Source organism: Metasolibacillus sp., from assembly GCF_025291715.1.
GTDB lineage: Bacteria > Bacillota > Bacilli > Bacillales_A > Planococcaceae > Metasolibacillus > Metasolibacillus louembei.
The window spans coordinates 1-47903 of sequence record NZ_JAMBIZ010000032.1 but is presented as its reverse complement, the minus strand read 5'-3'; the positions used below and the strand labels follow the sequence as shown (position 1 = coordinate 47903).

The window sequence follows — 47903 nt, the reverse complement described above, 5'->3', positions numbered from 1 at the left end:
TTTTTTATGCTTGGATTATATTACAGAAAATTCAGTTTAATACGATGCGTTGAATTATTTTAATGCGACGCTAGTGACCATATTCATATAATTTATTAGCAAGCCAGGCAATTGCATGTGCTGGATGACCAAGCGCAGCAGCTCCCGCACCAGTTGCGATAAGCTCGTCATTTTTATAAAGTGCCATGCTCGTTGTGCGCAAATCGACTTGATTGATTGTGAGCATGCTATCGCCCATAACGACCTTTGCAGATGAACCATTATCCGCTACTGTGTCTACTAGTTTTATTTGCCAATCTTTCACACGACTATCAATGATCTCAATTGTGGGTACGATGTATTTCGTTGCGAGCAAAACGTCTACATACGTAATATTTGGTCCTACTAAATCTTCTGCAAGTATAAAGCCGATTTCTGCTTCGACCTTTGGGGAAAGCATGGAATTTACTGACACGAGCGCACCGTCTTTAAGCTCCATATCATCAAATAAATGCCCATAATCTGGTTCATCGACATTTAGCATTTTTTGCATGGCGACACTTGTGAGTCCTACCTTTTTCCCAATGATTTTTCTACCTTCTGCAAGCTTCATTTGCACCATTTCTAGCTGAATTTGATAAGCATCCTCTACCGTTAATTCACCATCACGCTCACTTAAAGGCGCTACCCCTTGACACAATTTCTCTGCAGCTAGTAATTCCTTTGCCAATTGCCTATTTTTAACTTGCACTAAAAACCCTCCCGCTTCTCACATAAGCAAAAGGTGAGCAACACTGTCACCTTTCGCTGTTATTATTTTTTAATCGTAATGGTTTTGGCTTCTGTATAAAAATCAAAGCTATGACGCCCACCTTCTCGACCAATGCCACTTGCCTTTGCTCCCCCAAATGGTGTTCGTAAATCGCGTACATACCAGCAATTAACCCAAAGTAAACCGCTGTGGATACGCGATGTTACACGCTGTGCTCGTCTCAAATCATTCGTCCATACGACCCCGGCTAAGCCATATATCGAATCATTCGCAATTTGAACAGCCTCATCCTCTGTTTTAAATGGAATCATTACAGGCACAGGTCCAAAAATCTCTTCTTGTGCCACACGCATTTTATTATCAACATCATAAAGAATGGTTGGCTCATAGAAGTTTCCTTGTTCCATCCCTGCCACTGCTTTGCCTCCATATGCTAGCTTTGCTCCTTCAGCAAGCCCAATTTGCACATAATCATCAACCGTTTGCATATGATTTTTGGAAACTAATGCGCCCATATCTGTTGACTCCTCCAATGGATTGCCAACTTTTATTTGCCTCACAGCTGCCGTAAATTTCTCTAAAAATTGGTCATATACGCCTTGCTGTACAACAATACGAGAGCCTGCTAAACAAATCTCACCTTGGTTTCGATAAATTGCTTCAATTGAGCCAGCAACTGCTTCATCTAAATCAGCATCATCAAAAATAATATTCGCTGACTTCCCACCAAGCTCTAAGGAAACGGGAATTAACTGTTCAGCCGCATTACGCATAACGGTTTTTCCTGTATTGGATTCGCCAACAAAGGAAATTCTGCGCACGAATGGATGTGTTGCCATAACCGTTCCTACGGTATGACCTGGCCCTGTTATAATATTTAATACGCCTGGTGGCAACCCAGCCTCATTCGCAATTTGCCCTAACATTACCGCACTTAATGGCGTGTAGGAAGCAGGTTTTACAACAACGGTATTGCCTGCCGCTAAAGCAGCTGAAACTTTCCATGTCATTTGCATAAACGGTAAATTCCATGGAATGATTAGGCTTGTGACACCTGCTGGTGCATACTGAACATAGGACATATGGTTTGGCATATCATAATGCTCATGCACCATGTACTTTGCCATTTCAGCAAAAAAGCGAAAATTAGCAGCAGCACGCGGAATATCAAATCCGCGGCTTTCCTTAATCGGCTTCCCTACATCTAATGTTTCAACAAGCGCTAGTTGCTCTACCTTCTCCAGAATTAAGTCTGCCATTTTGCATAAAATCCGGGCTCTTTCTTCGACAGGCATTGCACTCCATCGTCCACTAGCAAATGTACGCTGCGCTACTTCAATGGCACGCTTTACATCCGCTTCCCCACCATTTGCGACGCTAGCTAACTTTTTATTTGTTGCTGGATTGATTGAATCAAAGGTTTCGCCAGAAAGCGCATCGACATATTCACCATCAATAAAAAGCTTTGCATTTTGGACGGTTATCTTTTCAGCTACAATTTCTTGTGTCATCCGCTTCCCTCCTAGTCCTCTATTTCAACAATGATTTCAATTTCAATTGCCGTGTTGTTTGGTAGCTGTGCCATTCCAACTGATGAACGACCATGCCTCCCTCTTTCACCAAACACTTTGTTAATTAAATCAGATGCGCCATTCATTACTTGCGGATGTTCGATAAAATCTTCTGTACTATTTACCATTCCTAGTATTTTTACAAATTGCTTTACTTTACTTAGCTCACCAATTTCCGCTTTCACAACACTAAATAAGTTAAGCATTACTTGCTGTGCTGCTAAATAGCCTTCCTCCACTGTTAAATCTCTTCCTAATTTACCGTGGTATTCATCGACACCTTGACCAGCTGTAAACAATAAATTTCCAGTTCTAACACATCTCACATAATCTCCCCATGCAGGTCTTAATGCAGGCAATTCAAGCCCTAGTTCTTTTAACTTTTGCTCTGGTGTGCTCATGACTCTAGCCCCTCTCCTATTTTTATATTTAAGAAAGTCAGTGCATTTTCACCTAAAATTGCCTTTTTTTGTTCATCAGTCAGCTCTAGCGTCTCATCCACTACTTTTCCTGGTGGGATTTCTCTTAATAAAAATGGATAGTCTGATCCCATTACTACTTTTTCAAAGCCAAAACGATCAATTAAAAGCTTCAAATTCAATGCATCATAATTAAGTGAGTCAAAATAGAAACTTTTCGCGTAATAACTAGGTGGCTTTGTTGTTTGCCGTAAATGAGGCCATACATGCCACCCTTGATCTAAACGTGGAAGGATAGAAGGAAATGATCCACCACCATGCGCAAAGCAAATCTTTAGCTTAGGGAATCGCTCCATCACACCACCAAGAATTAAACTCGCAGCAGCCAAGGCTGTCTCACTTGGCATTCCCACAGTGTACATAAAATTATGACGTGGCATTCGTTCTGTGCCTAATGTTTCCCATGGATGAATAAACAATGGTACTTCCCAGCGCTCAGCCATTTCGAAAAATTTCGTAAAGGCAGGATCATCTAAGTTTTTTCCATTAATATTTGTTCCAATTTCAATCCCTTTTAACCCTAGCTCCTGTATACAGCGTTGCATTTCTCGTATAGATACCTCCACATTCTGGAGCGGGACAGTACCTAGTCCAATAAATCGATTAGGATATTGCTTCACTGTATCGGCTATAAAGTCATTTTGAACTTTTGACATTTCCTCCGCGGCTATTGGCTCCGCCCAATAAGAAAACGTCACTGGAATAGGAGATAATACTTGTATATCCACACCTTCTGCATCCATATCCTGAATTCTTTTTTGTGGACTCCACACTTGATCTGTTACTTCACGAAAAACCTTACCCGCAACCATAATATTCGCTCCACAGGAACAGGTTTTTTCCAATACAGGCCAGCGCTCGCCATCAAATCTCTCGATAAAATTAGGTATATCCTCTGGAATAATATGTGTATGAAAATCTACTCGCATTGCCATAAACCTACTTCTTCTGGCATGATATGACCACAATTTTTACATGTGCACAATTCTAAGCTGCTGTTAAACTGCTCAATACCACCTTTTACTTGTGTTTCAATATCCGTTAATTGCACACGGTTGCGATGCATTTCATGATTGCAAGCATCACAGAACCAAACGAAATCCTCTAGCTCTCCGTGATCTCGTTTACGCTCAATCACTAAGCCATACGTATCTGCAATACGATGCGGGGAATGTGGCACCATCGCTGGCAACATGAATACTTCCCCTTCCTTAATTGTGATGACTTCACGCTTTCCTTCATGATTAATAATTTCTACAAAGCAATCACCTTTCACTTGGTAGAAAAATTCATCTGAAGGGTCAACATGAAACTCTCGGCGACGATTTGGTCCACCAATCATCATGCAAATAAATTCAGAATCCTCCCAAAGCACCTTATTATTAACAGGTGGCTGTAGTACATCTTTATTTTCCTCAATCCACTTTAATAAATTAAAAGCCTTCAATGTATTCATTGTTGTTTCTGTCATAATCATAAAACCTCCAATTTTTTATTGTTTCGATGATACTTCCTCTACGAACAATCGACTTTTATAAAAATCAAGAAAATGTAAGATGTTTCCCCCTTTTACTTGTCATACTTGAGCTCTACGACTACTATAATCAAATTGCCTTTAAGCTAAAATCCGATTATTTCACATGCTGAAATTAGCGAAATATTCTTATTATTTTTTTGAAATAATCAACAACTAAAAAAGTGCAGGCAAAGCATCTTGTCATTTGCTTTGTCTACACTTTGCTATTTTTATTCCACATTAATAAACAAGGATAGTTGGGTACAAGCTATCAATCCATAGAGATCAAGAAACCCCTCTTGATTGAAGCTTCACCTTATCAATTACGCCTTGGCGTAATTGCGTCGCACCACCTAAAGAGGTGGGCGTTTTCTACTGAATCATGATAAATCAATATAGCCTAGCTTTCTTGAAATAGACTTTGCTGTATTCATTACACTTTGAATCATTCTGTTGCGATCATTGCCTTGCATATACGAGATTGGTCCTACTAAATTCACTGCCGCAATAATTTCACCCGCATAAGAAAAAATAGGTGCTGCAACCCCGTACATTCTATCTGAGTTTTCATTATTGCTGACGGAATACCCTTTTGTCCGTACACCTTGCAATTCTTCCTTTAACTTTCGAATATCTGTAATCGTATTTGGCGCCTCACTCGACAGCCCCTCAGTAATGGTTTCTTTAAAATACCTTGAATTATAGGCAAGTAATACTTTGCCAGCGCTAGTTGCATAGGCTGGTTTCCTTGAGCCAACATATGTTTGAATAGGCACGGACTCCTCTGATGTCATTCTTAACACAAACACGACAGTTCCTTTATCAAACATAGCAATATGAACAGTTCCTCTATAGCACTGTATTAATTCCTTAACTAATGGCATCGCTTTATCGTAGACATCTTGCTGAAACATCACATGATTATTCCATTCTAGCAATCTCCAGCCAAGGCGATATTTCTTTCTATTATCTTTAATCAAAACGCCTTCATGGCAAAGCGTAGTAACTAAATGATGGGCTGTGCTAATATTCATATTGAGCTTATCAGCAATTTCTCCAACCCCAAGCACAGGCTCTTCATTTGAAAAACAGCTAATGATTTGACAAGCTTTTTTTACAGATTCAATAATCATCAGAACCCACCTACTTATCATTTTTTCATTTCAAACCGAAAGCTAGTTGTACGATTTTTAAAACTACTGCTCCTTGTCACTTACAATCTTTTTTCCGTTAGCCTTTTTCCAAAGGAAGTAGCAGATTGTAATAAAGATTAACCATGGGAACCCTAGTGTTAACGTCGCTCTAAAATCGGGTGAAAACCATGTAGAGAGTACAACGGTAGCAAGTAAAAGCGCTCCAAAAATCGTTAAATACGGGTAGCAGATCATTCTGAGGCGATAAGTATTTATTCGTAGCAGGCGCACCGAATGACAGCTTTAGTAATACAGAGTATAAAAGCTACCTGTATTCAGGCGCTCAGTTAGCTTATGATGTCTCAGATCCAACAAATCCTAAGCTTTTATCTACTTGGTGGGTTCCGGGTCAACGTGTAGGAGAAGAAGCTGACTACAACAAAAACCCTCGCGCTGGTAACAAAACAAGCTGGATGGGTTCCAGAATGCCATTATTTATCCCTAAGCCTGTTGAAGAAGGCGGAAAATATGGCTATGCAGCAATGGGCGGATTTGGTTTCTGGGTCATCGACATATCTGATCCAGCCAATATGAAAGCGGTTTCTCATATTGATATGCCGATGAGTGTTAGTGGTACAGAGGGTGACAATATTGATGTAACAAAGGTCGAAACAACGGGTATGGTTTACTTTAGCGGTTATCCATTAGGAGAAGATTGTCATGAGCCTTATAAAGATATTTATGCAATTGATGTAAAAGATCCTTATAACCCAAAAATCGTCACGACTCTTGAACGTCCAACACCACCTGAGTCAGCACCATTTACTGACTATTGTCAGCGTCGTGGTAGCTTTGGTCCAAAACGCAGTGGCTATGCAACAATCAATCCTGGAGAACCAAGTCAGCGCTTTATGCCTTATGCATTCTATAATGCGGGTGTTCAAGTATTTGATTTAGCCGATCCTGAAAACCCAACAATTGAAGCATATTTCGTACCAAAAATGTCTGGAGATATTCCAAATGAAGATGGAGAAACGACGCGTCCAAGCGACCATTCCAACCCAGTACATGGCATTTTCGTTGAATGGGATCGCAATTTAATTTGGGCATTTTCTAATCACGGCATGTACGTCCTGTCCTCCCCATTACTAGGTGAGCCAATCATCGGACTACCAAAAGAAGAGGAAGAGAAGGAGCAAGACCTTTAATTATGAGAGAAGGGCTATCAGATAATGTTTTTCCTGACAGCCCTTCTCTATTATATTGTTTGAAAATGTTTTGCTAACACTGTATTGCGTAAGCTCGCCGCAATAATTACACCTAATATCGCACCGATTGCACTCGAGATGAAAAAGGCTGGCATAAAAGCAAACGCTGCGACAGATGTACCCATTAGTATTTTGGCATATGGAACAGCAACTAATGACGCAATAATACCTGTGCCAATAACTTCACCGACACCAGCTAACCATGCTTTATGACTGTATTTATAAGCCATTGCAGCTAAAAAGGCTCCTATAACACTACCAGGAATCGCCAGCAATGAGCCTGTCCCTGTAAAAATACGTACTAAAGCTGTAACAAAAGCTATAATTACTGCTGGCACTGGCCCTAAAAAAATAGCACTTACAACATTGACCGCATGCTGAATTGGATAGGCACGGGCTATCCCTGTAGGAATTGCTACAAACATAGAACCTGCTACTGCGATAGCAACAAATAACGCCATCAGCGTTAATTTACGAACTGACATCAACAACACCTCTTTAATTTTTATTTTATTGGCGGTTTGGACGCTTCTATTGGCGCTTAGAGCAATTCTATTGGCGCTTTTCATGAATCTATTGGCGCTTCGCCCTCTCCCAATGAAAAAATGCCGCACCCACTAAAATACAGGGAGACGGCATAAAATGAGCATGTATCATTTAATGTCGCCACTTTCCTACGCTAGTGTAAGCTAGATCAGGTTCAAAGGGTCTATATCGCACAGATACATCTCAGCCTCTCTCAAAGGCTCCCCTAGTGGTGCAAGCAATTTTATTCTATTATTACGAAATTTTTATCTGGCGTCAATACTATAATCCTAAAGATCTTGCATGGCGCGTAATTAAGCGCAAGCCGCGATTTTCCAATTGCGATACAACTGAGTCACTAAATGCTGGCACAGCTAACTCATGTAGCTCTGCTTCAATTGCTGCATCGCATTGAATTGTTGCCAGTTGATGCGATAGCTTTAGCATATCCATATTATCATTAATTTTCGTGCGCTGTGCAGGCTTCAATTCATCGATTGCTGCTAATACTCCTTCAATTGAGTGATATGTTTGAATAAGCTGCAAAGCCGTTTTCGGGCCAATGCCTTTGACACCCGGATAACCATCGCTCGTATCACCCATAAATGCCTTTACCTCTGCAAATTGCTTTGGTGCGATGCCGTATTCCTCACGGAAGCGCTGCTCTGTATACGTATCATATTCAGTATAGCCTTTTTTCGTAAAAGCTAAAGTTGTCGCAGGATTGAGCAATTGCAATAGATCGCGATCACCACTGATGACCGTAATATTCGCATCGCCCTTCCATTTTTCAATCATTGAGCCGATTAAATCATCCGCCTCTAAGCCACTAATGCCGAAGTTTTTCCAGCCAATCAACTGTGATACATCCTTTGCCATATCGAATTGCGGTAACATTTCCTCAGGTGGAGCAGGTCGGTTCGCCTTATAGCCATCGAATAAATCATTGCGGAATGTATGCATCCCCATATCCCAGCATACGGCGACATGTGTCGGCTGCATTAAATTTTGCGCTGTCAGCACATGGCGTGCAAAGCCTTGTACACCGTTTGTTGGCGTGCCATCATCTAAGCGAATATATTGGTTCATTGCCGCAGAGGCGAAAAATGAGCGAAACAATAATGCCATACCATCAACAATGAGTAAATGTGGTTTTTCCATATGTATTCCTCCAGTCACTTACTAGTATAACATGGAATAAATCTAAAAAAAGCTGCTCGTCTCCTTTGCGAACAGCTTCTTCCTAAATAATTAAGGCATTAAATATTGCGCAATTTTCTCGACATCTTTATTGAAAACACGGTCCTCTGTAATACCCGCTGCAATCTCACGAATTTCCTGCCATTTTTCATGTAGCTTTGGTGCCATTTTTTCCACACCTCGATACTCAACAGCTGTCGCTGCGCAAAATGCTTCAATTGCTAGTACACGGCGCGTATTCGCAATAATATTATAGGCATGACGTGCGCCTGTTGTTCCCATGCTGACATGATCCTCTTGGTTAGCAGAAGACGGAATCGAGTCGACAGAGGCTGGATGTGCTAATGTTTTATTTTCTGATACAAGGCTAGCTGCCGCATATTGTAAAATCATTGCACCTGATTGCAAACCTTGATGTGCACTTAAAAATGCTGGTAGCCCCTCACTTAATGCTGGGTTTACTAAACGCTCAATGCGACGCTCTGATACATTTGCTAATTCCGATACGCCGATTTTTAAGAAATCCATCGCAAAGGCAATTGGCTGTCCGTGGAAGTTACCGCCTGAAATGACGATATCCTCTTCATCGAAAATTAATGGGTTGTCCGTTGCTGCATTCATTTCGATTTCTAGCTTTTCTTTCACGTAATTTAATACTTGCCAGCTTGCTCCATGAATTTGTGGAATACAGCGTAATGAATATGGATCTTGAACGCGTAGTTCACCTTGTGCTGTCATTAGCTCACTACCTTCAAACCACTCGCGCATACGTGCTGCTACATCGCTTTGCTCTTTAAAGCCACGCACCTCATGTACAGCTGGGTGGAATGCATCTTTAATTCCACGCAAGCTTTCCAATGTTAAGCCGCTAATCCATTCACTCGCATATGCTAGCTTTTCTGCTTCAATATAATTGACAACGCCTTGTGCTGTCATTGCTTGTGTACCATTAATTAAGGCAAGACCTTCCTTTGCCTGTAAAACGATTGGGGCAACATCGTATTTGCTCCACACATCCTTAGCTGCCAGCACTTGACCATCGCGCAACACTTCGCCCTCACCGATTAATGTTAAGACTAAATGAGATAATGGCGCTAGGTCACCTGATGCACCAAGCGAGCCCTGTTGCGGAATTGCTGGATGAATTTTTTCATTAACCATCATTGCAAGGCGCTCTAATACCTCATAGCGAATGCCTGAAAACCCTTTTAACAAGGCATTTAAACGTAGCACTGTCATCGCTCGTGTCACCACTTCTGGGAATAATTCACCAAAGCCACAAGCATGTGAGCGGATTAAATTAATTTGTAATGCGCCAACTTCTGCCTCTTCAATTTTTACGTCGCTAAATTTCCCAAAGCCAGTATTAATACCATACACCGTTTTATCATCGCGTACGATGCGCTCTACATGCTCCCGGCTTTTTAAAACGCGTTGCTTTGCTGCCTCATCAATCGCTATCGTTTCACCTTTATATAAAATCGCTTTCATTTGTTCAATTGTTAAATCACTACCATTTAAAAGTATCATATTGCCATCCCCTTTAATTTGTTTCTCTCCTCATATTATTAGCTAAAAAATAATATTTTTCTAGTCATTTTTTCAGCAAATTCCTTTACTGCAATAGAGCAAAAAAGTAATTTAATATTTCAATATAATTATAATCACTCTGTTTTTTTATCCTATTTTCAAAAAAACTAAAAAGGCGATTGTCTGTACCTATAACCTTTGATGGTCTACTAAAGCAGAGCGATATTTTTCTACTGACAATAAAAACAAATGAATCTTTTTTTCAAAAAAGACAGTATACTATTGATAAGTAGATATAAGAGAGGAGTTTTTTTATGGGTTTATTAAAAGCAGGTATTGGAGCAGCAACAGGTGTTTTAGCAGATCAGTGGAGAGAATATTTTTATTGTGAGTCAATCCCAGCAGATGTGTTAATTACAAAAGGTGTTAATAAACGTGGAAAACGCGGCTTTAACTTTAAAGGTAGCGACAATATTATAAGCAATGGCTCAATTATTGCGATTAATGAAGGACAAGCGATGATTATCGTGGACCAAGGACAAATCGTTGAGTTTTGTGCTGAAGCTGGTGAATTTGTTTATGATACATCGACAGAGCCAAGTATTTTCTATGGAGATTTAAAAGAAAATATTATTGAATCATTTAAGCAATTTGGTAAGCGTGTCGCGTTTGGTGGCGCAGCGCCAAAGGATCAACGCGTTTACTTCTTTAACACAAAGGAAATTCCAGGAAACAAATATGGCACACCGACACCTGTTCCATTCCGTGTCATTGATACAAATATTGGGCTAGATATCGATATTTCCATTCGCTGTAATGGGGAGTATTCCTTTAAGATTATGGACCCTATTCTTTTCTATACAAACGTCTCAGGCAACGTGCAATCGGAATTTCGTCGCGAGGAAATTGAGAGCCAATTACGCTCGGAATTATTAACGGCATTGCAGCCTGCCTTTGCAAAAATTTCAGAAATGGGCATTCGCTACAGCTCTTTACCAGGACGTACAATGGAGCTAGCACAAGCATTAAATGATGTCTTGTCTGAAAAATGGGGTAAATTACGCGGTATCCAAATTATTTCGTTTGGTGTCAATACAGTAAAAGCCTCTGAAGAAGACGAAAAAATGATGAAGGATTTACAAAAAAATGCCGTATTGCGTAATCCAAATATGGCTGCCGCTACAATGATTGGGGCACAAAGCGATGCGATGAAAATGGCGGCACAAAACGACGCAGGTGCCTTCGTTGGCTTTGCTGGAATGAATATGGCGGCACAGGCTGGCGGTGTCAATGCACAGGATTTATTTAAAATGGGGCAACAGCAGCCTACACAAAATGCAACAGCAGGCTGGACTTGCTCATGCGGTGCAACGAATACAGGTAAATTCTGCTCGGAATGTGGAAAGCCACAGCCTCAAGCGACTAGCTGGACTTGCTCATGTGGCACACAAAATGAAGGTAAGTTTTGTAAAGAATGTGGCGCAGCAAAGCCTGCAAATATTAAATGTGATAAATGTGGCTGGCAAGCCGATGGGACAGTACCAAAATTCTGTCCGGAGTGTGGCGATGTGATTGATGCGAACGACCACGTATAAAACAAGGGGGCTTACTTCGCCCCCTTGTTTTTTGTTACTGACCTATGTTCTCTTCATATCACGAATCGCTTGAATCGATAAACGCACAAGTAAAATCGCACATAAAAATAACCCAACATAAGCAATCGTATTTAAATAAATAGCATAGGCTGTATGCATAAATTGCGAAATGGCGAGCAGTGCAACTGAAATAATACCGAATGTAATACCAACAAAAAGCAAAACAAAGCGTGAAAATAATTGGGTCACGAACATCGCATTATGCTTATCCGAAAATACATCATGATGCAAAATGATTTTACCGCTCTCCATCTTTTTAAACATTCTATTCATACGGCGCGGTATTTTTCTCACCATTGGCAAAATGAGTGCTAGCTCTTCCTCTAAGCGATTTTTTGTCGCTAAGGGCTCTTTAAATGGGCGCTTCATGCTCGCTTCAATATAATGGCTTGAAAACTCTCTTGCCTCTTGGAAAATGGCAAACTTCGGATCGATTATGCTTAACGTCCCATCCAATGTAACAAGCGCACGCAATGCAGTACTAACAGACGGATAAAAGTGCAAGCCAAACTCGCGGACAATTGAGAAGATGGAATAGATTAGCTCATCTGTTTGCACATTCTCTGCATAGGAAATTTTCAGCAACACTTGCCCTATTGCCTGCTCCACCTCTTCCTCATTCACTTCCATCGCATTATCTACCAATTCCGTAATTCCCTCATAAACTACGTTGGCATCATTCAAGGCAATACCAATTAAAAATTGCTTTAAGCCATCCTGCTGCTTTTCTGCAAGGCGTCCAACTGCACCAAAATCAAGCATCGTCAGCATCCCTGTACGGCTTGTGATATAAATATTTCCTGGATGCGGGTCTGCATGGAAAATGCCTGACACTAAAGCTTGCTCTAAAAAGCTATGAAATAAATTTTTCGCTAGCAAATGACGGTCAATTTGAAAATGCTCATATAATGTCTCTGCCTGTGCAACTGATTTCCCATCTATATATTCCATCACTAAAATATTGGAATTGCTATATTGTGTATAAATTTTAGGAATATAAACTTTATACTCGCTTCCTCGCAGTACATTCGCAACTTGCTGCGTATTGCGTGCTTCAATTTGAAAATCAATTTCCTCCATTAATGAGGAGGCAAAGCCAACCGCTAAATCGCGGAAGCCTAAATTTTCAGCCCACATCGATTTGCTTGATACCCATTGTGCAAATTCTACTAAAATGCTTAAATCATCTCGCATAATTTCCTTCACATCAGGGCGCAGCAGCTTTACAGCTACTTGCTCATTTGTAGCACGCAATACCGCTTTGTGGACTTGCCCAATGGACGCAGCTGCAATAGGCTCTTGACTAAAGTATGAAAATACCTCTTCCATTGGCTGTGCTAAGTTGGCTTGTAATACAGCGTTGACTTGCTCCTCTGTTAAAGGCTTAACATTTTGCTGTAGCTTTTTAAGCTCGTCAATAAAGACAGGTGAAAATAATTCCTTACGTGTTGATAATACTTGCCCAAATTTAATAAAAATACCTCCACATTGCTCTAGTGTATCGCGTAGGGCAATCGCTAATTCACGGTCGTTATCTCGATTGCGCGCATATTTCACAGTACGTGTAATGCCGTTTGTTACGGCAATTTGGACAACTTGTCGTAGCCGCTTTTGCCTACGCCATTGCTGTATAACACGCATAATCAAGGATTTTCTTCCTTTGATGCGTACGCCATTTTCGTCAATCGCAATCGGGTCAAATAGCTCAAATAATAAATAAAATAGCATTGAAATCAACAGCATACTACCGACCCATAGCAATGTTGCGACATTGATGACATTTTGCACCATATCGCCTGTCCAATAATCCGTCCCTCGTACATATGTGTACCAAAAAACAAATGTCGTTAATGCAACACTTAAAACAACGGATAAAATTCTTCGTAATAAATTAACTTGTGAACCAATTAAACGTCCGCTCAGAAAAAAGATGACGATGGAAAATAACACAACTTGTATAACAAAATGTAAGCCACTCATCTTCTTCTCTCCTTACTCTATCGTTAATTTCACTAATACCTCTACATTGCCTTTTAATGCCTTGCTAATCATGCAAGTAGATTCTGCCTTAAATGCCAGTCGCTCTGCCATTTTTTCATTTTTCTCTGTGCGCTCAGCAAGCTTGAGCGTTAACTTATGAATAATTTGTTGATATGTAAAAACGCCATTCGTTACATCGACAATACCATCTGACTGCATGTCGAGTGTTGCCTTGATATTTGCTCTTTCTAGCATCGCTGCAAGCGAAATAATATAGCATGTTGCTGCTGCACCTAGCAGCATTTCATCTGGGTTTGTTCCAATGCCTGGGCCATCCATTTCAGGTGGAATGGATATTTGCGTCTGTAAACGCTGTGCCTGCAAATCACCTACCGCATTCCTTCCACCATCCCACTTCGTCTGCAAAACAAATGTATGTTGCATAGCTAATCCCTCCTATTATTAACAAGACGTTGCTGAAAGCATTTTAGTTACCGTTGTTAAGCGATCTCCCATAACAGAGTGCACAATGATTTCATTCGTTCCTTGTGTTAATACAATGCCGTTTAATTGACCACCTTGCATAATGACACCGCCATCAAGGCCTATCTTTTTTCCACAAGGAGAAATCCATAGCTTTCCTGTGCCATCTTCATTTAAATAAGGTGTTGGTGTATGCCCAAATATAACGGTTTCCTTTGCAACATGCGGTGTATGGTGAAATTTATCGCGAATCCATATTAAATCGCGTGGCTCTGTTTGTGCTGCATCCTCTTTTTCAGGGTCAATGCCACCATGCACAAAGAAATATTGATTCCAGCGATAAAATAGTGGCAAAGCTTTCATCCATTGTACTAGCTCAGAATAATGTTGTGTAATGTTTTGCGCTGTTTCCTCAGGTGTATTTGCCGTCCATTCGGGTTGCTGGAAGCTAGTAATCGTCGCGGTTCCACCGATATTATTTCCTAGGTAATGCGTATACTCAACATCAGCTAGCCACCTTAAAAATAACTGCTCATGATTGCCTGTTAATGCAATAGCACCTTGTTCTGTTAGTGATTTAACTTTCTGTAAAACTGCTAAGCTCTCCTGCCCTCGATCGATATAATCTCCTAAAAATATCAGCTGCTCTTCCTCTGGTCGCCATTGTGTTAACAATTTCTCTAGCTGACTATAGTGACCGTGTATATCTGCTATGACAAACACCTTTTCCATTTTTCCATCTCTCCACAACTTTATTCCTAAATTATTGCCTTTCAATACTGGTGCTATGTTATTTCAACAGTATTTTCTCTAATTATTATCGTATACAACTTCTATAAACAGTCTAAACTATGATAATCAAGAAGGAAAGGCAATGGTATTATTGAAAATAATAATTCGAACTTCATCTGGTAAGTTGCGTAAAAAAATCAATACAAAATATAGCAGCAATGCGCAATATACATTACAGCTTTTACAGCTCCTCTCAGATCATTCTAGCGATATCGTTTTTCAAAGAAAATTAACGAGTGAAGGGCCTGTAACAATTATATTTTCAAGCTCACTTATTGAAAAAATGACTTTACAAGCAGTTGTGCTTGCACCGTTAACTCACTCTATATATCAAATTCAGCAAACTGCTGAGCAACTAGCGTATAACCAAATTGCTAAGCTTGAAAATAAAATTAATGCAGGCTATACAATTTTATATTTTCATGAAACAAAGCAGTTTTTAGCACTCGACACATATAGTGCACCGGTTCGTGCTATTGCAGAAACAGAGGTTGAATCCACTGTCATCGGTCCGCAAGATGCCTTTACAGAGTCATTAACAACAAATATTTCATTGATACGAAGACGTATTCAAGAGCATTCCTTGAAAAACGAGAGCATTTGCCTCGGCTCTCAAAACCAATATCAAATTTCGATTATGTATATGGACAATATCGTCAATAAAAAGTTGTTGAAAAGGCTGAGAAAACGCCTTCAGCAAATTGAGGTACCGCCATTATTAGATATTACGGTGTTAAAACAGCTGATTGAGGATAACCCTCTTTCTCCTTTTCCTCAATATTATATAAGTGTAAGACCTGATACCATTACACACTATTTATTAGATGGCCGAATTGCTTTATTAATGGATAATAGTCCAACAGTCATTATATGTCCGACGTCTTTTTTCGAAATGTTTACTACGATTGAGGATTATTACAATCGCTGGACAACCGCTACATTGTTACGCTCCCTACGATTTTTTGGCTTTTTTTTAACGATTATGATTACACCGATGTATATATCAACACTGACCTTTCATCCTGAATTATTGCCGTATGAGCTATTGTTGAATCTACAGGAATCTCGAAGTCAGGTGCCTTTTCCGCCATTGTTTGAAGTATTATTTATTGAGTTAATTATTGAAGTATTACGCGAGGCAGGATCACGAATGCCTGCAAAGGTTGGTCAAACGATTGGTATTGTTGGTGGTATCGTAATTGGTACAGCGGCTGTTGAAGCAGGGTTAATTAGTAATATTTTAATTGTACTTGTGGCAACATCTGCACTGCTATCTTTTTTACCACCTACTTTTTTAATGAGTAATACAAGTAGATTAGTTCGTTATTTTTTTATTATTGCAGCAGGCTTATTCGGCTTGTTTGGACAAATGTTAGCATTTGCATGGCTTATCATCCATTTGTTAAGCCTTCGCTCCTTAGGAGAGCCTTATATAGCGCCCTTTATTCCACGTAAATGGACAGATTTATTCAATAGTGTGGTTCGCTTTCCAATGAATTTTTTAAAAAATCGAATGGGTATTTCTAAAAGTCAAAAAAGCTAATGCACTTGCTAAAATGAGGATGAATAAAACATGAAAATAACCCAAAAGAAAGTATTAACGAAAGTGCATGTATTATTTTTAGCACAGAGCTGTTTAATTGGAACAGGCATTTTACAGCTCCCCCAGAAATTAAGTTCCATGGGCTATAGTCAAGCGTTTATGCCACTTTTTTTCGCTTGTATTGCCACAATCACTTTATGGCCAATGGTAAAGCTTAGCTCTAAATTTCCTAATTATAATTTATTTCAAATAAATGAAATATTATTAGGAAAGGTGCTTGGAAAGTTCTTTAATATTCTACTCATTATTATATTTGTAATAATTTGCGTGGATGCTATTAATAGCTATATGCTACTCATTCAAAGTACGGCATTGCCTGAACAGACAATCCCTCTCCCTGTTATCTTTTTTTTAATATTACTTATTTATTTAGTTAAAGGTGGTATTTTTAATATTGCACGCTTTTCAATTATGACATTTTTTATTACATTACCGATGTTATTGCTGATAAAATGGGCAATTCAAAAAGGAGAGTTTAGTCATTTTTTCCCTATATTCAATTTTACATTTCCAGAATTTTATGAGGCCACAAAAAAAGGCTACGTATCTTTTTTAGGATATGAACTTATCCTATTTTATTTTCCTTTTATTATTCAGCAAAAAAGCGCCTTCAAATATGCAACGATAGGCATTTGGATATCTGGTTTTTTAATGTTAATTACTACAAGTGTAAGTGTTATGTATTTTTCCGAATGGCAGTTAAGCAATGTGGAATTTGCTGTTCTAAATATTTTTAAGGCTGGTGAGTATTCCTTTATTGAACGTGCTGATATTATCGGAATGACGCTATGGGTTTTCTTAGTTTATTCTACTGTCGCTTTATATTTGTGGGCGGCAAACGAGGGCTTCAAAACACTCATTTTACCGAAGTCACATATTCCTTTATATAGTTTAATTGCAATTATTTTTATCCTACTCATTTTACCTCTTTCTCAGCATTTGAAAGAAAAAATCTTTACGATCAATAACTATATATTTTATTTATTCCTTCTTTGGCCTATTTTTTTATTTATCATTTATTTATTTCGAAAAAAGCAGGTGCATCAATGAATAGTAAATTATTGATTATTTTTCTTCTATTATTTGTCGCTGGCTGCTCTGAAGAACGGAAAATTCCAATAGAGGAAGTCGATATGATTGGGATTATGGCATTTGATTATATTGATGAAAATGTCACAAAACTAACTGTAGCTATTCCGCAATATTCACAGGAAGCAGAAAAGGATACGAAAGTATTTTCTGTAGAAACAGATTTGGTATCACAAGGTATTGTCAAAATAGAGGCACAATCTGATCGAAAGGTCGTATTGAACCAATTACGTGTTATTTTAATTAGCGAGGAATTCGCTCGCAAAGGGCAGCCGAGAAAAATAATCGAACATATTTATCGTAATGCCGAAGTAGGAAATAAAGCATTTATTGCGGTTGTTAAAGATCAAGCAGCAAATCTTCTATATGCTGAATACCCTGATAAGCCGAATATTAATTTTTATTTAAATGATCTGCTACTTCCTAGCGTAAACACAGCGTTTAATCCTAACACTAACATTCACGACTTTATTTATGCGACAACAACCCCTACAAGAGATGCTATCGTTCCATATCTTGAATTGCATGGTGATAGCGTTGAAATTTCAGGCTTTGCCTTGTTTAAAGAGGATACGATGGTAGATGTCATTCCACCTAATGAAGCAGTTTATGTTCAAGCATTACTTTGTAGAGAAAATCTTGCACCACTTGTTGTTGACATACGTAATGAAGCAAAAGTATTACTGAATCTCGTTAAAAGTAAATGTAAAATAGACAGCAATAAAGATAATCAGCAGCCAAAGCTCACTATCCATTTGCTAATTAAAGCCACCTTAAGTGAATATAATATTGAGCATACCGCTAAAATAAACAGCTGGAAAGAAATCAATCAAATCGAACACTTAGTTAATGAACAGCTAGCAAAAAACATCGAAGCATTTATAAAAACATTAAATGAACAGCAAATTGATCCAATTGGTTTAAGCGAAAACTTCCGTAAGCATACAAGGGGAAAATGGACGCGAGCTATGACAGAGGATGTGTTAGACAAACTAGAAGTAGATGTGCAAGTGAGGACAATTATCGTTAGTATGGGGACCTTAAAATAACAAAATCAAAACAAATTAGGGTGTTGAGTTTCCTCAACACCCTAATTGTTATATGGATTAATTTAAAACTTTTATTTTGACTGTTTTGACACCCCATTGCATCGCATTTTCATACTCTGGAATGAAGACATCAATTTTATGCCCTTTAATCGCACCACCAGTATCACCTGCAATTGCTTCTCCATAGCCTTCTACCCATACCTTTGTTCCAAGTGGAATCACTCTTGGGTCAACAGCAATAACCTTTTGATTTGGATTTGCTCGCAAATCGATACCGTAGGCAGTCGTACCTGAACAGCCTTCACAATAAGCCGTATAGGCAGTTGCTGTAACAACCATTTCATCACCTTGCTGCTGTTCGTATACTTCGACAGTTTCCTCTTTCGTTTTGTTACTTGGTGGTACAACTGCTACGACCTTTTCTTCTTCAGCTATAATAGGCTCGTCCCCATCGCTATAAATCGTCAACTCATCACCAGGGAAAATTAACGTATTCGATATATCATTCCAAGCCATTAACGACTGAAGTGGTACACCATGTGTTAAGGCAATACGATATAAATTATCCCCTTCTTCTACAGTATAAATCGTTGGCCCTGTTTCTTGCGAGTCTTCCATGCTTAACGCATCCCACATATGAATGCTATAGTCGATAGGTAAATCACCGCTGAGAGGCAGCGGAATTGCCGCCATTGGATAAATTGCTGTTATATGCAACAAAAACGACATCACCAAGCTCATGATCACTAGTTTAGTTTTCAAAATAATGCTCCTCCTTTATGGATGCAATGAATTTTCAACTAGTGTTACCGCATATAAATGAAAATAAACATTTTTCTTAAAAAAATGACATATTCTCCGCTTTTCTTCCAAATTCCTAAAAGGAGTGACGTGCCTGCATTACGATTAGCTTATGTATGATTGTAAAAAATGAAGAGGCAGTACTTGCCAGATGTCTCGATTCTATTCAACAGGTTGTGGATGAAATTAATATCGTGGATACTGGGTCAACGGATGCCACAAAAAGCATTGCGGCTCAGTATACTTCAAGAATTTTCGACTTTCCATGGATTCATCATTTTGCCGCTGCACGTAATTTCTCTTTTCAACAAGCAACAAAGGATTATATTTTATGGCTTGATGCAGATGATATCTTAACAATTGACAATCAAACAAAATTACAGCAGCTAAAATCAACATTATCGACTGCGGTTGATGCTGTATCAATGGATTATCATCTCGATTTCGATGAGCAAGAAAAAGTTATTCATTCTTTGAGACGAAATCGTCTTGTGAAAAGACAACGTCAATTCCAATGGATCGGTGCTGTTCATGAATACTTAGCGGTAGATGGTGCCATTATCAATAGTGATATTGCAATTTGTCATCGACCACTAAGCCATGATGCTGCGCGCAATATCGCGATTTATGAGCGATTACTTGAAGCTGGCGAAGCATTTTCACCACGCGACCTTTATTATTATGCCAATGAATTAAAAGATCATGCGAAATATGCGGAAGCTGTTGACTACTATGAGAAATTTTTAGCAACAGAGCAAGGCTGGCTTGAGGACTGCATACATGCTTGCTTTAAATTGGCGGATTGTCATCACGCATTACAAAATGAAGCAAATGCTATTAGAGCTGTTGTGAGAAGCCTTACATTTGATTCCCCACGCCCTGAAGCATGCTGTCGTTTAGGCTTTTATTTTATGGAACAGCACAAAAATCAGCAGGCAATTTATTGGTATAAACAAGCTTTATCCATTACAGAATCTACACATGCAGCATTTCGCAATTTGACCTTTACCACATGGCTACCTCATTTACAGCTATGTGTACTCTACGATCGTTTACAACAATATGCGCTTGCTTACGAGCATCATAAGCAAGCAAAAAACTTTTCTCCTCAGCATCCTCAAATATTGCATAATGAACAGTATTTTCAACAGTTGTTTAGCAGCGATAACTAGTGCTGAATTCAAAAGGCTGTGTGGAAGTAGACTCCACACAGCTTCATACTAGAAATTATAGTTCAATGAATAAGAAATTTTCACATTAGCTACTCCAGTAGCTGTACCTGCTAATTGAATTTCAGTAATATTGTTAGCAGTTATTGATACAGAATTACCTGGTACAATTGCTGCAATTGCTGGTGTTGCGGGATTACTTGTTACAGATAGTGTTACATCGCCAGTTGATGAGCTCGCATTTTCCACTAAAATTGTTCCGTTAATCGCAAATGGTGTAGAATTTTCCCATACTGTTACTGGTGTCTCATCAGCTAATGTTAAATCTTGACAGACAGAGTCGTGTACACTTGTTTTATTACCGCAACAGCTTCCTAATTTCGCCATGCTTTCCCCTCCTTTGCTTAAAAGTCATTGCTATTGTATGTTTTATTTATGCTGATACATCGGTCAACCGAACTATGCAAGCTCAATGTTCTTTATTTTCTTCCATGTAATCGTCAATTCCACTGTACTATTAGCATGGGATTGAATTTCTATTAATAAAATATTATGCATTGTGAACGCTTTACATATTTCATCAACCGCTATAGTTGAAAAGATGCCTTCTTGTTCATAAATTTTCATCGTGAAGGGCTGCGTTGTACATACATTCACTGTCACTACATTTTCTACATCAGGCATATTATTTAGCCATATAAATCTTGGACTTCTATCAGAGCTACCCGAAATTGTCGTACATATTTTCTCACGTATCATCGTATGACATACGTAGTTATCATCAATTGGCTGGCAAATTGTTACACAGCAAAAGCAAGCTAGATCCACAATAATTTTTTGTTTCGTATGAATTAGCTTTTTCTTACAGCAACATGGAAAAAGGATTTCAAGTATGGCACACTGACCGTCTTCAGCAACAGCTATAAGTGAAAAAAATGCGAAATAAATGGGCAATGTGGCGAAAAGCCTATAACAGTTAAAGGCTGACCCTCTTCATCCAATAGTATGACTGGCTTTCCTTTTTCTATTTTGGTCATATCCATTAATTATCCCCCCTCCCTATTTTATACATACGATCGTTATCTATTTTATGAAGAGCTTTTTAACAAATATAGTTTCTTTGTCCGCCTCCTTGTTAAATCATGCGAATAAGTTAATTTAAACGACATAACGAGGGAGGAGGAATTGAGGTGGATATACAAAATTGCAAAAAATGCGCTTCTAAAAATTGCAATTGTAATCGGGCATTAGGATGTAAAGGAAATACGGGGCCTACTGGAGCTACGGGAGCCACTGGTGCAACAGGTCCTACTGGAGCTACAGGAGCCACTGGTGCAACAGGTCCTACTGGAGCTACAGGAGCCACTGGTGCAACAGGTCCTACTGGGGCTACAGGAACCACTGGTGCAACAGGTCCTGCTTTCACAGAAGGTTTTTCTGCTTTTAAAAGCTCCTTAGTGACAAATAGCTCAACGGCTATTACGAACTGGACTGTCACAGCTCCATACTATTCAACAGGCGGATTCAATCCAACAACAGGTGTATTCACTGTGCCTGTAACAGGACGCTATTCATTTGCAGCAACGTTAAACTATTCTACAGTTGCTACCATTAGTTTATCGTTAGGTAGTGGCATTAACCCTGCATTTTATATGCGACGTAACACTTCAACAAATGTTATTAGCGGGCTATTTCCTTTATTAAACGTGTCTGTCACTTTACTAACTTTACGTGCTATTTTAGGAAATGGTACTGTCACACTTGCTGGGGATTTATTATTAAACGCTGGGGATACGATTGATTTATACTACGAAGCAAATGGATTAACAATTGGATTAAATTTAGGTGGGGTAAACTCCGCAGGGATGGTGTGGTCATGTCACCGTATTTCTTAAACAAAAGGCCGTCTGAAAAGATAATATCTTTCCGGACAGCCTTCTTACAATCAATCTTCTTGTGGGAACAAAATATCGCCTTTATTTTCCTGCGACATCAGGAATGGTACAAGTGCCTTTGAAATCTCTTCTAGCGAATATGGCTTTGTTAAATATTTTGCTACCTCATATTTCTCCACTAACTCCTCCACTTCATCTAACGCTGAGGAAATAACAATTGGAATTTTGCTTGTTTGCTCTGTTTCTTTCAACTGTTGAATCAATTCCCAGCCGCTCATCTCATCGCTTAACATTAAATCAACAACGATGCCGATAAATGGTGTAGTTAATGCTTCTTCATATGCTCTTTGCACATTATTGTGATAAACAACAGTAAAGCCTTTGCTTTTTAATTCCTCTGATAATAGTAAGGCTAAGCTAGCATCATCTTCTACAATCATAACATTCGCACCTTGTGAAATTGAGAAATTTGAAGGCTCCTCCAATATGCTTAACTCATTATCTAATGGCAATGTAAAGTACACAGTTGCCCCTTTGCCTTCCACAGACTCAATCCAAATATCGCCATTATGCATTGAAATAATTTCACGGCAAATCGCTAAGCCAAGTCCTGTCCCACCAATTTTCCGCCTAGCGCTATTATCAATGCGCTTAAATTTTTGGAACAAATCGGATAAATCAGCTGTTGCAATACCGATTCCTTCATCCTTTATAGCAACCTGTAACATTTGCTCTTTATTCTCCAGTAAAATTGCCACATCCCCACCATTTGGTGAAAATTTAATCGCATTGCTCACAATATTTAAAAACACTTGAATTAATCGTTCCTCATCTGCCTTTACAATAACATTGCGTGCTTTATCAATTAAATGAATATGATGATTCTTTTCATGCTGAAAACGATTAATTACATCCATTGCAATTTCATTTACCTGCAATGGCTTCATCACATATTGCTGTCTGCCCGACTCCATTCGCTGCAAATCTAGGAAATCATTAATCAAATTCGTCAGGCGCTGCGCCTCCTTATGAATCGTTTCAACATATTTTTGCTGACGCTCAGGCTTTAACGTTTTTGTTAAAAGTAGCTCTGTAAAACCGAGTATGCTGGAAAGTGGTGTACGCAATTCGTGACTTACTGTGCTTACAAGCTCTGATTTCATTTTGTCAATTTCATATTCTTTCGTAATATCGCGATGAACAAAAATCGTACCAATTTTTTGGTTACCTTCAAATAGACATGTTGCATACACCTCTACAAACGTATCTTGCTCAAATGCTAATGCGTAACGCAATGTACGTTTATCCTCAAAGCTTTCCGCAATCGCCTTTTCAAAAAACTCAAGCAATGGTCGTGGCTCCTTGCAAAGTAGCTCAAATTTTTGTAGCCATACCTTTTTCATAAATGGCTGCTCTGTTTGTGGCATGCTCATTATTTGTTCAAATGCATGGTTAATTAATAATGTATCGCCCTCACTTGAAACAAGGTGCAAGCCTTCATTAATTGTTTCAATAATATTTTTACTTAGCTGCCTTGAGCGCTCAACCTCTTCATACATTAAAATACGATCAAAGGCAATCGATACACGTTTCAGCAAGCCATTCAGCTCATTTTGTTCATCCTCCGCAAAGTTATGCCCTTCGCGAGTTGCCATTAAAACTGCTACAAGCTTCCCTTGTGCATTCACAATGGATGCATACATATCATAAGCATAATACGGAGTTTGAGCTATGCCACGTGCCAGCTCATCTACCTCACGTTTAATAATAAATGACTTCTCCTCCTCCAGGCGTGTCAGCTTATTAGCATCTAAGCTGTGCATTCTTTCAGCGGCATAGCTAGCTGCTAAACCTTTTGTATCCTGTACATCTCCCTCAAGCCACATTAAAATACTCGCATCAAAGCGATACACATCATTTAAATAATTATGGAGGTTCTCAACAAGCTGCTGCTTATTCAGTGTAAAGGTTAAAGCATGATTTAGCAGATTATATTTTTCAAGCTGATTTAATGAGCGCTGAAGCTGTAATTGGTTTTCCTGCAATTCGTCCTGCTGCATTAATAGCTCTTCATTTTGTGTTGTTAGCTCCTCCTCCTTATCTTGAATAGACTTTGTCATATTGATAAAGGCATTTGCTAACACACCTAATTCATCATTCATTTTTTCCAAGTTTTTCACAGCGAAAGGCTTTCCTTCTGCAAAGGCATTTGTTGCTGCTGTCAATTGTTCAATTGGGCTAATTAATTTTTTCGTTACTCGATGTGTAATAAAGCCAATCAATAGAATGATACCTATACTTAACAAAAAAGAGAACAAGGCGATATTTTCTACTCTATGAATGGTCTTTCGAAATAAATTATTTAACTCCTCATTCGTTTGCACTTTATAGGATTTTGTATAGCTGACAAGCCGATTCACCACATCATTAGCTCCACTATTTGATAAATTGCGAAGCGACTCATAATCATCTGCCTGCACATAGGAAATCGCTGTTGGCAAGATGTTGGCACGATAATTTGCAGCAAACTCATTCAACTCGTCATATAAAGCACGTTCATCAGCTGACAGTTCCATGTTGCCATATTTTTTTAATTGTTCATCTAAGAAGTCTAAGTCTTCATATAACAGTTGTAATTCCTGCTCATTTTTAAACGAATAGTAGCCTCGAGCGCGAAAAAAAATGTCATGAAAAATATCTGATAGTCCATCGATAATAATAACCTTCTCCATCATTGCTTCCTGCTGCTCCTCCAAAGCTTGGTTGCGAGCATTTGTTAAAAAATAAAATACTAAAATAAATAGTAAAAAAATACTTGTTAAAAGCAAGAAAGTGTGAAGAAATTGCTTGCGAATGCTCTTTTTCAATATAGTAGATTCATTTGGCATTTAAAGCCTCCTCTACTAACTCCGCCAACTTCATTGGACTAAATGGCTTCGACATAAAATAATCGACCCCTTTTTCAAACACCCGTTGCTTATCTGCCTCTTGTGATTTTGCTGTTAGCATAATGATTATTAGCTGCTCCCTTACATTTGATGGCAAATTATCAATGACTTCAATACCTGTTAAGTTTGGCATCATATAGTCGAGTAGCATTACATCATAGCTTGCTTCCTCTAGCTTTTGCAAAGCGCTTGGTCCATCCTCTGCCTCATCAATTTCATAGCCCATATCCTCTAGCGTATCTCGAATTAGCATGCGTAAAATTTCTTCATCATCTACGACTAAAATTTTTGCCATAATTATACCCCCTAAAAAATACGCTCTGCTAAGCGCAGGATGCGTGATGACACATCAGCAATTTGGAACGGCTTACGAATATAATCATCCGCACCGTTTTGAAATGCCTCTAGCACATATTTTTCACCTGTTTGACCAGTCAGCATTGACACAATTACTTCCTTCGATGAATAATTTGCACGAATCTTTTTCAGCACCTCAATACCGCTTATATTTGGTAGCATCCAATCTAATAAAATAATGTATTTATAGTTTTCATCGTACCAGCCTGAATATAAAAATGTGAAGCCGTCGTTAAATGCAGCTACTTCTGCAATGGCTTCATCATGTTGAGCAAGCTCCTCAAAATGCTTTGTAAGCATATCGCGAATAATATATACATCATCAATCACAATTACTTTAATTTGCTTTTGCTTTTTCATATACTCAATAGATAGGTCAAAGCATACCGCCCGATTTCTTCCTGTCGTTTTCGCCGCATAAAGCGCTTGGTCAGCTGCCTCTAATAGCTTTTTCGAATGCATATAATGCTCATTAACACCCATTAACCCTGAGGAAAATGTGACATGAAACGTAGCATCGTTTGCTATAAATGCTTTTTGCTCCATTGCTTGGCGGATTTTTTCAATAAGTAAATACGCTTCATCCACTTCCGTATTTGGCATTAGTAACACAAATTCTTCGCCACCATATCGGCATAAAATATCTGGCTCACGCTTTAATTCCTTTACAAGCACCGCAAAGCCTTTTAATACTTCATCACCAATTAAATGTCCATATGTGTCATTGACCTTTTTAAAGAAATCTAAATCAATAATTGCTACAGTGAATATTTCACCTATTTTTTTATATCGCTCAATGAGTATTTTCAATTTTCCTTCGAAATGCTTGCGATTATAAACTTGTGTCAATTCATCAATGACAATGGCATATTCCAGCTCTTTTCGATATGCAAGGCGATTTGTCACATAGGCAAATAAAATATCTTCATCAATTGGCTTTGACACAAAATCCATCGCGCCTAATGCATAAGCACGAATGCGATTTTCCTTGTTATGGTAGCTACTCATCACCGCAATAAATGTGCGGTCCTTTTTAATTTTTTTAATGCTGTTTAAAATGGAAAAGCCATCAATGTCTGGCAATGCAATGTCTAAAAAGACGAGCGCAGGCTGCACTTCATAAATAAGCTCTATCCCTCGCTTTCCATTATGTGCCACGATGACAGAAAATCCTTTTTTCTCTAGCGCATTTTTTAAATAAGCGATAAAGACCATATCATCATCAATAATTAATATAAACTCTTTTGACATATCGCTTTTGACAAGTGATTGAATAACTTCTACATTTTCTCCTGAATGATGATTCGTCTCGTAAAAGGAAAGTGCCTCGATGAGTGGGCTTAAATAAATTGTCCATTGTTCCTTCAGCCATTCCAGTTCGCTCGTTTCACTTAAATTCACCAGCTTTTCAGTAGCAATAGCAGATAGACCATGTAAGCCAATTGAGCCTGCTGTCCCTTTTAGTTGATGCAAAAAAGCATATACTTCCTTCTCTTTTATCGATTCCCTTTCTCTCCACCTCAGAAAATTTGTCTGCATGCGCTGATACATCATTTGCTGGTATTTTTCTGCTCCCATTTTATAACGCTCCTATCAAAAAATATCTTGAATAAAGTATATCGTACAAGTATAAAAAAGATAGATGCATTGAATGAATAAATGCTATTTTTCGTATTTTTGTAACATCGTAATGTAGCCTTTTTCTTGCATCTAGCTTCAAATTAAAAAAGCAGCCCATTTTGGACTGCTTTTTTAGAACGAATTTGCACTATTATAGCTGCCAAGAGGTTATCAACCGGTCATGATTTGTTATAACCTTAACCTTGCATCTTGGATTTGAAAGAGCTTTATGCTTTAATCATTGAGCTTTAGAAAATAAGAGCTTTGATGCTTGAACTTTGTACTTTAAACGTTTAGTTTTGAGCCTTCAAGTTTGTTTCATTGATTATTAGTTAAGTGCGTTGTTTCAATTTTTCAACTCGCACACAACGCAAAGCGCGAGCAACAAATCGTTTGCTGTTTTCGCCAGCTTAATATGAGAAAATGTATATTATTATAGAAGTACGGTCAAATATAGTGCATAATTAGTATAGTGAATTTTATTAAGGAGATTTTATAGTATGAACTTTTCAATTCGACAAGAGCGTCCCGCTGATTATAAAATAACGGAGGATGTAATACGTCAAGCTTTTTTAGATGAAGATATGAGCGACCAAAAGGAGCATTTCCTTGTCCAGCGCATCCGCCAATCCTCCGCTTTTATTCCTGAGCTTTCGTTAGTCGCAGTTGATTATGACGATCAAATTATCGGCCATATTTTACTATCGAAAATTACGATTGAGGATGGCGAAAAATCGGTTGATTCTTTAGCGCTTGCACCCGTATCTGTTTTACCGTTATTTCAAAACAAAGGAATTGGCAGTCAATTAATTAAAGAAGTATTACAAAAAGCTGCGGACATTGGGCAGCAATCTGTCATCGTTTTAGGACATGCAGCATACTACCCTAAATTCGGCTTCCGTCAAGCCCGAGAATGGAATATTTTCGCCCCATTTGAAGTGCCAAGTGAAATTTTCATGGCGCTTGAATTAGTACCGAATGCACTCCAAAACGTACAAGGTACTGTTCGTTATTCAGATGCGTTTGAAGGTTAGGAAAAAGGAGGCATGTGATGTTTACAGTTGGTGTAATTGGCTCTACAACATCTGTGCATAAAGTCATCTCACTTGCACAAAATTTAAACCTAAAAGCACATTTTATTGCATTGCCTTATAAAAGCTTTCAAGAAACAAAACAAATTATTCAGGCACACGACCATGAGGTTGACTTTTGGTTTCCAACAGGTCAGTTGCCTTATGCCATCGCAAAGGAATATTTGCAAACAGATGACTATTTAATACCAATTCAAAATAATGAAGCAAGCTTATATAAAGCTTTTTTAGAGGTTGCACATCATTCCAATGTATTTTTGCAGCAACTAAGCATTGATGAATTATCCAAGCAGGCAGTAGACGATGCGCTCACACAGCTGAATATTGCATCCTCTCATATCTATTTAAAAATTTATGATACGAAGACGACGTTGGCTGAGCTTGTCGCCTTTCATAAAATGCTATGGGAGGAAGGCAAAACATGTGGTGCGATTACAAGCTTCGAGGCAGTTTATACAGCGCTACAGCAAATAGGAATTCCCGTTTATTGGTATTCAATTAGCCATTCAGAAATTCTTCATGCCTGTAAAGTGCTAGAGGAAAAAATAAAAACCTCGTTCTTCAAAGATACGCAAATTGGTATTTGTATTATTACAATGGAAGAAATTGAGGCGGAAATTTCCTCCATTCGTCCATACACACAGCAATATTTAGCGCTACAAATAAAGGAAATATTAATTAATTTAAGCGAGCATATCGACGGTTTTTTAACAGAGCAAGGTGAGCATCGCTATATTATTTTTAGTACCCGTGGCGCCATCGAAAAAAACTTTTCAATTGTGCGCCAAAAAATTCAAGAACTTAAGCTATTAGCTAATAAGCATATTATTGCAGGAATCGGCTATGGCGAAACCGCCTTAGCAGCCGAAATGAATGCAGCGACAGCTAACCAACATTCTCGCCACCATGAACAGCATGAGCTATTTATTGTGCAGGAGGATGGGACAATAGTTGAGCAATTCGGGCACAATCGAGAGCTTGTGTACACGAATAAATTGTTGAATACGCCATCGCTAGAAGCTTTGAAGGAAGCCAATATTAGCATGCGGACATACAATCGCATTCAAGCATTACTTTTAAAACTAGGCACAGAGCATTTTACAACATTAGATTTAACGAACCATTTAGCTATGGAAAATCGCAACGCAAGGCGCATCGTTACAAATTTAAGCAAAGCAGGTCTGATTGAATGTGTTGGTGAATCTACGCACCATGTTAAAGGAAGACCACGTAAAATTTATCGCTTTGTGCCACAAAAATAAGAGCTGTATGAAAAGGCAATATCTTTTCATACAGCTCTTTCTAGTTCAAAGGATATAATTCGCCCGTTAAAAAACGTGTGCCTGAAATTACTTTCAAACACACGCCTATTTCTATCGTAAATGAACCTTTGTCCCTTTATTTAAAATGCTATCATAATCAATATATTCATAAATATCGGACTGAATCACATCGCTAAACTGCTGTAGCTCCTGTAATGTTAAATCCTCAATCCCTTTATTGTGGTCTTCACAATAAATAACGACCTTGCCAACAATGCTGTGTGCATCTCTAAACGGTGTTCCTGCTTTGACTAAATAATCCGCTAGCTCTGTCGCATTTAAAAAGCCTTGCTTCACAGAGGCACGCATCTTGTCTTCATTGACCTTTAATGTGCGAATCATTTCCGTCATAATTTTTAAGGAAGCGAGCGTCGTATCAATCGCATAGAAGAACGATTCCTTCTCCTCCTGCATATCTTTATTATACGTCAACGGTATGCCCTTCATAATCGCAAAAATTGAGAATAATGCGCCATACACCTTCCCTGTTTTGCCACGAATTAGCTCCGCTGCATCGGGGTTTTTCTTTTGGGGCATAATGCTGCTGCCTGTTGCGTAGGCATCATCAATTTCGATAAACTTAAACTCTTGGCTGCACCATAAAATCAATTCCTCACTCATACGGCTTAAATGCATCATAATAATTGAGAAATCAGAAGTTAGCTCTAGTACATAATCACGCTCGCTCACACCGTCCATAAAATTATCAACAGGCTTTGTAAAACCAAGCTCCTTTGTCGTAATCGTGCGGTCAATGCTATGTGTTGTCCCCGCAAGTGCTCCGCAGCCAAGCGGATTTTCGTTTAACAATTCCAGTGCATTTTGCACGCGCTTTTGGTCGCGGTTGAACATTTGATAATAGGCCATTAAGTGATGTTTAAATGTGACCACCTGTGCTCTCTGTAAATGCGTATAGCCTGGCATTATATATGGATTTTCTTCTGCCTTGTCCTTTAACACTTGCTTAAATGCTTCAAGCACTTCCACCATTTCATGTGCTTTTTTGCGTGCATACATTCTCGTATCAACCGCCGTTTGGTCATTGCGGCTACGTGCTGTATGCAGCTTTTTCCCGACATCACCGATACGCTTAATTAAATTCATTTCGACAAAGCTATGAATATCCTCATAGTCACCTTCGATTAGCAGTGCACCGCTCTCGATATCCGCTAAAATACCTGTTAAGCCCTCTGTAATTAATTCACCCTCTGTGGCAGAAAGTATGTCGCAACACACAAGCATTTTCACATGTGCCAAGCTTCCTGTAATATCCTCAAAATAAAGTCGCTGGTCAATTTCTAGTGAGCTATTAAATTCCTCCATTAAACTATTTTCCTCATTACGAAAACGTCCGCCCCAAAGCTTCATTTGTTATGCCCCCTCTAATTCTTCCTTTTTCTCTCGATTTCTTGCAATTCGCCCTAAAATAAGTGTACCGATAATCATTAAAATAATCGCCAATACTGCTGTGTACACACTTTCATACATCCCTGCAACTAAAAAGGCAATCAATGTAATACATGCATTAAATAGCGCAATGGGAATTTGCGTTTTATTGTGGTCCACATGGTCACAGCCTGCACCTGTCGATGATAAAATCGTCGTGTCCGAAATCGGCGAGCAATGGTCACCGAAAATACCACCTGAAATGACTGCACCAATGGCGATATATACTGAAATATCAAGATGATACGCTAATGGAATTGCTAAAGGTAGCATAATGGCAAATGTTCCCCAAGATGTTCCACATGCAAACGACATAATGGCACCAAGAATAAAAATAATCGCTGGGATAAGCATCACTGGAATCGCTCCATCCATCACGCTTACTAAATAATTGGCTGTTCCTAGCTGCTCTAATACTGTACCTAAAGACCATGCCAATACAAGAATCACGACGATATCCATCATACGACGCATACCGGATACGTAAATATCAAACGTTTCCATCACTTTTTTTACTTTATACGCAACCATGAGTGCCATCAGCACAATTGCTGCTGTTAAATAAGAAATACTCAACGCAACCCTAAATTCCCCACCTGCCACTTGCTTGAATGGGAAGCCTAATGGAATTAATTGTCCAAACAACATAACAAGCAGCACAAGGATTGGTACTAATACTAGGCTCGCTTTGCTTTTCGTTTCTAAATATTCATTCATCGCCTCTGTTTTACGCAGTGGCTTTGAATGCGGCCAATAAATTTCTCCCGTTTTTTCAATGCGTCGATCTGCCTTCCTCATTGGCCCAAATTCTGATTTTGTTAATAGCATTACCGGTACAATTAGCACTGCTAGCATCGGGTAAATATAAAATGGGAGTGCGTTCATAAAGGCATCCCAATCAGATTCCTTGACACCTAAACGTTCATACTCTTTGCTTATTAAGCCCATAATATAAACACCCCAACCGATGAAAGGAATCATTACCGCTACAGGTGATGATGTTGAGTCAATAATCCATGCTAGCTTCTCACGTGATGCTTTCAATTTATCAAAAATCGGCTCAAAAACTGGACCTACAATCAGTGGTGTACCTAAATCTGAGAAGAAAATAATAATTCCGCCAATCCAAGCAGACAATTGTGCACTTACCTTTGTTCGAATAAATGTGGCTACTTTATCTGCAAATGCCCCTGCACCGCCTGACTTCTCCATTAATGCAACAAAGCCACCAATAAACACAAGTAAAGCTAAAACAGCTGCATTATAGCTATCTGTCGACTGCACAAAAATATAATCGCCAACAATTGATTTTACAGCCTTGAAAATATTACCGTTCAATAAAATAACAATCCCTGTGAAAGCCCCTAAAAATAAGGAAATAATAACGTTCCTCGTAATAAACGCTAAGGCAATCGCAACGACTGGTGGAATAATCGAAATCAATCCGAATGTTTCCATACATATATCCCCCTTTTGGATGATGTAAAGTTATTAAAGGGTAAATACCCTTTATTTATCCTTTATTATAATCTGAAAATTTCTACTTTACAATCAATTTTTTAATAAAAAACCATCTAACAAGTGATATATTCGTTCACTTGCTAGATGGCCTTTGTTATCTTTTAAAATGCAAAGCCTTAATCCTCGTAATCTATAATCGTTCAATAATCGTTGCATTCGCCATTCCCATACCTTCACAAATAGCGAGTAAACCATAACGTTGTTGCTCACGCTGCATACGATAAAGCATCGTTGTTAAAAGCTTCGTACCTGTTGCACCAAGTGGATGTCCTAATGCAATTGCCCCACCATCTACGTTTAATTTTGCAATATCTGCTCCGGTATCTCTTGCCCATGCAAGCGGCACAGGAGCAAATGCTTCATTGACCTCATATGTATCAATATCTGCTAAAGAAAGCCCTGCCTTTAATAAAACTTTTTCTGTTGCCGCAATTGGACCTGTTAGCATCAGCGTTGGGTCAGAGCCAACAACCGCACGAGTAACAATACGAGCTAACGGCTTGATGCCAAGCGCCTCTGCTCGTTCACGTGACATCAGTAAAACAGCTGAAGCACCATCGCTCATTTGGCTCGCATTGCCTGCTGTAATTATCCCATCTTCTTTAAACACTGGCTTTAAGCTACTTAAGGTTTCCATCGTCGTATCCTGCCTTGGCCCTTCATCCGTATCAAAAATAACTGTTTCTCCTGCAGCATTTTTTACTTTGAGCGCAACAATCTCTTCTTTAAATTTGCCCTCCGCTATTGCCTTTAATGCGCGTTGATGGCTGCTAACAGCATATTCATTTAGCTGCTTTGCGCTAAGTCCCCACTTTTCAGCAATGCGCTCTGCTGATATGCCTTGATGAATGATTTCGTGCTGCTTTGTTAGCTGCTCGCTTGGCATAACACCCATATAATTTGAACCCATCGCCATGCGTGACATGCTTTCTACTCCACCTGCAATGACGATGTCCATATCCCCTGCTAAAATTGCCTGTGCAGCAAAGTGAAGCGCCTGCTGACTTGAGCCGCATTGTCGGTCAATCGTTACACCTGGTACATGCACTGGAAAGCCTGCAATTAATAAGGCGGTGCGTGCAATATTGCCTGCCTGCTCAGCACTTTGTGTCACGCAGCCTAAAATGACATCTTCCACATCAGCTTTCTCAATGCCTGCGCGCTTTACAACTTCCTCCAAAACAACTGCTGCTAAATCATCTGCGCGTATTTGACTCAAGGCCCCTTTACGTCTGCCAATTGCCGTTCGTGTTGCTGCTACAATAACTACTTCTCCCATAATAAATATCCCCCTTATGAATATTGATCCAAAAAATCAAACATTAACGAAACATTCGTGTAGCGCTGCAATGAATGGATATTTTCCATTATAAATTCCCAGCTCTCCTGATGCATCGTCGCATACCCCTCATCTTGTCCTACAGGCATATACTGTGCTAAAAATTGCTCAATTGGTATAGTAAGCTCCTCTAAAAAATTCTCTATCTTTTCTACTTTCTCCTCTCGACAAGGATTCATTTCATCAAATACAACATGCTCTAAATGGCGGGAAAAATAATATGCTTGGTACGCATACTGTGCCAAAGCTTGCGTGCTACTCATCATTTGCACGTTGCGTGACCGAATTTCATTGCGTTCCTCAATTCGTCCTTTTTGCTCCTCTGAATTGACCGTTATGTTTTCTTCATTATATTGTGTTAAATTGGACTGCTCTGTGTCGACTGCTACATGCGCTGGTGCGATAAAGCAGCCATCTGTATCAAGTATATGCAGCACTGCTAAAATATTGGATGGTTTAAATTTTCGCTTCATTAATATTTCTTTTACGCGTTCACCAATGACCTCTTTGATTGCCTGCTCCTTTTTATCTCGTTGATAAAAAATATCGCCATGTTGTGGCTCAAAGCGAATTTCCTTATTCTTAAATAATTGCCTTAAACGCTCAATCAGTAACAATTCATCCGTGTCACCTTCGACTAACAAAATAACAACCTTTTTTTGTGCCTTAGTCAATTACTTTACCTGCTTTCCTAAACGATTTCTTAATATCATATAGGTTCGTTTCGTTGTATATTGCCTCTTCCTGTCCACCAAGTTGAATTGCCCTTAAATAGACATCGCGTGCATTGCTTAATTTTCTCACACCTTTTAGCTGTAAATAGCGCTCCTCCTCATTCAATGTCGTAAACCATAAATTTTGCACAGGGAGCACCTCTAAAATGCGCAAATTATGCGATGTGAAAAACAATTGTCCTTTACCATTGTCATGTATAACTTCTAGTATTTCTCCAAGTAAATATTCAAAAATCCCAGCATCTAATTCATCAATAACAACACAAGCATTCGGATTATTATAAACGGCAATCAATGTGCTTAAAATGGAAATAATTTTTAATACACCTTGTGATTCGCTGCGCAAAGGAAGCTCAATTTCACCTTTTACTGATAAAAACTCAAAGCGCACGCCATCTTCACCGCTCGGCATTTTCTCTCGATGTATTTCTCGAACTTTAATTACTAGCCCTGGGATAATCGTTGTTAAAACAATATTTGTTTGCGTAATGACCTTTTCAATTGTTGCAAACATATCTCTTGGCAAGAGCATTGTATCCCTTAATTCATAAGGAATATTTCCTCGTATTCCATCCGTATGAATGCTAAGTGGCATCACAAGATTTGCAACAAGTAAGCCGTAATGAATCGTATCAATTACATGGAAGTCGTTATTAAAATCAACTCTTAAATTTTGTAATAGCTCCTTTTCTTCCTCAGAGCAAGACAATACAAGCTCTTTCCGAAAAATAAAGGAGGTTGCATTTTCCTCCGCTAAATAATTAGCTACCATTATATTCACACGCTGACTTTCGCTAAATGATTGCATTTTTTTATTGCGAATGGAAATGTCATTGCCATCTTTAGCTACAAGCTCCTTATATCGTTTACCACGCTTATTTTCTTTATAAAATAAAGCTTCACGACAAACTTTTAATGTTTTCATTCCTTCTTGTAGCTCTACGAAATACTTCACATAGTATTCTCCAAATTGGTTGATGATAAAAAATTCAATGTGTAATTCAATGCTTTTTTCCTCAAAATAAATAAGTCTTTGCTCGTTATCAGGTAACGTTTTCGCTTGTAGCAATATTTTCAACAGATGAAAAGCTTCTACAACAGCGGTTTTCCCTGAGCCATTTTGCCCGTAAAAGCCAACAACATTTGCTTTCTCTTGTGTTGTATTCGTTTGAAAAGAGCCGTGCTTGACATTTTTTAAGTGGCGAATTGTTACACGTTGAATCTTGATCATTTTTGCCAAATTTATCTCCCTTTCTCAATTAGAAAACGCACGTCATTGCTGTACTGCCCATCTGTAAAACTGCGTTCTGCAATATCCCAGCCATTGCTTGTGCTTTTTACAACAGTAGAAGCTCTTGTGCCATAGCCATCAAAATGAATAAAAATAGGTGAAAGCTTTTGCTCCATTTCAAAAGGCACACCTGTTGCTGGTAAATGTTGATCCTCTGCCCTTATTGTGTCCTTTAATAATGCAAATAATGCTTCTTCCTCTGTTGTTGTTTGAATCGTTTCACACATGTTAGCTTTTAAGCGCTCCACCTTAGGCCAAGCTGTATTAAGCGTCGCATTTGATAGACAATGAATGCCTTGTGGCACAATCATTAGCTCATTTAGCACCGTATTGTAATGCACCAAATGCTCACCATCATACAAAATGGCATTAAATGCCCCGTACAACTGTCGTTCCTGCTGTAATTGCTGCGCAAATTGATGAGCACTAAGCTGGCTATTAATAAAGTTGACAGGCACTTGTCCTCTTGATTTCTCTCCAACTAATGGTAAACGCGGGTCGCGGTAATTCGTCACAGCAGCAAAACGCCCATTATCGCTAACAGCAAGCCATGTGCCCATTTTTTCTAAATCTCGCCCTGCCCAAATATGTAACGCATCATCCCATTGATGTAGCTCTTTCGTCGGTCGCTTATAAAATTCATCTCGATTTGCTATAACAATCAAGTCATGTTGTGGATGCATTTTATAAGCAAATGCAATAATACACATACCCATTCCCCCTTATTTGAAAAAGTATAGAATACATGGCAGGCAGATGCAATTGGTAGCGCTTTCACATAGGTGGTATAATGAAAGAAATTGTTAGATAGCAATCGATAAACTAAAATGAAGTTATTATTATGACAAAATCACTTGCGGCTGAATATTCTTCGCGTAATATTCGTACAAATGCAATTTGCCCAGGCTATGTAGAATCAGGTATGGTCAACAAAGAGGCACTTGGTGATTTTTATGATGGCTTAGTGGCACGCCACCCAATCGGGCGTTTAGGTCAGCCAGAGGAAATCGCACATGCTTGTGTATTCGTTTGTGAAAATGAATTTATGACAGGTGCAACGTTATTAGTAGATGGTGGCTATACAGCAATATAAAAGAAGTTGTCGGGATAAATACTTCCCGACAACCTTTTATTTTATGATAAGCAATCTACTTGAATGCCTTTCGCCGTAAGCACTTCCTCGTAATAACGATCCTTGCCAATGAGCAAAACACGGTCTGTAAATTGTTCAATTTCATTCATATCATGTGACGTATAAATAATCGTTGTACCTTGCGACCTCGCAAGCTGCTGTAAAAAGCGTCCTATTTCCTGCTTTGAGCGCATATCAATACCAACCGTTGGCTCATCCAATAATAGTAGCTCTGGTTGATGAATTAAGCTAATCGCTAAATTTAATTTGCGCTTCATACCACCTGATAGGCTTGAAACAGGCTCCTTCCACTGTGTCAGCTGCATATCCTGACAAATTTGCTGACATGCTGAGATGCCAATTCGTTTCCAGCTTAAACGTTCAAAATAACGCATATTATCTTCAACTGAAAAATGCTCCCAAATCGCTAAATCCTGTGGCACAAAGCCAATTTTTTGTCGAATCGCTTTTTGCTGCTGATGATATGCCATACCTTGCCAATATATTTCACCTTTATCTGGCTTCATTAATGTAGCGAGCATTTGCAGCAATGTTGATTTACCCGCACCATTTTCTCCAACAAGTCCTACAATTTCACCTTGTCCAATCGTCAATGAAACATTTTCCAATACAATTTTTTTCTGATACCGCTTATAAATAGACTGCACTTCAAGCATTTTTCAACCTCCCTACGCTAAGGATTAGCACACTACAAAACAGCAATGCAGCGATTGGTAGCTCCAACTTTAATAATGCATAAAGTGGATGCAACTGAGCTAGCAACTGATGTACATAACCGCTGTCGCGAATTGGTACAATCCCACCGTTTGTTAACGCTAATAGCAATGTCACTAAAATAGACAAAATATAATACGTAGGTGGATTTTTGCAAAGTGAAGCTACAATAAATGCATAGCCATTCAACACAAAGCGGCATATGCATAAAACAGCAAGCGACCAAAAGGCCACCCCTTGTGAAAAGAACAAAAAGGCAAGCAAATCTGCACATAAAAACACGACATAATAAATAAAAAATTGTGTCCATGCATAGCTTCTATATGTTTGCGCACTTAGTAGCCAGCGCTGTCGAATAGACGCATTGCGCTCCTTTACTAACCAATCGAATAAAAAGAAAGTAGCGAGCACCGTTAAGCTTGACCAAATTGCCCATTTTGACACATACGGTACTTTATCTCCAGTCTCTTTTTGGACATTAAAAAGGGAGAATGGAATTTGAATTAAGTCAGCCTCAGCTTGACGTGTGCGTACCTTCCCTTCAATCACTTGCTCATCAAATAAATACTGCATATCATAATCGAGTAGCAACGCTTCAATATCTCTTGCCGTTTTTGCACGTAACGCTTGCGCCATCACAGCTGAGCTCATCAATTCCTTCGCTGCCTCATAAGCATATGAACGATTTGAGGCATAGGCTTCAATTAGCTTTTTGCGTCCTAGCTTGATATTTTCTTCATATTTACGCCGAATCACAAATACGCTATCTAGCTCATGCTGCTCTAAAAGCCGTAGCGCCTCTGTTTTGGAAAGCTGTTGCACATTTAAATAATCCACCTGCTGTAAATGCTCAGTAATTTCTAGTGCTGATAGCGATTGTTCTTCCACAACAATAGCTATAGGCACCTTGCTTTCCTCTATAAAAGAAAGTGCGATTTGATAAAGAAATAGCGTACCGACAAAAGGAAATAGCAGCCAAAATACAGCGGATTTCCATTCATATTTTAAATGCAGTGCCCGTATATAAATTGCCCTCTTCATCACAGCCTCCTTTCCTTATACAAAGCAAGTAGCCCGAATAATGCTATGCTTAAGCTTGCCGAAACGAGCATGCTCATATAATTTGCGTAGTTACGATTTTCCAGCGTAATATCAATCATCCATGCAAAGGCTTCATAAGGAAACGTAAACAAAAGTAACTGCTGCAAAGCATGTGGAAAATAAATGGTTGGCAGTAAAGCACCACTCACTAAAATAATGATGATTGTTACTACTACATAGCAAAGCATACGCATTTTTGCATTTGTGCTAAGAAGCTCTACAATTCCTTGTAAACAAACTACGCAAATGCTATAGAAAAGAACGAATAATAAAAGGCGCCAATAATCAAGCGGATACAGTGCTAATGCCAACCAGCGATTCATGACACTATATAGCACGATAAGAAACAAAACACTGCCACTAATACAAATTACAGACTTTGCGATAAACGTTTGCGTTATCGTTACCCCTAAAAGCCGCAGCCGATTTTGAATGCTTTGCGACTGCTCTCTCATTAAAAGCAAATAAAAGCCGATTAACCATATTGTCAAACAAATAAATAACGTAGACATCGAATAATAATAGCTCGGCATAGTTGTTGCTGTATTGTTCACTGTATTTTCTACTAAAAAATTGTTTTTCCCTACTGTGTAAATAGCATAGTCAATAAAGATATCTTCCTTTAATTGATTGTAGCGCTCTGTGCTCATTGGTGTTTTTTCGGCATACTCATATACCGTTAAAATATTCGCCTGTGCGGATTCAATATAGGAAGCCATACTGTTAAGCAAATTTTCAATCATCGCATTTTCAATCGATTTATTGGCATCGCCTACTAATGGCAATTCAATTGGACTCCCCGCATATAAATCGTTTGTTAAGCCTTGTGGAAAAGTTACATAGCTTGTGATTTGCTGCCGCTCCATCGCCTGCTGTGCTTCCATGTCAGACATGCGGGTAATATCGATATGACCATTGCCCTTCAATGCCATAATGAGTAACTGTGTTAATATTTTTGACTCCTCTGTTCGGTCATTGTCAACAATCGCTAGTGTCGACCTTTGCTTTTCATCAGGTGTCATAAACTGTAGCACTAATAATAAAAATAAGCCAATCATGCAAATGGGCGTTATAAAAAGAAGAAGAAGTGAGAACCACTTCTTCTTTAAATAGTGAGCGTTTTGCGTTGTAAAAAAGAGTATATTTTTCAATGCTTTCATACATATCCCTCACTAATGCAATAAATCTGTTTTATTCTTCGTATGGTTTAACAAATTCCATAAACCAATAAATATCATCCTCTGTTATTTCACCATAAATCACATCATCCACATAGCCATCCGGTGATATTAAAACAGTGGCAGGCAATTCTTCCCCTATATTATAATCGCTTGTCACGCTGATTGTCTTATCAATCGCTACAGGGAAATCTAGCGCTAAATCAGAAATGAAGCTTTGTACTTCAGCATCAGGTTCCGCATAATTAATCGCTAATACTTCAACATCTTGCTCTCGGTATAATTGGTATTGACGATTAATTGCCTGTAGCTCCTCTTCACTTGACGCAATGCCAGTGCCCCAGAAGTATAGCAGTACGCCTTTTCCTTCATAATCAGCTAAACGATGCGTCTTGCCATTTAAGTCAACGAGCTCAAAATCAGGCGCTGGATAGCCGATGATTTCATTATAATCATAATCCTCAAAGCTCATATCATAATCTTCATCATAATAGTAATCATCGTTAGCGAAATATTCATCAAAGCCTGTTTCAGCCATAAAATTCTCTGCCCAAGCCATTGCCTCTTCCGCAACTGTTATCATATATTCTGACAGCTCATCGTCTGTTAGATTACTAATATCTTTAATTTTTGCTGGTAGCTCAAGTGCTTTAATTTTTTTACCATCATGTTCAATTGTTAAAGAAGCTTTTCCAAGCTCAGGCATATCAATATATACAACATGCTCGCCAGTAACGCTATCTGCTTTATATTGTGTTGAGCCATCCCAATTTAGCGTAATTTGCTGCCCTTCAGCATCTACAATAAATTTGCGCTCAAAGCTCTTTGTATCTTTCTCCTTGCTTTCCTCAGATTCATAGGCAACCTCTACACCTTCAACTGCAAATTGCACGCGATCAGAGGCTTTTTTCCCTTGTTGGAAAACACCTTCGATTGAAACTGTGTCGATATCATCCTTCAATTCATAATTAAATGTTAGCTCTTTGCCGAATGATTGCTTACCTGTAATGACGAAATCCTCAGCTTCTTTGAACTTTAATTCACGCTCAATGATTTTGCCTTTTTCCACCCAAATTGTTGAGACAACACCAAACTCAATTTCACCTAAAGCATCAACGATTTGTTGTTTCATCTCTTTCACTGTGTCATCATCACAAATGCCTTGCGTTGCCATCGCCTGCTTTAAAATCAGCTCAAGCTCTGGATCAGTTTCCATTTTCTTCGCAAGTGCAGCTGCTACTTTTTTGACATCTGCCTTAGATAAGTCCATCACAATTTTGTTTTTCTCTTTTGTAAAGGCTTCATCTGGTAATTCTTCATAAATTGTTTTGCCTAAATTTTTCGTTAAATACTCCTGCTGTGCCTTCGTTACAAGCTCTGTTTGCGATAAAATATCTTTACTACAGCTTAGTTCCCCATCCGTAAAGTCATTTAGTTTTTCCATTGAAACGCCAATCGCTTCAGATAAAAACGGGGCATTCAATACAAATTGCTCTGATGTAACAAATAGCTCAAAGTTATCGACTTTCACATCCGCAATTTCTCCACCGATGCCAAATGCATACTGCTTATTTTTCACATCTGTCGTAGTTGATAAGTTAATCGCTGCGGAATTAATAACATCAAAAATTGGGTCTTCCATTCCTTCACTTTGAATATCCCCAGTAATTTTAAAATCACTTTGAATAACAGATGTTTGTGCTAACTCAGACCAAGCTAGCTCCTCTTTATACTTCTCCTCAAAGAAATCCACCATTTCGCTAGCCGTTTCAGCCTCTGCTGCCAAATAAGCGGCTTTCGGGGATTTCATAAATATCGCCGCTGCGCCAATACCTCCAGCTAAAACAAGCGCAGCTATACCACCGCCGATAAACCATTTCTTTTTAGAGGCTGTATTCGGCTGTTGTTGTTCTTGATTTTCCATCTTTCTTCACCTTTCCCAACTATAATTTATTCCATCCCCGAGTAGAAAGGGCTACAAAACATTATGTATTTCTTAAACATTAGAATAATGTCTAACGATGTCACTTTTATGTTGATTATTGAAAATGTAACAAATCCCTCGATTAACAGAATACTACTAGTATACAAAAGGTTTACCTAGAATAATAAGAATAATTTATTTTTTTACAAAAAACAGGATTTTAGTTTTTATTAGTTAAATAGAAAGCGTTACATATAGACTATTTTTATTTGTAATATCGCAAAAAACGCCATAAAAAAGCGAGAAAATAGTCCCTTTCGACGCCCTCATTCGACAGCATCATTAATAATTCCTAATAGTCGCTCCTTAATATATTGCCAGCTTTGTGCTAAATCCACTGTCACCACTTTAATTAGATAATTATTCATTTCAAACACTTGATGAACCTCTTTATCAATTTGAGGATATAACAGTATGCCAACCATTTTGTCATACTGTAGTGAATTGCTTAAGTAGCTGTAGATTTGATACAAGTTTTCAGATTTAATTTTTTCCTCCTCATAATAATTACGAGCAAGTGGCTGATTATGAAATTTCGTATCAATAATTATTTTCGTTGTTGAATCAGATAAGCAAATATCAGTCTGCATTTTTGGAATTAACCCTTGCTCACCTGCTAAAACCTCTCCAACCTGCCAGCTTAATGTTTCACGATACACTTTATATTGTCGTTGCTCCAGCCTGTAAAAATTGCGCACAAAGCCCTCAAACACATAATGCATCCTACCTTCTCGCATAAAATCTACAAATGTTAATTTGCCACTTTCCTCATCGATTAAATAATGCTCATATATAATGCGACAAATTTCTAGCATAAGATGGTAGTTTTGATTTTGCTTATGCAGCTGGATTTGATGAAAATGTTGGCGTTCTAGCTGTATAAGTGTGACATGCTGAAAATATGGATACATTTTTTTCAAAGATAGCTTTAGCGGCTTTTTTAATGTAGGATGCTTTATTAACGTATGAATCGTCGCCTTCAAAATTTGATTATGTACAATATTTTCTGAAAACACATCGTATTGACATACTAGCTTCGCATTTGTTAGGGCGGCTGTCGCAACGCTTTCCTTAAATAGAATCTTTCCTCGTATTGCTGATGAGCTTTCTTGCTGTACTACATATTCCTTATAAAAGCCTCTTTTAATAAAGCCATTCAATCGCCTTACAAATGCTCCTGCAAATAGCTCAACTAATTCCGTTTCATCAATATTTGTTACTTGCGTTTCCCCTACCTCTGGCAATATCCCCGCACAATAGCTCAGCATATAATAAATGTTATGAATAGGAATATTATTTGCCATCGTATTTACTCCTTAAAAATCAGCTTTTCTGTTTCTCTATGTGCTTGTTCCATATCATCATACCAATACGCTTCTAGCATTGGGCCAATTTCATAACGAATGATTTGGTTATACCAAGCAATGGGCTGCTTCGATTGAATAGCTGTTGAAAAATAGCTATGCCCAATTAAAAATCCTTTCCCTAAATGAGGGTCATGCTCAATTACTCGATTTAATTGTGTTATAGCATTAACTATAAATTGCGCAAATGATTGTTCAATGCCTTTTTGCTCTAAAAAATGAATGAACTTGTCATCGAATATTGGCTCCATAGAAATAAAAGCAAAGCGCCTTCTCAAAGCATAATCTACTACCGCCAATGAGCGATCCGCTGTATTCATTAAACCAATAATATAAAGATTTTTAGGAATATAAAAAGTCTCTCCCTTTTCTGAATAAGTCAGTGACATCGCATATTCTGGTCCACGCTTGTCAGCCTCTATTAGCATCAATAGCTCACCAAATATTTTACTAATATTTCCTCTATCATATTAAAAAAGAGCGCATCTGAAAGTTTCTCAGATACACTCTTAATAAGTAAAATTACAGCTCTGTACGTAGCTGCCACAGCTCTGGGAAGAAATATTGGTCTAACACTTTTTTCAAATAGCTAACACCACCAGAGCCACCTGTTCCCATTTTAAAGCCGATAATGCGCTCCACTGTTTTCATATGACGGAAGCGCCATTGCTGGAATAAATCCTCAATATCGACAAGCTCCTCTGCTAGCTCATACAAATCAAAGTATTTTTCAGGCTCACGATACACAGCCTTCCAAGCTTCTTTGACACTGTCATTTGCTTCATACTTTGCTGTCACATCGCGCTGTAATATTTCCTCATCAATCACAAAGCCACGCTTCGCTAATGTACGAATTGCTTCATCATACAAGCTTGGCGCATGATAAGCCTCTTGTAGCATCGCTAATATTTTTTCATCATGTGCATAAATTTTCAAAATATGTGGCGTTTTATAGCCAAAATAAAATTCTAGCAAGCGATTTTGATACGATTGAAAGCCCGATGAATTACCAAGTGAGTCACGAAATTGCAAATAATCCGCAGGCGTCAATGTTGCCAGCACATCCCACACATTTTTCAACTGATTTTGCACCTGTGAAACACGTGCTAGCTTTTTAAATGACTCAGGTAAGCGTCCATTGTGGATATCTACCGTAGCCGATTTGACTTCATGTAAAATTTGCTTCATCCACAGCTCACTCACATGATGCACCGTAATAAAAAGCATTTCATCATGCTCCTCTGTCAACGGCTGTTGGCAAGCTAGTACTTCATTTAAATGTAAATAATCCGTATATGTCATACGGTCTTTAAAATCTGTGACGATTTTTTTCTCATCCTCGAATGGCTTATAATTATTTGACATCATTGTTCCTCCTTGATGACTGCTCTGACAGGGCTACCGTCCGCACCTTCAATTAACAGCGGTAAAACAATCATGTCATAGCGCCCCGCCTTGATGTGCTCTAGCAATAAATTTTCTACTATATAAATATCGCTTTTTGCTAATGCGTGATGGATTGGTAGCTCCTTTGATGCAACCTTATCAACGGATGGCACATCAACACCAATCAATTGAATGCCACATTCCTTTAAATAGGCTACCGTTTCTAAAGTTAATGTTGGTACTTCCTCAGGAAAAATATGTGCGTTGGCGATTGCCTTCGTTTTAAAAAAGACAGCCTTTACCCCTGTCAGCTTTCCTCTTACTTGGGTCACTTCAATAAAATCATTATCTAAGCACTCCACAACGACCACTTTGCCAATACAGCGCTCTAAATCTAACTGCTCAAATGTGCGTCCATCGTTATCAAAATGGAATGGCGCATCCATATGTGTACCTGAGTGAAGGCTCATTTGGAGCATGCCAACATTAACCGAGCCTGTTTGCTCCTTTGTCGCTACTGTTTCATAGCGAAATTTTGTATCGCCTGACCATGTCGCAATATTTTGATTTAACGGCTGTGTTATATCAATCCATCCCATTACGCAACAATCTCTCTTTCATTGCTAAACTTCTCATATGCTTTCGTTTCCATAATATCCTTTAATATCTCAAAGCATGTATACACTTCCTCAAATGTATTATACATTGCCACCGCAGCCAAGCGGATGCCTTGTGGTGCTCGGAAATCTGGAATGATGCCTCGTTCCTTTAATGCTTTGCAAATACGCGCAGCATCCTTGTGCTCTAAATAAATATGACCACCACGCTCTTGGTGTGCCACTGGACTACATACTTTAAAGTCATATTCACTCAACATATCCTCCACACATTGCAGCATGTAATCCGATAACGCTAGCGAACGTTTGCGAATATTTTCAATGCCCATTTCATTAAATAATTCAAGTGCCCCTAAAAGTGGTGCCATACTTAACACATTTGGCGTACCAATTTGGAAAGCCCCAACCTCGGCTGCTGGCTCAAATGTATGGCTCATCGTAAATTGCTTTTCCTTGTTTGAGCCAAACCAACCGGCTAAGCCTGGTGCTGTACCAAAATGCTTTTCATGGACAAAAAGAGCTCCTGTACTGCCAGGTCCCCCATTCAAATGCTTATACGTGCACCAAAATGCAAAATCAACATCCCAAGCATGCAAATGATGCACAACAGAGCCAACTGAATGACACAAATCAAAGCCAATTATAATACCACGCTCATGCGCTGCCTTCGTTAATTTTTCCATATTTAAAATTTGCCCACTACGATAAAGCACGCCAGGTAAAACGATTAATGCAACTTCCTCTGTCATCGCTGCAATAATATCTTCCTCTGAAAGCGTTTGCCCGTCACGTGAAGCAACGCGAATTAAATGCGATTCATCATAGCCCTTCAATGCTAATTGTGATTTCAATGCATAAATATCAGAGGGGAAATTCAGCTCATCCGCTAAAATTTTCGTTCTCTTTCCTTCAGGTTTATAAAACGTTGCAACAAGCTGATGCAAATTGCTGGTTGTAGACCCTGTTACGATTACTTCATTGTTATTTGCTCCAACAATTTGTGCCATTTGTACACCAAGCTTTTCAGCAAGGAAAAACCAAGCATGCTCCCCCTGTGTCCAGCCATCAATGCCGTATTCCTTCCATGAATCAATCAAGCTATGCAATGTTTCCTCTGCACGCTTTGACATGAGCCCTAATGAATTACCATCAAAATAAATACGTCCTTCCTTTATGTAAAAGGCTTCTCTTTTTGAGGGAATTTCATATGTCTTATCTAAATTTTTAGCATATGCTAAAGTGTTTGTTGTCATGCGATTGCCACCCCTTTAACTAGTCTTCCTCTTGATACTATCATACTCGAGAATTTCTTCTCTAGTGAATTTACTATGTTTCTACTTGAAATCTCTTTTTCTTTATTTTTTAATTGCTTACTTTGTGCTATACTTTCCTCAAGTGGATAATGATTGCAGAATAAAGGTGCTCTTTCACAGAGCTTAATAGGGAATTCGGTGCAAAGCCGAAGCTGTTTCCGCAACTGTAAGTGTAAATGACTACAGCGTAATACCACTGTCAAACGAGGAAAAATGCCTCTAGTAGATGGGAAGGTGCTGATTTTAGGATACACAAGCCAGGAGACCTGCCTTTATTTTATCGTATTAACTCTCTTCGGAGGCTAGGAGAACTTACGGCAAAGCGGACAGGCTAACAATGTTTAATATGGTCCCTTAGTCAAGGACAAATGTAAAAAAGGGTTTAGGCTGCTAAGAGATGGTTTCTGTATTGTACAGGAGCCATCTTTTTTAGGTTCCATTGATAGCGATAATTATTGTAGTAGACCATGTAGTGATCGATTTTAGCACGTACCTCGTCTAACGTTTTGGCCATGCTGAAATCAACCTCGTCTTTTAAGTGTCCGAAAAAGAATTCTTGTGGGGCATTATCCCAACAGTTACCTCGACGTGACATCGATTGACCAAGTTTGTAGTGCTTTAAAAGCTTTTGGAATTTAGGGCTTGTATAATGAACACCTTGATCGGAGTGGATGAAAGCATCTAGCTGGAGCTTTACACGTTTATTACGGAAGAGCTTTTTCACCGTTGTTGTGGCGATACCTAGCGTAATACGGTCTGATACATGATACGCTAAAATTTCATTCGTTGAGCCGTCTTTTATGGTCGATAAATAAGCCATCGTTCCGTTGTATGGAATATAGCTGATGTCTGTTAGTAATACTTTACCTGCCACATCTTGTTTGAATTCGCGGTTTAATAAATTCGGCACCACGCGATGTTCTTTCGTTGCTTTC

General features: G+C 38.7%; 43 protein-coding genes, 2 pseudogenes and 2 riboswitches. Of the genes and pseudogenes, 10 read left to right on the top strand and 35 right to left on the bottom strand.

The genetic code is table 11. The features are described 5' to 3' along the window. Window positions 1–79: 79 nt before the first annotated feature. The 6 genes and pseudogenes from M3Z76_RS16295 to M3Z76_RS16270 form a co-directional block, all read right to left on the bottom strand. Window positions 80–730 (bottom strand): annotated as a pseudogene (locus M3Z76_RS16295) (2-keto-4-pentenoate hydratase); the annotation flags it as partial. A 62-nt stretch (window positions 731–792) separates the two neighbouring features. After that, complete coding sequence (locus tag M3Z76_RS16290; protein WP_293928855.1) at window positions 793–2262, bottom strand: aldehyde dehydrogenase; 1470 nt, start codon at window positions 2260–2262, stop codon at window positions 793–795. An 11-nt stretch (window positions 2263–2273) separates the two neighbouring features. Beyond that, a complete protein-coding gene (locus M3Z76_RS16285) occupies window positions 2274–2723 on the bottom strand; it encodes a RidA family protein (RefSeq protein ID WP_293928854.1) in 450 nt (149 codons plus the stop codon). After that, the gene (locus M3Z76_RS16280; RefSeq protein WP_293928853.1) at window positions 2720–3736 is read right to left on the bottom strand and encodes an amidohydrolase family protein; all 1017 of its coding nucleotides are present in this window, start codon (window positions 3734–3736) and stop codon (window positions 2720–2722) included. Before M3Z76_RS16280 ends, M3Z76_RS16285 begins: the two co-directional genes overlap by 4 nt. After that, window positions 3721–4257: a 3-hydroxyanthranilate 3,4-dioxygenase gene (locus M3Z76_RS16275; protein ID WP_483310182.1), complete on the bottom strand. Its 537-nt coding sequence runs from the start codon at window positions 4255–4257 to the stop codon at window positions 3721–3723. The genes M3Z76_RS16280 and M3Z76_RS16275 overlap by 16 nt, the downstream gene beginning before the upstream one ends. 440 nt (window positions 4258–4697) lie before the next feature. Further along, complete coding sequence (locus M3Z76_RS16270; RefSeq protein ID WP_293928861.1) at window positions 4698–5447, bottom strand: IclR family transcriptional regulator; 750 nt, start codon at window positions 5445–5447, stop codon at window positions 4698–4700. 488 nt (window positions 5448–5935) lie between these two features. Here M3Z76_RS16270 and M3Z76_RS16265 point away from each other — a divergent pair, with 488 nt between their 5' ends. Next, window positions 5936–6658, top strand: a complete 723-nt coding sequence (locus M3Z76_RS16265; RefSeq protein ID WP_293928851.1) for an LVIVD repeat-containing protein — start codon at window positions 5936–5938, stop codon at window positions 6656–6658. 50 nt (window positions 6659–6708) lie between these two features. Here M3Z76_RS16265 and thiW read toward each other — a convergent pair whose 3' ends face one another. From thiW to hutH, 3 genes are all read right to left on the bottom strand, one after another. Beyond that, the gene (thiW, locus tag M3Z76_RS16260) at window positions 6709–7203 is read right to left on the bottom strand and encodes an energy coupling factor transporter S component ThiW (RefSeq protein WP_293928849.1); all 495 of its coding nucleotides are present in this window, start codon (window positions 7201–7203) and stop codon (window positions 6709–6711) included. A gap of 169 nt (window positions 7204–7372) precedes the next feature. Further along, window positions 7373–7481, bottom strand: a riboswitch (TPP riboswitch). Window positions 7482–7525: 44 nt separating this feature from the next. Continuing rightward, window positions 7526–8404, bottom strand: a complete 879-nt coding sequence (locus M3Z76_RS16255; protein WP_293928848.1) for a 5'-3' exonuclease — start codon at window positions 8402–8404, stop codon at window positions 7526–7528. Window positions 8405–8494: 90 nt separating this feature from the next. Beyond that, window positions 8495–9973: a histidine ammonia-lyase gene (hutH, locus tag M3Z76_RS16250; protein ID WP_293928847.1), complete on the bottom strand. Its 1479-nt coding sequence runs from the start codon at window positions 9971–9973 to the stop codon at window positions 8495–8497. 314 nt (window positions 9974–10287) lie between these two features. Here hutH and M3Z76_RS16245 point away from each other — a divergent pair, with 314 nt between their 5' ends. After that, window positions 10288–11568, top strand: coding sequence for an SPFH domain-containing protein (locus tag M3Z76_RS16245; RefSeq protein WP_293928846.1), 1281 nt, complete (start codon window positions 10288–10290; stop codon window positions 11566–11568). Window positions 11569–11610: 42 nt separating this feature from the next. On the opposite strand, the gene M3Z76_RS16240 is transcribed toward M3Z76_RS16245, so the two are convergent. Genes M3Z76_RS16240 through M3Z76_RS16230 form a run of 3 tightly spaced genes read right to left on the bottom strand, consistent with a single transcriptional unit; the run spans window position 11611 to window position 14823 of the window. Then, a complete protein-coding gene (locus M3Z76_RS16240; protein WP_293928844.1) occupies window positions 11611–13608 on the bottom strand; it encodes an ABC1 kinase family protein in 1998 nt (665 codons plus the stop codon). Window positions 13609–13620: 12 nt separating this feature from the next. After that, window positions 13621–14052, bottom strand: coding sequence for an OsmC family protein (locus M3Z76_RS16235; protein ID WP_293928843.1), 432 nt, complete (start codon window positions 14050–14052; stop codon window positions 13621–13623). A gap of 18 nt (window positions 14053–14070) precedes the next feature. Further along, window positions 14071–14823, bottom strand: coding sequence for a metallophosphoesterase family protein (locus M3Z76_RS16230; RefSeq protein ID WP_293928842.1), 753 nt, complete (start codon window positions 14821–14823; stop codon window positions 14071–14073). A 142-nt stretch (window positions 14824–14965) separates the two neighbouring features. On the opposite strand from M3Z76_RS16230, the gene M3Z76_RS16225 reads away from it, so the two are divergent. From M3Z76_RS16225 to M3Z76_RS16215, 3 genes are read left to right on the top strand one after another with little or no spacing between them, the layout of a single operon-like run. Next, complete coding sequence (locus M3Z76_RS16225; RefSeq protein WP_293928840.1) at window positions 14966–16426, top strand: spore germination protein; 1461 nt, start codon at window positions 14966–14968, stop codon at window positions 16424–16426. Between the two features lie 30 nt (window positions 16427–16456). Next, complete coding sequence (locus M3Z76_RS16220; protein WP_293928838.1) at window positions 16457–17536, top strand: GerAB/ArcD/ProY family transporter; 1080 nt, start codon at window positions 16457–16459, stop codon at window positions 17534–17536. Then, window positions 17533–18624: a Ger(x)C family spore germination protein gene (locus M3Z76_RS16215; protein WP_293928836.1), complete on the top strand. Its 1092-nt coding sequence runs from the start codon at window positions 17533–17535 to the stop codon at window positions 18622–18624. The genes M3Z76_RS16220 and M3Z76_RS16215 overlap by 4 nt, the downstream gene beginning before the upstream one ends. 57 nt (window positions 18625–18681) lie before the next feature. On the opposite strand, the gene M3Z76_RS16210 is transcribed toward M3Z76_RS16215, so the two are convergent. Then, window positions 18682–19386: a 3D domain-containing protein gene (locus M3Z76_RS16210; protein WP_293928834.1), complete on the bottom strand. Its 705-nt coding sequence runs from the start codon at window positions 19384–19386 to the stop codon at window positions 18682–18684. A 155-nt stretch (window positions 19387–19541) separates the two neighbouring features. Here M3Z76_RS16210 and M3Z76_RS16205 point away from each other — a divergent pair, with 155 nt between their 5' ends. After that, window positions 19542–20597 carry a glycosyltransferase family 2 protein gene (locus M3Z76_RS16205; protein WP_293928832.1) on the top strand — a complete coding sequence of 352 codons (1056 nt, stop codon included), beginning with the start codon at window positions 19542–19544 and terminating at the stop codon, window positions 20595–20597. A gap of 48 nt (window positions 20598–20645) precedes the next feature. On the opposite strand, the gene M3Z76_RS16200 is transcribed toward M3Z76_RS16205, so the two are convergent. From M3Z76_RS16200 to M3Z76_RS16190, 3 genes are all read right to left on the bottom strand, one after another. After that, the gene (locus M3Z76_RS16200) at window positions 20646–20981 is read right to left on the bottom strand and encodes an S-Ena type endospore appendage (RefSeq protein WP_293928830.1); all 336 of its coding nucleotides are present in this window, start codon (window positions 20979–20981) and stop codon (window positions 20646–20648) included. A gap of 72 nt (window positions 20982–21053) precedes the next feature. After that, on the bottom strand, window positions 21054–21353 hold the full coding sequence (locus tag M3Z76_RS16195) for a hypothetical protein (protein WP_293928829.1): 300 nt from the start codon (window positions 21351–21353) through the stop codon (window positions 21054–21056). Window positions 21354–21514: 161 nt separating this feature from the next. Beyond that, the gene (locus M3Z76_RS16190) at window positions 21515–21637 is read right to left on the bottom strand and encodes a hypothetical protein (RefSeq protein WP_293928827.1); all 123 of its coding nucleotides are present in this window, start codon (window positions 21635–21637) and stop codon (window positions 21515–21517) included. A 147-nt stretch (window positions 21638–21784) separates the two neighbouring features. Here M3Z76_RS16190 and M3Z76_RS16185 point away from each other — a divergent pair, with 147 nt between their 5' ends. Beyond that, the gene (locus M3Z76_RS16185) at window positions 21785–22489 is read left to right on the top strand and encodes a hypothetical protein (protein WP_293928825.1); all 705 of its coding nucleotides are present in this window, start codon (window positions 21785–21787) and stop codon (window positions 22487–22489) included. Window positions 22490–22539: 50 nt separating this feature from the next. Here M3Z76_RS16185 and M3Z76_RS16180 read toward each other — a convergent pair whose 3' ends face one another. The 3 genes from M3Z76_RS16180 to M3Z76_RS16170 are packed head-to-tail and all read right to left on the bottom strand — an operon-like array spanning window position 22540 to window position 27372. After that, on the bottom strand, window positions 22540–25377 hold the full coding sequence (locus tag M3Z76_RS16180) for an ATP-binding protein (RefSeq protein ID WP_293928823.1): 2838 nt from the start codon (window positions 25375–25377) through the stop codon (window positions 22540–22542). Continuing rightward, window positions 25367–25732, bottom strand: a complete 366-nt coding sequence (locus tag M3Z76_RS16175) for a response regulator transcription factor (protein ID WP_293928821.1) — start codon at window positions 25730–25732, stop codon at window positions 25367–25369. The genes M3Z76_RS16180 and M3Z76_RS16175 overlap by 11 nt, the downstream gene beginning before the upstream one ends. A gap of 11 nt (window positions 25733–25743) precedes the next feature. Then, complete coding sequence (locus M3Z76_RS16170) at window positions 25744–27372, bottom strand: diguanylate cyclase (protein WP_293928819.1); 1629 nt, start codon at window positions 27370–27372, stop codon at window positions 25744–25746. Window positions 27373–27914: 542 nt separating this feature from the next. On the opposite strand from M3Z76_RS16170, the gene M3Z76_RS16165 reads away from it, so the two are divergent. Both M3Z76_RS16165 and M3Z76_RS16160 read left to right on the top strand, forming a co-directional pair. Further along, window positions 27915–28448 carry a GNAT family N-acetyltransferase gene (locus M3Z76_RS16165; protein WP_293928817.1) on the top strand — a complete coding sequence of 178 codons (534 nt, stop codon included), beginning with the start codon at window positions 27915–27917 and terminating at the stop codon, window positions 28446–28448. 17 nt (window positions 28449–28465) lie between these two features. Beyond that, the gene (locus M3Z76_RS16160) at window positions 28466–29767 is read left to right on the top strand and encodes a hypothetical protein (protein WP_293928815.1); all 1302 of its coding nucleotides are present in this window, start codon (window positions 28466–28468) and stop codon (window positions 29765–29767) included. A gap of 111 nt (window positions 29768–29878) precedes the next feature. On the opposite strand, the gene argH is transcribed toward M3Z76_RS16160, so the two are convergent. The 6 genes from argH to M3Z76_RS16130 form a co-directional block, all read right to left on the bottom strand. Next, on the bottom strand, window positions 29879–31195 hold the full coding sequence (gene argH / locus M3Z76_RS16155) for an argininosuccinate lyase (protein ID WP_293928813.1): 1317 nt from the start codon (window positions 31193–31195) through the stop codon (window positions 29879–29881). Between the two features lie 3 nt (window positions 31196–31198). Continuing rightward, window positions 31199–32731, bottom strand: coding sequence for an SLC13 family permease (locus tag M3Z76_RS16150; RefSeq protein ID WP_293928811.1), 1533 nt, complete (start codon window positions 32729–32731; stop codon window positions 31199–31201). Window positions 32732–32924: 193 nt separating this feature from the next. Then, a complete protein-coding gene (locus tag M3Z76_RS16145) occupies window positions 32925–34073 on the bottom strand; it encodes a thiolase family protein (RefSeq protein ID WP_293928810.1) in 1149 nt (382 codons plus the stop codon). A gap of 14 nt (window positions 34074–34087) precedes the next feature. Beyond that, window positions 34088–34807 carry a hypothetical protein gene (locus M3Z76_RS16140; RefSeq protein ID WP_293928808.1) on the bottom strand — a complete coding sequence of 240 codons (720 nt, stop codon included), beginning with the start codon at window positions 34805–34807 and terminating at the stop codon, window positions 34088–34090. Beyond that, on the bottom strand, window positions 34800–36098 hold the full coding sequence (locus tag M3Z76_RS16135) for an AAA family ATPase (RefSeq protein WP_293928860.1): 1299 nt from the start codon (window positions 36096–36098) through the stop codon (window positions 34800–34802). The genes M3Z76_RS16140 and M3Z76_RS16135 overlap by 8 nt, the downstream gene beginning before the upstream one ends. Window positions 36099–36109: 11 nt before the next feature. Further along, window positions 36110–36868 carry an NRDE family protein gene (locus M3Z76_RS16130; protein ID WP_293928807.1) on the bottom strand — a complete coding sequence of 253 codons (759 nt, stop codon included), beginning with the start codon at window positions 36866–36868 and terminating at the stop codon, window positions 36110–36112. Between the two features lie 122 nt (window positions 36869–36990). On the opposite strand from M3Z76_RS16130, the pseudogene M3Z76_RS16125 reads away from it, so the two are divergent. Next, window positions 36991–37251: pseudogene (locus M3Z76_RS16125) on the top strand (SDR family NAD(P)-dependent oxidoreductase); the annotation flags it as partial. A 41-nt stretch (window positions 37252–37292) separates the two neighbouring features. On the opposite strand, the gene M3Z76_RS16120 reads toward M3Z76_RS16125, so the two are convergent. The 10 genes from M3Z76_RS16120 to M3Z76_RS16075 form a co-directional block, all read right to left on the bottom strand. Continuing rightward, window positions 37293–37967 carry an ABC transporter ATP-binding protein gene (locus M3Z76_RS16120; protein ID WP_293928805.1) on the bottom strand — a complete coding sequence of 225 codons (675 nt, stop codon included), beginning with the start codon at window positions 37965–37967 and terminating at the stop codon, window positions 37293–37295. Then, window positions 37960–39066 carry an ABC transporter permease gene (locus M3Z76_RS16115; protein WP_293928803.1) on the bottom strand — a complete coding sequence of 369 codons (1107 nt, stop codon included), beginning with the start codon at window positions 39064–39066 and terminating at the stop codon, window positions 37960–37962. Before M3Z76_RS16115 ends, M3Z76_RS16120 begins: the two co-directional genes overlap by 8 nt. Beyond that, on the bottom strand, window positions 39066–40286 hold the full coding sequence (locus M3Z76_RS16110) for an ABC transporter permease (RefSeq protein ID WP_293928801.1): 1221 nt from the start codon (window positions 40284–40286) through the stop codon (window positions 39066–39068). Before M3Z76_RS16110 ends, M3Z76_RS16115 begins: the two co-directional genes overlap by 1 nt. A gap of 31 nt (window positions 40287–40317) precedes the next feature. Beyond that, on the bottom strand, window positions 40318–42228 hold the full coding sequence (locus tag M3Z76_RS16105; protein WP_293928800.1) for a redoxin domain-containing protein: 1911 nt from the start codon (window positions 42226–42228) through the stop codon (window positions 40318–40320). A 326-nt stretch (window positions 42229–42554) separates the two neighbouring features. Beyond that, window positions 42555–43592 carry a 5-methylcytosine restriction system specificity protein McrC gene (locus M3Z76_RS16100; protein WP_293928799.1) on the bottom strand — a complete coding sequence of 346 codons (1038 nt, stop codon included), beginning with the start codon at window positions 43590–43592 and terminating at the stop codon, window positions 42555–42557. 5 nt (window positions 43593–43597) lie between these two features. Next, window positions 43598–44107 carry an AAA family ATPase gene (locus tag M3Z76_RS16095; RefSeq protein WP_293928859.1) on the bottom strand — a complete coding sequence of 170 codons (510 nt, stop codon included), beginning with the start codon at window positions 44105–44107 and terminating at the stop codon, window positions 43598–43600. Window positions 44108–44174: 67 nt separating this feature from the next. Then, window positions 44175–45017 (bottom strand): tryptophan 2,3-dioxygenase, encoded by an 843-nt coding sequence (kynA, locus tag M3Z76_RS16090; protein WP_293928857.1) that lies wholly within the window; start codon window positions 45015–45017, stop codon window positions 44175–44177. Further along, window positions 45017–45637, bottom strand: coding sequence for an arylformamidase (gene kynB, locus M3Z76_RS16085; RefSeq protein ID WP_293928798.1), 621 nt, complete (start codon window positions 45635–45637; stop codon window positions 45017–45019). Before kynB ends, kynA begins: the two co-directional genes overlap by 1 nt. Continuing rightward, window positions 45637–46908: a kynureninase gene (gene kynU, locus M3Z76_RS16080; protein ID WP_293928797.1), complete on the bottom strand. Its 1272-nt coding sequence runs from the start codon at window positions 46906–46908 to the stop codon at window positions 45637–45639. Before kynU ends, kynB begins: the two co-directional genes overlap by 1 nt. 147 nt (window positions 46909–47055) lie before the next feature. Then, window positions 47056–47256: riboswitch (cobalamin riboswitch) on the top strand. Between the two features lie 94 nt (window positions 47257–47350). Further along, window positions 47351–47903, bottom strand: a 553-nt coding sequence (locus M3Z76_RS16075; protein ID WP_295657074.1) for an IS3 family transposase, incomplete at its 5' end; no start/stop codon positions are given.

Bases quoted from the DNA above. Each gene is read 5' to 3' on its own strand.
- M3Z76_RS16110 (WP_293928801.1), bottom strand. From the start codon at position 40,286: ATGAAAGCATTGAAAAATATACTCTTTTTTACAACGCAAAACGCTCAC.
- M3Z76_RS16235 (WP_293928843.1), bottom strand. From the start codon at position 14,052: ATGCAACATACATTTGTTTTGCAGACGAAGTGGGATGGTGGAAGGAAT.
- M3Z76_RS16290 (WP_293928855.1), bottom strand. From the start codon at position 2,262: ATGACACAAGAAATTGTAGCTGAAAAGATAACCGTCCAAAATGCAAAG.
- M3Z76_RS16170 (WP_293928819.1), bottom strand. From the start codon at position 27,372: ATGGGAGCAGAAAAATACCAGCAAATGATGTATCAGCGCATGCAGACA.
- kynB (WP_293928798.1), bottom strand. From the start codon at position 45,637: ATGGGATGGATTGATATAACACAGCCGTTAAATCAAAATATTGCGACA.
- argH (WP_293928813.1), bottom strand. From the start codon at position 31,195: ATGAAGCTTTGGGGCGGACGTTTTCGTAATGAGGAAAATAGTTTAATG.
- M3Z76_RS16205 (WP_293928832.1), top strand. From the start codon at position 19,542: ATGATTGTAAAAAATGAAGAGGCAGTACTTGCCAGATGTCTCGATTCT.
- M3Z76_RS16220 (WP_293928838.1), top strand. From the start codon at position 16,457: ATGAAAATAACCCAAAAGAAAGTATTAACGAAAGTGCATGTATTATTT.
- M3Z76_RS16285 (WP_293928854.1), bottom strand. From the start codon at position 2,723: ATGAGCACACCAGAGCAAAAGTTAAAAGAACTAGGGCTTGAATTGCCT.
- M3Z76_RS16255 (WP_293928848.1), bottom strand. From the start codon at position 8,404: ATGGAAAAACCACATTTACTCATTGTTGATGGTATGGCATTATTGTTT.
- M3Z76_RS16280 (WP_293928853.1), bottom strand. From the start codon at position 3,736: ATGGCAATGCGAGTAGATTTTCATACACATATTATTCCAGAGGATATA.
- kynU (WP_293928797.1), bottom strand. From the start codon at position 46,908: ATGACAACAAACACTTTAGCATATGCTAAAAATTTAGATAAGACATAT.
- kynA (WP_293928857.1), bottom strand. From the start codon at position 45,017: ATGTCAAATAATTATAAGCCATTCGAGGATGAGAAAAAAATCGTCACA.
- M3Z76_RS16100 (WP_293928799.1), bottom strand. From the start codon at position 43,592: ATGGCAAATAATATTCCTATTCATAACATTTATTATATGCTGAGCTAT.
- M3Z76_RS16120 (WP_293928805.1), bottom strand. From the start codon at position 37,967: ATGCTTGAAGTGCAGTCTATTTATAAGCGGTATCAGAAAAAAATTGTA.
- M3Z76_RS16200 (WP_293928830.1), bottom strand. From the start codon at position 20,981: ATGGCGAAATTAGGAAGCTGTTGCGGTAATAAAACAAGTGTACACGAC.
- hutH (WP_293928847.1), bottom strand. From the start codon at position 9,973: ATGATACTTTTAAATGGTAGTGATTTAACAATTGAACAAATGAAAGCG.
- M3Z76_RS16180 (WP_293928823.1), bottom strand. From the start codon at position 25,377: ATGCCAAATGAATCTACTATATTGAAAAAGAGCATTCGCAAGCAATTT.
- M3Z76_RS16230 (WP_293928842.1), bottom strand. From the start codon at position 14,823: ATGGAAAAGGTGTTTGTCATAGCAGATATACACGGTCACTATAGTCAG.
- M3Z76_RS16115 (WP_293928803.1), bottom strand. From the start codon at position 39,066: ATGAAGAGGGCAATTTATATACGGGCACTGCATTTAAAATATGAATGG.
- M3Z76_RS16135 (WP_293928860.1), bottom strand. From the start codon at position 36,098: ATGATCAAGATTCAACGTGTAACAATTCGCCACTTAAAAAATGTCAAG.
- M3Z76_RS16240 (WP_293928844.1), bottom strand. From the start codon at position 13,608: ATGAGTGGCTTACATTTTGTTATACAAGTTGTGTTATTTTCCATCGTC.
- M3Z76_RS16215 (WP_293928836.1), top strand. From the start codon at position 17,533: ATGAATAGTAAATTATTGATTATTTTTCTTCTATTATTTGTCGCTGGC.
- M3Z76_RS16265 (WP_293928851.1), top strand. From the start codon at position 5,936: ATGCCATTATTTATCCCTAAGCCTGTTGAAGAAGGCGGAAAATATGGC.
- M3Z76_RS16195 (WP_293928829.1), bottom strand. From the start codon at position 21,353: ATGATACGTGAGAAAATATGTACGACAATTTCGGGTAGCTCTGATAGA.
- M3Z76_RS16175 (WP_293928821.1), bottom strand. From the start codon at position 25,732: ATGGCAAAAATTTTAGTCGTAGATGATGAAGAAATTTTACGCATGCTA.
- M3Z76_RS16150 (WP_293928811.1), bottom strand. From the start codon at position 32,731: ATGGAAACATTCGGATTGATTTCGATTATTCCACCAGTCGTTGCGATT.
- M3Z76_RS16145 (WP_293928810.1), bottom strand. From the start codon at position 34,073: ATGGGAGAAGTAGTTATTGTAGCAGCAACACGAACGGCAATTGGCAGA.
- M3Z76_RS16275 (WP_483310182.1), bottom strand. From the start codon at position 4,257: ATGAATACATTGAAGGCTTTTAATTTATTAAAGTGGATTGAGGAAAAT.
- M3Z76_RS16160 (WP_293928815.1), top strand. From the start codon at position 28,466: ATGTTTACAGTTGGTGTAATTGGCTCTACAACATCTGTGCATAAAGTC.
- M3Z76_RS16165 (WP_293928817.1), top strand. From the start codon at position 27,915: ATGAACTTTTCAATTCGACAAGAGCGTCCCGCTGATTATAAAATAACG.
- thiW (WP_293928849.1), bottom strand. From the start codon at position 7,203: ATGTCAGTTCGTAAATTAACGCTGATGGCGTTATTTGTTGCTATCGCA.
- M3Z76_RS16225 (WP_293928840.1), top strand. From the start codon at position 14,966: ATGGTATTATTGAAAATAATAATTCGAACTTCATCTGGTAAGTTGCGT.
- M3Z76_RS16245 (WP_293928846.1), top strand. From the start codon at position 10,288: ATGGGTTTATTAAAAGCAGGTATTGGAGCAGCAACAGGTGTTTTAGCA.
- M3Z76_RS16105 (WP_293928800.1), bottom strand. From the start codon at position 42,228: ATGGAAAATCAAGAACAACAACAGCCGAATACAGCCTCTAAAAAGAAA.
- M3Z76_RS16130 (WP_293928807.1), bottom strand. From the start codon at position 36,868: ATGTGTATTATTGCATTTGCTTATAAAATGCATCCACAACATGACTTG.
- M3Z76_RS16190 (WP_293928827.1), bottom strand. From the start codon at position 21,637: ATGGATATGACCAAAATAGAAAAAGGAAAGCCAGTCATACTATTGGAT.